Here is a 56,775-nt window from a genome sequence, read left to right on the forward strand (position 1 = left end):
GCGGACGGCTCTCGTCTGAAGTTTTGTTGAAAGCCGCCAAGATCGGCGCAGGCATCATCCTGTCCAAATCGGCTCCGACCGACCTCGCCCTGCAACTGGCAGAGGAACTGCAAATCACGGCCGTCGGCTTCATCCGCCAAAACAAAATGAATGTGTACACGCATCCGGAGCGGATCATTTTGCCCTAGCTCCGCTTCTTGCGTGAAAAACAGGACAAGCTTACGGCCGTCCTGTTTTTCTGCGTTGCTCTTCGCGGATGGCAGCCGCGTACTCTTCCGGAGTATTGGCATTGAACAGCGCCCACGGGTCGAGCCAGCCGTCCGGCACTTCCAGGACGGACAGCTTGCGAATCGTATTCATCAGCCGCAGCTCGCCCTGCTCCAACGCTTGTTCCCAGACGGGCTGCGTGCTTTTGCGGTACAAGGCGCACAGCGGATGAATCCGCCCCTGTGCCGAAGGAATGACCGCGTCCCAACCGTCTTTTCCGGCGGCATAGGCGAGCAGGCTTGCGAGCTGCGTCCGGTCCATAAACGGCAAGTCGCAGGAGAGCACGAGCAGCACGTCCTTCCTACACAGGCGAAACGCCGTCACCAGGCCGCTCACGGGTCCCGCTGACGGCACCAGATCGGCCGTCACGCTCACGCCGTCTCGTTTGACAAGCTCTGCCGGGATGCGCTCAGGCTCGTTGCACACGATCAGGCAAGGCATCCCCATCGCCAAAATTTCTGTTCCCAGCTCTGTCACCAAGGTGCCTTCGCGCCATGGAAGCTGGTCTTTCGCGACGCCCATCCGGCTGCTTTTTCCGCCAGCCAGAATGACCGCGTGTACGTTTGGCTGCATAAACATCTCCTGCCGTCTCCAAGATTTTTTCCTGCAAGGGTTGACAATAACCACTATTAGTTTATAATAATTATAAATAAGAAATCATTTTAAAAAAGGAGAGGTTACGATTATGGAAAACACTATGTTCAACGTTTTGAATAAACAAGTGGCAAACTGGACAGTTCTGTACACCAAGCTGCACAACTTTCACTGGAATGTAAAAGGCCCTCACTTCTTCACCCTGCACGCGAAGTTTGAAGAGCTGTACAACGAAGCTTCGGCGCACATCGACGCATTGGCAGAGCGCGTGTTGGCAATTGGCGGCAAACCTGTAGGCACATTGAGCGCATGTCTGAATACAGCGAGCATCACAGAAGCGGAAGGCAATGAAACCGCCGAGCAAATGGTGGAAACCGTCGCCCGCGACTTCGCGATCCTCGTCGACGAGCTGAAACTGGCAATCGAGGCTGCCGAACAAGCAGACGACGAGGCGACAGCGGACATGCTCCTGGAAATTCGCAGCGGTCTGGAAAAACACATCTGGATGCTCAACGCTTTCCTGCAATAACAGCTTGCCCGTTACCATCCCATACAAAAAGGCGATCGTGCTTGCACGTCGCCTTTTTTGCTGTGAATCAAGCGGCTACCCAGTCCAAGTCCGGGCAGGCAAGCCGTCTTTTCTGTCTACGCCAGTGAAAAAATCAGCTTCCTTCCATCTTTTCCCACTTTTACCTGAGGCAGATACTTCAATGACTTTTGTACGCCGATGTACGGGCTGGCGAACTCTACGTCATGCCGTTCCTTCAAAATCGAACAAAGATCGGCCAGGGACATCGGAGACATGCTTTCCCGCAAGATGTTCTCGATGTGATTGGCCACTTCCTGATAATTGTGACGAATGTGGGTCTTTCGTACCTTGATCCGCTTCACCATATCTGTCGGAAGCTCCTCAGTCGCCACCGCTACTTCGTCAGACAGCTCAGTTGCATCAAAGCCTGCCTCGGCATCCATTTCCCGAATCCGGTTCAGAATTTGCTTGATGTCTGCTCCCAACTGCTTGTCCTGGTCTACGTATTGCCGGCGCAGAGCCATTCGCTGCTCCAGCATGGCCTGCAGTGTCATCTGCAACGCTTTCCGTTCATTAAACATTGCGCTATGTATTCCCCTTTTCACAAAAAGTAGAATTTTATGGAATGTACCCTCAATGATAATATAACTCGTCCCCCTTGAAAACGAGGAATTTAGGCGCACAAACGCTGACGACTTTCGCGATAGCCAAAAAAACGAGCTAACTCCCTTATATGAAAATCTCCCCCAAGCATGCCTATACTTAAGGGAGTTGTCAGTGTCCTACACAAACGATTATTTCCTCAATACCTGAAATTCGAAACGATCTTCTGCAGTTCTTCGGACATCTTGGACAGAGCCAAAGCTGACGAAGCAATTTCTTCCATGGAAGCCAACTGCTCTTCCGTAGCAGCAGAAACATTTTGCGTTCCGGCTGCTATTTCTCTGGCTACTTCCCGTATGGTTGCCACCGATTGCACAATGTCTTCCATCGACCCTGCGACCCGCTGCGCACTGCCTGACACCGCTTGAATCTGAACAACAACATCGCCCACTGAGCGTTGGATGTGCGCGAAGGAAGTTTCTGCCTGGGTTGCTACTACCATACCTTCGCTTACTTCGTTTTTCACTTGAGCCATGGAAGCTACCGCTTTTTGCATCTGTTCGCGGATCATCGAAATTAAATCGCTGATTTTACTTGCCGATCCGGCTGACTGCTCCGCAAGCTTTCTTACTTCCTCTGCAACGACAGCAAATCCCCTGCCGTGTTCCCCTGCCCTTGCCGCTTCAATAGCTGCATTCAAAGCCAGCAAATTCGTTTGAGCAGCAATGTCGGTAATCACTTGAACAATTTCGCCAATTTCCTCTGAACGATCGCCCAAATCTTGGATTGCATTTGCCAGGTCATGCGTCTTGGCGTGAATGGAACCCATTTGTTCGTTTGCGGTTTGGAGCGCCTGATTTCCTTCCTCTGCCACTTGCGCTGCTTGTACGGCGGAAGCGGATACTTTCTGGGCGTTGGCCGCAATTTTTTCAATTTCTTGCGCCATTTCGTTAAGTGTCTGGGCACTCTGGTCTACGCTGGAGGCTTGTTGCTCGGAGCCCGAGGCTACTTCTTGCATGATGGAAGCGACTTGCTCGGTGGCTCTGCTTGTTTGTTCAGCGCTTGCCGTTAACTCTTCCGCAGATGCGGCAACCTGTTCTGCATTGACGCCCACTTGATGTATCAGGGTACGCAAGTTGTTTTTCATGACGGTAAAGGAACGCGCCAGTTCTCCGATCTCGTCCTTGTTCTTTACCACGATATCTTCCACAGTCAGGTCTCCCGCCGCCATTTTTTGTGCAGAAGAGGCCAACAAGACGACGGGTCTCGCAATCCAGCGCGAGACAAAATAGCCAATGCAAAGTGCCAAAACGACTGCGATCGCACTGATGATGAGTCCGGTTGTGATGACGCCGTCTACCCGAATGGAGTTTTCTTGCGAGGCTTGCGTCATTTGTGCTTGTTCCCGCTCATTGATTTCGTCAGCTACCGCCCGAATGTCCCTGGAAAGCGGAAACAACGTGGTCGTGGCGATTTCCAGAGCCCGGTCGCTGCTCACGGAGAGAATCTGGTTTTTCACTTCATCGTATTGCTTGTTCAAAGTCTCGATTTTGCCCAGCGCATCCTTGGTCTCTGGCGTTGAGGCGATTTCCATGGTGGAGGACACGAGAGCAGATAGCTCCTTGCTTGCCTCCTCCATTTTTTTCGCGGCTTCCGGATCTTGCGTCAGCAGGTAATCCCGCAAACTGCTGTTCATCTGCGTTGCCTGTACCTGAATCGCCTTGGCGTTCAGGAGCACTTTCGCCTGTACGTCTACCAGCTCCGTGTACGAGGTGTCCACTTCCTTCAGAAAGGCGAACGACAGTCCACTCACGATCACCATAAGCAGAGACACCGCTAAAAATCCGCCAATGATTTTCTTTCTGATTGTCCATTTCATGCTGTACCCTCCGATTCGCAAGGAAATACGTTCTTGTTACGAGCAGTCATACTGGTTTCGTTGGCGGCGACGAGCTTGTCGATGGCAAGCCCTTCCTGCCGATTATAAGCATACAGGCAGAGTTGGCTTTGTTGCAAGTCGGAGGAAAAAGAGAGAGCGTCAAGAAGTTCGCTTGGCCTCAGCGCTTTAGCGCTTTATGGCAACAAGCGCCAAGAAAAAACCCCAGACGAGCTGCAACAACTCGCCTGGAGTCCATCATGGTCAAACGTCATCGAAAAACGCATTTTTGTCAGCCAATTTTCGCTACCACTTTTCCTTTCCCTTTACGAGTAGCCAGTTCAGCCAATGCTGCCGGGACTTCCTCCATTGCAATGATTTTCTCAACAAGCGGATTCAGTTTGCCCTCTTGAAGAAGGAAGAGCATATGGTTTCCGATTTCTGAGAGTTTTTGCTGTTCACGTACATGACCGGACTGATGCACGCTTCCAAGTGCTACTTGGTGAAAAGACAGGGGACGTGCAAATGAAATCGCATCATTCACATCAGGAGCTCCGGCAATAAACGCAATTTGTCCGTTAAAAGCAAGAGCCTTCAAAGATTTTTCAGCATTTTCGCGTCCTACTGTATCAAGGACCAAATCTACCCCTCGTCCGTTCGTGATTTCCAAAGCTTTCTCTACAAAGTCTTCTTTTTGGTAGTCGATGGCATAATCGGCTCCCAAGCTCTTTACATACGCATGATTCATAGAAGAGGCGGTTGTTAACACCGTCAGTCCTGCGTTTTTCGCCAGTTGAATAGCAAAGCCGCCTACTCCGCCTGCTCCTGCATGAACGAGAATCGTCTCCCCTCGGGAAGCTCGCATTTTATGGAACAGGGCTTGATACGCTGTATATCCGGCACATGGAAGAGCAGCAGCTTCTTCAAAGGACACGCCTTCTGGAATGACCGATACTGTATGAGCGGTTGTCACACCATATTCAGCATATCCGCCTTTTTTCGTCAAATCACTGTGATAGACAACTCTGTCTCCCGCTTGGATATTTGTTACCTTTTCGCCTACTTCTTCAACCACGCCAGCGGAATCCAACCCCAAAACATGCGGGTATACCCAATTGGGATTTCCTCTGATCCCTGTTTGATAGTCTACAGGGTTACATGCAGTAGCTTTTATTTTGACCAGGATTTCACCTGGCTTCGGCGACGGTTTTTCTACATCCCCTACTTTCATTTCAAATACGTTTGCTTTTTCTTCGAGCAGTAATGCCTTCAATGTAAGCTCCCCCCTTTAATAAGCACCTTGTGAATACGTTAACTCATAACTGTGTGTATAAATTTCGAGTACATTCCCGAACGGGTCTTCGCAATACACCATTTTATACGGCTTTTCATTTGGATAATATTCACGAATAGGCATACGTTGCTTCCCTCCGTGAGCTACCACTTTTTCAACAAGCCCTTCAATATCAGGATCTTGTGCACAAAAATGAAAAATCCCCGTTTTCCAAAATTCAAAGTTATTTTCAGGAGTTCCATTTGCTGAAAATTCAAATATTTATACACCGACTTTATCAGATGTTGCCAAGTGAGCGATTTTCAATTTTCCCCAGCCCCTTCCAAATACATCTGTGCACATTTGTCCAATCGGGCTATCGTCTTCTCGAATTTCAGACGGTTTCATAATGGCATACCATCCTAATACCTCTGTATAAAACGCAACAGCTTTCTGTACATCCGGAACAGATAATCCAATATGGGAAAATGAACGAGGATATGTGTTCGTCATTTTTTCTCTTCTCCTTTTTACCTTTCGTTCTTTTTCAGTATAATGAAGGACATGTTGGAATGGAAAGTCGGCACTTTCATGTAACCAGGTACCCTAATCGTAACCATCGTTCATGTTTACTTGGCTATATGTGGGCAAAACCAAGAACTTTCACGTGGGGGATCAACGTTGACTACGCCAAAATACAATGTACCAGTGGAAGCAACGCTGGAAGTAATCGGAGGAAAATGGAAAGTTGTCATTTTATGCCTGTTAAAAGAAGGAGAAAAACGCTTCAGTGAACTGCAAAGAGGCATACCACTGATTACGAAAAAAATGCTTTCCCAGCAGTTAAGAGAATTAGAGGAAGACGGAATCATCAGCCGGAGAGTTTACGATGATGTTCCCCCTAAAGTAGAGTACTCGCTAACGGAAGAAGGAGAAAGTTTGCGCGAAATTTTACAGGCAATGTGCGCATGGGGAGACAGAAGAATGGGGAATCAGCCGGATTGCAGGTAAACTGGTGCCGAATGCCAAGGATACTTTGTCAAACTGTATCGTTTCCCTCAATCCTTCTGTTTCACGTTGATAAAGATTAATACGACGAAGAATTTCAAGTCTTGGGAGTCCATACGACTTCTCATTGATGAATAAAAAGGGTTATTGTAGCCCAACCTCAGAGCAAAAAGAAACCCCAGACGAGTAGGTGAATTCGCTTGGGGTTCAATGCCCTAGTTCAACTTCTAAATAGTTTTAGCTTCCCATTTTTTAATACTGATTTGCTCCATGTTGTAAACGTCCATTAAATCTTGGCACAAAAGTTTGAGTTCATCTTTTTCTTTGTCTTTTTTTACATACATTAACTCTGCTTCAAAATAACTGTCTGAACCTAAGTAATTTACTAATTTGAAAGGTTTTATTTCCTTACCATTGTCTGTATGATATGACCAATTGTTTAATATAGTCCTTGTTCCGAGTGGACTCCTTTCAAACTCCTTTAAATCACCTTCCACAGACACCTTAATTTTTACCACTGTACCTTTTTTCACTTCAAAGTTGGGTACAGAGTACACATCGTTGATATTATCCCAGCTAATGCCCATAGACAAGTTCGTCTCCCTTCTAAAAACCTGGCGATAGTCTTCTACCAGCTGGAGTTGACTTTAATAAGGCTCGTGCCACAGCTATGGCTGCCCCAACAGTACTTAAATTTCTTCTCACACCGCCATCACCTTGAGCGTACATTTGATAGCGCGCAACCCCTGCTTCTGGGAAAGTTATCTCCATTTTTACATTATCAAAAACTGGAATGTTGGTCATGGTTTTTAACTTTTCGCCCTCTTTTAGGTTACCAAGCTTCTTATATAATTCTAGTTGCGCTTTAGGGTCTTGTCCATTTAGAGGCTTAACCTCCCAAACTTTATTTCCTAAAACAATGTCAGCCTCATAGTATTTATTCTTGAGTCCAAACCATTCTGTTTCTCCTGTGGCTAATTTTTTCTCGAGTTCGGCATTCTGCCCGTACTTCTGATAAAGTTGTTTTGCTACATTAATCTGTGCAATCTCATGGAAAGGAGTATATAACTCTCTAAAATTTGGTTCACCAGGATCAGGTGTATCAGTAAAATCCGGTGCCAAAAATGACAATGCACTTGATCCAAATACCTCAATAGCCCCTTAGGAAACTTGGACACATGGAGTGTAATTTAGTACACTATATGTGAACAGGGGGAAGGCAACAATGAAACGAAAACAATACTCCAATGAGTTTAAAATGCAAGTGGTAAAAGAAGCTCTGGAAAGTGGAAATCGAGCTGCCGTTGCCAGAAGATACGAACTCCACTACAATGTCGTCCAACGTTGGATGAAAGATGCAGATGCAGGAAAGTTCGAGGATTTCAATATGGCTGTGGTCGATGATGCAGGTTCCAAGGCTTTGGTTAAAGAAAACGATCAACTCAAGCGTTTACTGGGTGAAAAGGATTTAGAGATTGCCATCTTGCGTGACCTCATAAAAAAGAAAAACCCTCACTTACTGAAAAGCTTGAAGTAGCCGAACATTATATTCAACAGGGATACGAAGCAGCCTTAGTGCTTCGTCTTATAGGGATTCCGAGATCGACCTACTACTATCATAAGCAACAAAAGACTCAACCACATCTAGAAAAAACAGTACGTGAGGGACGAGAAATACCGGGCTACTCATTCAAACAAGATGGAACCAAGGTTTCCGATGAACAAATCAAGGAGTGGCTGATGGAGAGCATCACTGGAGACGGGTATGCCTACGGTTATCGCAAACTAACCGTTCTCCTGCGCCGCGAGCATGATTTAATTATCAACAAGAAGAAAGTCTATCGACTCTGTACAGAGCTAGATATTCTTCGTCCACAACGCCAGAAACGAACGCATTACCCTAGAAAGCTTGCTAGAAACCGTAACATTACGAATTCGAATCAGCTTTTTGAGACAGATATCAAGTATGGTTACATTGTAGGAGAAGACCGCTTTTTCTTTATTCAGACCGTCTTAGATGTCTATGATCGAGTGGCAGTTGCCTATCATATCGGATTAACTTGTGAAGGAAAAGATGTGGCAAGAACTCTACAACAGGCTCTATGGAAACGCCAATTATTTGAAGATGACCCAAAACCTGTGATCCGATCAGACAATGGACCACAGTTTATTTCCCATGCCTTCCAAGAGGCTTGTGAATCATTCAAGGTTGAACATGAGAGAATTCCGCCCAGGACTCCGAATATGAATGCACATATTGAGTCCTTTCACCGACTATTGGAGGACGATTGCTTATCTCGACACGAATTTGAAACGTACAAGGAAGCGTATGAGGTGGTAACCGAGTATATGAAGTTTTACAACGAGAGAAGAATTCACTCTAGCATTCGTGATTTAGCACCTGCCGAGTTTTATAGACAAAACCAAGTAAGTCCTATCCCCATTAAAGCCGTTCGTGTGTAATAATCTAGAGTCACATGGATTCATACCGGAAAGTTCGTTAGGCTTTACATGGAGAGGCGGGCATGATAGGCTGGGTAGCCTTACGAAACCCTTAGGCATCGGACTTGAGTAAGAAATTATGCCCGTAGAGGCTCCATGTCAAGCCGTTACCGTCAATAGTATTCCTCACCCAAAAACGAAAAGCTATGAAAAAGTAAGAATAAGAGAGTATGTGTCCAAACCTAGGGGGTTAATCCGATACCATCATAGATGCATCAGCAGCGGAGAATAGTCCGCTATTGTAACCTTGCGAAATAAGATTTAGAGACCAAGTATAGCTATGACCAGTTGGATCGCTATACCTCAACGGATTGTTTGCGGTATATACATACCGATTCAACGTCAACGGATTCTCCACTTGCCCCTTATACGCATCCTCCGAAATAAACCGCCCTACCTTCGGATCGTAATACCGCGCCCGCAAGTAGTAAAAACCTGTCTGCTCGTCGTACATTTCGCCGCTGTACAGGAACGGATTGGACATCCCCTCTGTTTTGGAAAGGACATTGCCCCAGGTGTCGTAGTCGTAGCGGTTCAGCTCCTGGCCGTTTGCGTCTGAGATGGTGACGACATCCCCGTGGCTATTGTAGTGGTAATAGCCGTTTTTGCCGGACGAAGCGTCCTGGCGGAACAGCAGTTCGTTGCCCCAGACGTTGCGCGCCTTTAGTTGGTTCGTGCCGTCCAGTTCTTCGATGACTTTGCCGCTCAGGTAGACGTACTTGGTTTGCGCACCGTTTTCGGTTTTGGTTGCGCGTAGGCCGTCTCCGAAATACGTGTACGTCGACGTCTCGCCTGTTGTTTCGTTCAAAACGCCGCGCAGGCGGTTGCGCTCGTCGAAGGTGTAGGTGAAGCTGGCTGAGTCGGTTGGCAAGGTGCCGGCGAAAGCCGAGCGGTTGCCACGGCCGTCATACGAATATTGATTCGTCGTACCGGGAACGACTTCCTTGGTCAAACGGTCGATTTTGTCGTATGCGAACTGATGAGTGACGCCGTTGCGCTGGATGGAAACCACGTTGCCAAATTCATACCGGTTGGTCTCTTGCCAGATCGCGGCCTGGTTTTGCTCGTGCGCCACGGTTTCGACTTGTCCGAAAGAATCGGTCTTGCGCTTGTTGACGCGGCCGTTCGGATAGGTCGTCTGTGTTTGCTCTCCGGTGTTGTCCACCGTGTACGCATATGCGATTTTCCCTGTCAGGCTGCTGTTGACTTCCGTGAGACGCCCGGCACGATCATAGCGATAGTCCACCTTCGTCCCGTCCGGATACGTCAGCGAATCCATGAGATCGTCGCGATCCGTGTAGCCCAATCGGTACGTGCGGCCGAACACGGTCTGGCTTTGCAAGCGTTGGAACGCATCGTAGCTGTACGTTATCTCCCGGTAGTGGCTCGCTGTCGGGAAGGTGTCTGCGCCGTTGCTGTTCGTTTCCTTTTGCACCAGCGACGTGTTCGGAACGTAGTCTTTCGTCTCCAGGTTGGTCACCGTGCCTGCTGCGTTGCGGGTCGTGATGCTTGCCAACTCCCCGAAAGGCGTATAACTGTACGTATGGCGGTTGCCTGCCTTGTCGGTAAACGTGTTCAGCGTCCCGTTGGGGTTGTAGGCGGACGATTCGGTGGCGCCAGACGGGACATCCTGCTCGCTCAGCTTCCAGGACAGAGCGTTGTAATGGTTTTTCGTCGTCAGCACCTGGTTTTCCTTGACCGTCACCAGGTTGCCGAGCGCGTCATACTCGTACTGGTAGTGGTTTTGTTCCGGATCGCGCAAATCGGTGATCTTGCCGTCATTGGTGTAGCGATACGTCCAGGTGCGGCTTTTTCCGGTCTGGTCGGTCTCCGTTTTTTGGATGACCTGGTCAAACGTGTTGCGGACGAGCTTCGTCGTCAAGCTTTGCGTACCGTCCCCGGTTCGCCGGACTTCTTTTTCCACCTGGCCGTGGCGGTCGTGGTATTGAACGGTTTGCAAGCCGTTAGGCGCGAGCGTCAGGCGGGTGAGCGCCGGCACGTAGCTGGTTTCGTCGCGGACGGCGTTGGCTGTCAGGTAGACGGTGGTGCCAACCGGGTCTTTTTGCTGCCAGACGCTGCCGTCTGCATTATAGACGTAGGTCGTCGCCCGATTGTTGTCGGCGTACGGCGCGCTGGACAACAAATGGTTGCCGTCCAGGGAATACGTGTTGTACAAAAGCGGGCGAACGCTGCCGTCTGTGCCGACCTGTGCTTTGTACTCGACTTCCCCGTATGGCGTAAACTGCGTGACCTGCTTGCTGCCGTCCGGGAGCGTCATCGTGACTTTGCGCGCGTCATCGTCGTAGGCGTAGGTCGTTGTCCGCGTCTGCTGTTTGCTCGTCACGCTTTCCTTGGTCCGCCGGCCGAGCAGGTCGTACTCGTACAGGACGACGGTGTTGTCCGGATAGGCGCGGGCTATCAGGCGGCCGAGTCCGTCGTAGGCAAAAACGTGATGCAAAATGTCCTTCTCCCCAGGTGCGACCTCGACGTCCAGGATGATGTCGGCCGGGTACAAGCCGAGCGCATCGTAGCGCGAAATGTCTTGCGTGACCGTTTTGGCATCGGGTCCGGTGCTCGTTTCCGTCATCGAGGTGAGCTGCTTTTTGTCGTTGTAGGTGTACGTGCGGTCGACCTGCACTACTTTGGTTCCGGCGCCATCCGGGTACGAGTCGACGATTTTTTCCGTCGCTACCAGGAGATTGCTCCCGTATGTGTACGTCTCGTGATGAAAATGGTTCGGGTTGTCCGCCGCCGTTTTCTTCACGCTCGATGGAACGCGCAGCCCGGACAGATTGAGGTATTGCCACAGTGTGACGTTGCCTTTCGGATCGACTTCCTTGGTTACATCGCCGTATTCATTGTAGCGGTACTGGATGATGTGCGCGTAGCGGCCGAGCCTTGCCTGCACCTTGTCCAATCGTCCGGACGTCGGGGCGAGCAGGAACGCGTACACGTCCGCATCCGCGGTCAAGGAAGACGGGCGGCCGAGGAAGTGGTACACATAGGCGGGTTTGGTGGCACGGTCTTCGTACAAGTAGCTCGTGTAGCTCGCGGGCGCATACTGATACGTCTTGCCGTCTTCCGTCACGGAAAGCGCGCCCTGGATCGTGTCGTCATCGGCTCCGTTGCCGACGTACGTTTTCACCGATTGCAGCACGAAGTTGCGGTCTTCGTTGGCGCGGTACGTCTTGTCTTCACTCGGCAGTCCTGCCTGTACCATCCGCGAAACGACGATCGAACCGTCCCGATCCAGCGACTGCTTCGCCAGGCGCCCCGATTGCGACTTCGGCGACTTCCAGATTTCTTTCGTGATGTGCGGGTAGTATTTCGTGTACGAATACCACTCCGTCGCAGGCTGGTCGGGATGCGGCGTCTTCGCAAAGCGGAAGTTGACCGCCGTGACCGGCAAATAGCTGGTGTACGTCAACGCTTCCCTGTCGTGATAAATCCGGGTCACCCCCCGGTCGAGAAAGCCCGGCGCATCCGGCTGGTAGATGCTGTACGTATAGGTCATGGACAAGCCTTCCACCGGATAGGTGACTTGTTTGAGCAGGCGGTAATTGACGGTCGCTTTTCGCGATTGGTCCAGGCTCGTGTACGCCGTCGACTCCAGGCCGCCGTCGTCAAAGGCGATGACGCCGTCCGGAGCCGGGAAGGTGTAGGCGGGATGCAGGTTGAACTCGGTCGTGCCGTACGTCCGCGGATTGAGGTAGGTGTACTCGGCGATCACCTTGCTCTCCCCGCCCGTGACGCTATACTCGATAACCCGGTCCTTGTCGCTCACCGCGACTCCTTTTTCGTATTGCAAATGCTTGAGCAGCTTCGTCTTGCTGCTGTCCTGGTACACCTTGAGATCAATGTCCCAGTTGCGCTCCAGGACGACCAGGCGACCGACGCTGTCGGTGATTTCGATTGGCTCGTCCCAGTCTTCGGGAATGCGGTAGCGGATCGTATCTCCGTAGACGTTCGTCTTTTTGACCAGATGGGTCACGTACAATTCTTCGTTCCGGTAGTAACTCTCCTCGCCAAATTCATAGGTCATGCCATCCACGGAAAGGGTGACGATATGGTTGTCGCCAAACTCCCCGTAGCGTTTGCGATAGAAATGCATGCCGCCATTTGGCTGATACGGCGTGTTTACCCATTCCCCTTTGATGGACGAAGACTCCAGAATCGTCCCGTCTTCCAGCGTGAAAATGTACCGTTTGCCTTCGCCGGACGCCCCGCACGTATATCTGGATCCATCCGCGCGGAAGCCGCACTTCGCGTCTTCCTTCGAGACTTCCTGAAAGCGGGGAAAATTGTAGCTCCAGCCCGTCGGCAACGGATTGGGGTCCCCTTGCAGCGGATACGTCTTGTTTTTGCCGGACGAAGACAAGTAAATGTTTTCGGTCATCGCATCGAGCGACGAATAGCGCCGCTCAATGGTCAGGTCCATGCCGTGCTTGCCTTCCAGGTGGACGTCGACTTCCCGCACGTTGGCTGCCCGATACAGCTCGTCCACCGGATTGTCCGTGTTGGTGCGCTGGTATTTGTAAGTCAGGCCTTCGGTTTCAAACATGGCGTCAGGGATGCTTGCCGTCGCGGCCGCGGTTGGCGTCAGGCTATCTGTCGCTTTCGCCTTGCTTGACGTGGCAGCTTGATTTTCCGCCGCCGCCTGCTTGCCTTTTTCGTACAAGGCGACGACCTGCGGCACGGACGCTTCCAGTTGCTGTTTCTCGGCAGCGGACAGCCCGTCCATTTTCTGCTGGAACGTCTCTCCCTCCCATTGGTACTTGTCGACCTGCTCGTTATGAGACAAAAGTTGATCGACTTGCGGATACACATACGCCGCAAGTTGCAGCAATTTTCTGTTGCCTGTCTGGTACAACTGCCAGACGCTTTCTGCCGGAAGCGGCGTCCAGTCCCGCTTCATCACCTCTGCTTTGCTGTAGGTCGGCTTCTCATCCGGCCGTTGTTCCTTTTTCCCCGCTTCCGCCTGCACGGCAGCCTGATAAGCGGAAAGCCATTTCTTGGTCGTGGCGCTTTCGCCCGAAGCGTAGGAAGCTTGCGGCTTCGCGGGCAGGCTCGCCTCTGCAAAAGCCATGTTCGGCAAAAGCAGCGTGCCGCTCAACACCACGGCTGCCATTTTCTTCATCCAGCGATTGTATCGCATCCTATCCCTCCTCTTTGTGCTGCTTATGGATGAATCAGCTTGCGCATGAGATTTCCGTTGCCGTCATACGTAAACTCCGCCAAAATTTTGCCGTTTTGCTTGATCTGCACGAGCTGACCTTTGGCGTTGTAGACGTATTCCACGCCCAGGTAACGGGCCGCAAGCCGCGCATGCACCGCGCCATTGTCTGCCGCTGACAGGACGAGGTAATAATCCTCTCCCTTTTGCATGGACAGGCTCACCTTGGAAAAAGGCGGCTGATCGCCGTCGTCGTTGGCCGCCAAAAGCCGCGTGCCTGCGTAATCTTCATAGACGGCAAGCTGCGTATTGCTCGCTCCCTCCGCAGGATTGCCGCCGTAAAAACTCGTAAAAATTTCGAAGCTGCCCGAAGACGGCGGCGTAAACTTCACGATTTTTTTGCCCCCTGGCTCCAGATGGACATCTTGCGGCGCGTGTATGAAAAAGCTTTCTGTATCGGCAAATGCGATGGCAAAAGGACCCGCGATCACATCTGCATCCATCCCGGCCACCTTCGCTTTGGGAATCGTCACGAACAAATTGTCTGCGCTGTGCTTTTGCTCATGAGCGAGCGCTTTTCCCGCGAACTGAATCGTGAGCCGGGAATCGCTCTCCCTTGTTACCAGTGGCGTCAGTCCGGGCGGCACGTTGCTGACGGATACCGCGTTTGCCGCATCCGCTGCAAGCATTCCGTTCGTGATCGTGATGGTCTGCTGCTCCGTGACGCTTCCATCGTTGGCGGCGGATTCATGCAGGACAGGCGAGGCAACTGCTGCCTGTGTATCCAGCGCGGCAGTCAGTCTGGCGTGAACGCCTTTTGTCTTGTCGTAGGAGGCGACGTAGGCATAATAAGTCACCCCTGCCTCAAGCGAAACGTCGATGGCGGAAAAAAGCGAGCCTGGCGTCGCTTCGTCGTTGAAGGTCACGATCTGCTTCAGTTGCTCGTCGCGAGACAGGAACAGGTAGGTGTCAAACAACGGCCCAAACCCGCCGTACGGACTGGTGTAAATCCGGTACTGGCCTGTGATCGGAGCCGTGAAGCGATACGTGGGGATCTCCCCGGCAGGCAGGCTGATATCGACAGGCTGATTGAGTCCCAGTACGGCCGTCACTTCGCTGAGGGCGAGCGTGTATTCCGAAGTTTCGCTGTAGTGGCGATCCATGCTGAATACGAAAAAATAATACGTCTTGTTCGGCTGGACCTGGAACGTGATGATCTCGTCTTGTCCCAATGCCGAACTCATGCTCGTGCCAAGCACCTTGTTCGGGGCCTCGACGACGATCAGGTCATAGTTCACGTCGTTGGGGACGTACAAGGTGACCGTGGCTTGTCCGGCTTGCGCTCCCGAATCGTAGCGATATCCGTCGATGTCCTCTTTCCAGGTGAGCTTGGAGTTGTACAGATTGCCTCTCGTGATCGGGTAAGCGGTATCGACATCGTCATTCGGCTCGAACGGATCCAGGACGGCGCTTGTTGCGCGCAGACTCGTCTGCTTCGCGCTGCTTTTGCTCGTTCGGGCGGCGGACAGTTCTGGCAGAAGTTGCTCCCAGTAAGCGTCCGCCTTTTCGTTGTACGTACGCAGCAAATCGGCAAGCGGCGCTTTTTGGGCCAACAACTGCTGCTCTACTGCCGCTTGCTGAACAGCCCGCTCCGCCTCGCCCGATGCTGCCTCGATGTGGTGCAGCTCCTTGGCCTGCCGCAACAGCGCGGACGCTTCCTCGTCTATTTGCTTGGCGAGCGACAGATGATTTTTGCGCGACGCGACCTCCTGGAAAAAGGCAAACGTCTGCGAAAGCTTCAACAGCTCCTGATCCATTTCATAGATGGCAGCGAGCGGATCTTCTCCTGCTGTAGCCGTTCGCCCAGGAAAACAAGCAACAGCGAATACAGCCAACAGCAGCAGGAAAACAACCGGTTTTCCTCTCATGTATTCTCCCCTCTTCCTTTTTTGCTTCCTGTCTGGTCTTCATCCATGTCCTGCTCTCGCAGCAAATCCGGATCGCTTCTGAAACAGACCATCGGCGTCAGGCACTTGTCCCTCCAAAATGTCTCCCTCCTTTCGCGCAAAACAGAACAAATGTTCTTGTTTTGTTTATACAAGCATCTTAATGTACAACATTCTTGTATGTCAAATGAAAAAATATAAAAATCACATACAACCTTTCCTTCTTGCTTTCACTCTAGTACAATATAGTTGTACATATGCAACGGAAGGACTGGCGCGCTCATGCTATCTCAGCGCTTACGCACAGCTCGCAAGGCAAAAGGTCTGACCCAGGAAGAGCTGGCAGAACGTGTCCGCACGACCAAGGGAACGATCAGCAACTACGAAAACAATCACAGCACCCCTCCCAATGACATGCTGATGCAGCTGGCAGACATTTTGGAGGTCACGACCGATTGGCTGCTGGGACGGACCGACGATGGGGCAGCTTATGTCGCGACCGCATCTGCCCAGGCTGGTCAGCGCTCGCTGGACGAACTGTTGCAGGAGAAAATCGACGATCCGGATGACTACTATTTTTTGGATGGCTATCTGGAGGCATCCGAGGAGGAAAAAAAAGAAATCCGCCGCTACTGGTACGACTTGAAAAAGCAGTGGAAAACGCGCCAGGTGCGCGAGACACGTCCTCCTTCCTTGTTTGACATCACGGAAGAGCTGAAAAAAAAATAACCCCTGGGCGGGGGTTTTCTTTTCGAAATCAAACAGAACGTATGTTCCAGTCGTTTCAGGAGGTCCTTGATGCACTTCTCTTTTTTGCAAGAAATCGGCAAACCGCAAACATGGCTGGAGAGCCGCGTATACCTGTTGCTTCGCCATCACGGCATGGAGCGGCCGGAGCACATCAACCTGCAACAGCTTTGCGAGACGTACGGCATCGAAATCCATTTCATCCAGGGCCGAAGCCGCGCCCACGCCCATCCCACCCTGCCAAACCGCTACATCATCGCGGTCGACGAACGGCTGGACCCCGCGACGCAGCGGGTCAAAATCGCCCATGAGCTGGGACACCTGCTGCTGCACGAAGGGGTACAGCCCCAATGCAGCGAATGGATGATCGATTGGCAGGAATCACAGGCGAACCACTTCGCCGAGCACCTGCTGTTGCCGCTCTACATGATGGGCTCCGTGCTGGCGGATTGCTCGCGCTACCAGGCACCCGCGCTGTTGGCCACCCGCTTTCAGGTGCCGCTCGCCCTTGCCCGCACCCGGTTTGACCGGATTCTCAGCCGCCTGTACGCCAAAGGGTTTCCCGTCTACGATTAGCAGGCCATTCGTTTTTTGACCATCTTTTCGGAGGCGATTTTCGTGAAACGTATTTTCATAGCCGGAGACGCATACAGCCGCCATTTTTTCGAGCTGCCCCTCGACCAAGACGAGGAGCTGTCGCTGCGGCAGTCGATTGCGGTGGCGAATTACCACGTCGCGCGCTTTGCTCTCATCATGCGCGACGACGGTTTGCGCGGCCTCGGCATCTTGCCGGGCGATGCGCTGCTCATTTCCGACTTTTCCGCGGAACCGATCCACAACAGGCCCGTTCTGGTCAGGCAGGAAGGGCAGTTTCTCGTCCGGATCGCGGCGGACGTCAATCCGGTGGAATGCCTGTTTACGACTACTCGCGCAGAGGACGAGCCGCTGCTGTTGCCATCCGAAAACATCCGCATCACCGGCGTCGTATCTGGCATCGTCTCGCTAACGGGCAATGACGTCGGTCAGTAGCCAGTCCTTGATCGCCGCCACGGTCTGCTGCCACTGCTCCTGGGGAGTGATGGCGGCAGGCTGGTCGCCCTCCTGCGCCCCGTAGCTTCCGAACTGCGCATGATTGCCGCCCTCGATCGACATGTACACCGTGCGCTCAGGCAAAAATTGCTTGTTCTCTTCGTATTTTTTCCGGTCGATGACTCCATCCCGCGAGCCGAGCAGCGACAGCACGGGGACATCCGCTTCCTTCAAATCCCCGCGCTTGTCTGGATACGCCCCCAGGAAAATGACGCCGTCAATCCGCTCGAGCTGGCTGGCTGCGTATCTGGCTGCCATCGCGCCGCCGAGAGAGTGCCCGCCGATGACGAACGACTGCTGCGGATACGCTTTTAACACTTGATTGGCCCGCTCGACGTCGGTGATCGCCAAATTCAGCGGCATCCGCGCGATGAATACCCGATAGCCGGAACCAGCCAGGGCGCGTGCGAGCGGCGCATAACTCTCTGGCGTGACCAGAGCGCCCGGATACAAAATCAAGCCAGGCTCACGCGCTTCCCCACCTTCAAAAGCAATCCAGTCGCCCGTGTCGATCACCGTGATCCCTTCGCCTCCCTGCATCGCGTCTTTTGCCGCCTGATCGGGCTGATACGGCCGCAAATACCAGATCGCTGTACAAGCTCCGGCGAGCAACAGCAAGACCAGCACCCTCCACCATCGTTTCCGTTTCCGACTCATTCCGCCACCTCGCTTCCGTTCCCTTGTTGCTTGCTTCTTATTATGTCTCAATCTTCCTTTCCATGTGCGCCATTTGCCCATTCCCGTCAAAAAGCGTGCACATGTATTGACGGCAACCTGTTTTATTAGTAGTACTTTTACATACCACTAATAAAAATCGTGTCGTTTGCCCTTGGCTGAACAGCTTTCAAACCAATGGGCCAGTCCGCTCTTGAACGCGGAACGTGCGCTGTCGCTGCGCCGAAGGACACGATCCAAACAAGAAAGGTTGGGGAACCGTTATGAAGCAAGACGATGTGTTGTACTGCGAAGCTTTGCTGCGAAAAGTCGGCCAGAGACTGTTTGCCGAATTTGCGCAGGAGCCAGCCTGCACGAGCAAGCAAGCGATGAACGAACGTTTTCACGCCTTAAATCCGTAAGCAGAAGAGCTGCTCCGGCACGGCTTGGCGGAGCGCTTTCCCGCGTATCGCTGGTCCGATGCAGAATTTGATGCCTCCCTGCAAAAACAGCCGGAATACTCGACCCCGTACTGGATTTGCGATGCCATCGACGGAGCCGTCCACTTTTTGCAAGGCATGCCGATGTGGGCCGTCTCTCTCTGCCTCGTCCGCGACGGTCAGACGGCCGTTTCCTTTGTGTACGACCCTTGCCGGGATGAGATGTTTACTGCCATTGCAAGACAGGGCGCTTTTTTTGAATGGCAGCAAAATTAGCGTCTCGGCCAAAACAGCGCTGTCCGAATCCGTCCTGGGCACGCTGTTTGCGTCCTCGGAACCGATGAATCTCTCCGTCGGCAAGCTTACGGCCGATTCCTTACTTTTTCTCCTTTTGCCGCTCCCGAAAACGGCGCACCTTCATGAGATTGCCGCACATTTTGTCATCGCACCAGCGGCGTACCCGATTGCGGCTTTCATCGTAAAACACCCATCGGCAGTCCTCGTTGTCGCAAATCTTGATGCGCTGCACGTGCTCAGGAAGCAGCAGCGTGGCAAAGGAAGCCGCGATGCGGGCCATCACCAGCTCCCAGCCGCTGGAGGCGCTGACCAGCTCCTGCTCATACCCGCTCTCCTTGCCCGCAGAGATGACGCGAACGTGAAAAGGCGCCTTCGCGAGCGTCTGATTCAGCTCCTCCAGTTCCTCCTGCCGCAACGCTTCCCCGCGCACGACCCGCTCCAGCAGACTGCGCATATATTCGCGCAAACGCAACAGCGCCACTGCACTCGCCTCATCAATAGGCAATGGGGCGTGCAAAGCGTATTCCCGCAAAAGCTGCTCCAGCCATTCCTGCTTCGCCAGCCGATTTTCCCTGCGGCCAGACCCGCGCCAATCGCGCCAATCACTGTTTAAAAAATCAATGCACAGCCAGTTCACTCCACTCTTCCCCCATCTGCTTTTCGTTTCTTTTGCTTCTTGTATGCTCAGCCTGTGTATGGTATTCTCTATCCGTAACCAACATAAAATATTTAGGTGGTTACAAGCTGCTTCTTATTGCCATTATAACGTTTCACCAATCTGTTTGACAGACGAGGAGGAACCACATGAATCGGATGGAACTGCTTGTTCACGAATGGGAATGCAGGTCGGCACGGAATTTATCAATACCGCCGAGACGAACGACGACACGTTCCAGCCTTCGGGATCGCCCGACGACGAAGCAGCCTGGCAGGCCACCGTACAGCGGATGGAAACCGTCCATCGCCAAATTCATGAAAAGCTCGTCGCTCTGTCAGACGAAGCGTTCGACCAGCCGCTTCCGAGCATCCCTGCCGGGCAAAGCGTGATGAGCATTATTTTGCACGACGCTTTTCACACAGGGCAAATCGTGCAGATCCGCAAGTTGCAAGGCTCCTGGCCTGCACGCCGATCCTTTTTGTAGCAAAACCGCTCCATGCCAATATTTTGCAGCGCAACTTTTTTCGTTGATAAATAACCGTCAATCTTATATAGTTGATAAATAAATCAATTTCATACATGTTATCCTCATCATTCACGGTGAGGGTAGAGGTCGCGGCTTTTATGTCATCCTGTACGAGATTCAGAAGAAATCAATGACTCCAGGAAAGGGAAAAGCCGCCGAAGCTCATGGCGTATCTCTGTGCGCATGGGCTGGGGCTGTACCCGAAAGGGACAGAACTGTCACGTTTGCTTGCCGGGCAAACGTGGTGTGCTATCTTCAGTGAAGGCTTGGTGGGGATTGGATCATACCGCCCTGTGCCGTTTTTTGGCTATTGGCGGTTTTTTCGTTTCCGACCGACCTTCTCAAATTTTTAGAAAGGTCGTGCAAGCAGCATATGTCACAGAATCAACTGCAACGTGGTTTGAAAGCCCGCCATCTGACGATGATCGCCATCGGCGGCTCCATCGGGACGGGCCTGTTCCTGGCAAGTGGAGGCTCGATTCACGAGGCCGGACCGGGCGGAGCCTTGGTCGCCTACATCGCCATCAGCATCATGGTTTACTTTTTGATGACCAGCCTGGGGGAAATGGCTGCCTTCATGCCTGTATCCGGCTCGTTTTCTACGTACGCCACCAAATTCGTCGATCCGTCCCTCGGCTTTGCGCTGGGCTGGAATTACTGGTACAACTGGGCGATTACGATTGCCGTCGAGCTATCTGCCGCGGCGCTGATTATGAAATACTGGTTCCCGGATACTCCCGCCATTTTGTGGAGTACCCTGTTCCTCTGCCTGATGGTTGCTCTGAATTTGTTGTCTGTCAAAAGCTACGGCGAATCCGAATACTGGTTTGCCTTGATTAAAGTCATGACGGTCATCGTCTTTATCGTGATCGGTGTCCTGATGATTTTCGGCATCATGGGCGGCGAAGCAGTCGGCTTCCAAAACTTCACCAAAGGCGACGCGCCATTCAACGGCGGCTTCATGGCCCTTCTCGGTGTGTTCATGATTGCCGGGTTCTCGTTCCAGGGAACTGAGCTGGTCGGTGTGGCCGCCGGGGAGAGCGAAGACCCTGCCCGCAACATCCCGAAAGCGATTCGCCAGATTTTTTGGCGCATCTTGCTGTTCTATATTTTCGCGATCCTGATTATCGGGCTGCTCGTACCGTACGACAATCCGAATCTAATTAGCGGAGATATTACGGATATTGCCATCAGTCCGTTTACGATCGTGTTTGAAAAAGCAGGCTTTGCCTTTGCCGCCTCCGTAATGAACGCAGTAATCCTCACGTCCGTTCTGTCAGCCGGGAACTCGGGCATGTACGCATCCACCCGTATGCTGTGGACGCTGGCGAAGGAAGGCAAAGCGCCCAAATGGTTTGCCAAAGTGACGCGCAATGGCGTTCCCGTCAATGCCCTCATCATGACAGCGGCCATCGGTGCCCTGGCGTTTTTGTCCTCGCTGTTCGGCGATGGCGAAGTGTACGTGTGGCTGCTGAACGCCTCCGGTATGTCTGGCTTCATCGCCTGGCTCGGCATCGCCGTCAGCCACTATCGCTTCCGCAAAGCTTACTTGGCGCAAGGCCGCGATCTGCGCAATTTGCCGTACCGGGCGAAGCTGTTCCCGTTTGGCCCGATCTTCGCCTTCATCATTTGCTGCATCGTCATCATCGGCCAAAACTACTCCGCGTTCATCGGCGGAGAAATCGACTGGAACGGCGTTTTCGTCTCCTACATCGGACTGCCGCTGTTTTTGATCGTCTGGCTGGTTTACAAATACACGAAAAAAAGCAAGCTGGTACCACTGAACAAAGTCGATCTCAGCATGGACGAAAAATAAAAATAGCGTTGCAACAACTCTCTACAAGATTCCCTCGTCGCAGGGAATCTTTTTTTTGGCGCAAACTATATTTCCTATCACATTTTCATATTTCGTATTGACGAATAACGCATGGAAATATATACTGTTCATGAAATTTGATAATGATAATCGTTATCATTATATTTTCTTACTTTTTATAGGAGGTAGCATAATGAAATCCAGGTTGTCCAAGCACATTTACAGCACCACGCTGGTTGCCGCGCTGTTGGCAGGCAATGCTCATCTCGCTCTGGCGGAAGAACCTCTCGTCGCAGCAGCGGAACAGACCCAAATCGTTCCCTTGTCCCTCGACCATGCCGTAGAGCAGGCACTGAAAAACGACGTTGATCTGGAACTGCTGCGGCTGACGTATGACAACACCCGCTACGAAACCCTCATGACGCTGCGCGATAAGGCCGCCATCAAGAAAGATGACATCAATACTCTGGATGAAGCAAAGAAAAAATACGAAGAAACAGCCAAGGCGCAAAAAACATTGCTCGTAGACGAGGCATCCTATAACGCTTCGAAAATCAGCTTGCAAATGCAAGTACAAAAAGCGTACTTTGAAGCGCGGGCGCTCGAAGAAAAAATCAAGCTGCAAAAGAACAGCATCAGACGCCAAACCTGGGCCCAGGACAGCGCTGCGAAAGAAAAGCTGTCCGAGCTGGAAAACAGCTTCAAGCAAGCATTAACCAAGCTCAATGAATTGCTGAACGAAAAAAGGGACAGACAATGGCTGCTGGAAACCAGCAAACTCTCCTATACCCCGCTGCCAACGCTGGAAGAAACCAAAGCTCTCGCCTACCAAAAACGCCCTGACATGGTGAAAGCGGAAGCAGAGAGAGCGTTTGCCCAGGTAAAAGTGGACTACACCTCCGAGTACGCCGCTATCAGCACATACAAAGGAAGAATCGCACTCAACGAATTGCGCAAAGCTGAGCTGCTGCTGCAAAAGCTCAAGCAAAAAGTCGATCAGGAAGTGAGCGACGCCTACGAAAAAGCGGTCGCAGCAAAAAAAGCGCTGGATGAAAGCACCGCCGCAAAAGACGAAGCATGGAAAACTTATCACGCCACACTCACCGATTATGCGAACAAAAAAGTATCTCTGAACGACCTGATCGAAACAGAAGCTGAATTGTTTGATTCTGAAACAAAAGCAGCCGATTCTCTCTATCAATACAACATCGCTGTCAGCACCTTGAATCAATCGGTTGGCCTTTAATATTTCGCGTTACGAAATATTCGATCTCATTTTTCCTTCCTTTTTCCAAGCTTTACGCCAGCTTTGACAGGCGTCTTTTCAAGGCCAAGCTGCCTTTATATAAATCAAAGAAGCAGTCGTCAGCCTGCAGTCGTTCTGCTGTGGCCGACCGCGCAACGAAAGGCTTCATCCTCGCGATGAAGCCTTTCTTTCTATAGAAGGCAGCATTTCTTTTGTAAAGCGAATCCACTCGCGGGTGGCGTACGACAAATAGGCGTTTTTGCGCCAGATCATCCCCAGATGCCATTTGATCGTCGGATTGACCAGCGCGAGGCTGTGAAAGCGCCGCGGATCGAGCTCCCGGCAAATCGTCTGCGGCAACAGGGTGATCCCGACGTTGGCCGCCACCATTTCCGAGAGAAAATCCCACTGCGAGCTTTTGTAGATGACCGTCGGGTGGAAGCCTACGCGCACGCACTCGTCAATGATCCGGTTGTGCAAGGAAAAATCTTCGTGAAACAGCAAAAACCGCTCGTTTGCCAGTTCGGCCAGCGACACCTCCTGCCGCCCGGCCAGCGCATGCGTAGGGTGGACGACTACGCGAATCTGTTCGTTGACAAAAGAGTACGACTCAAACAGCTCCTCACTCGTCGGCAGCAAAACAACGCCGCTGTCCAGCATCCCTGACGCCACGTCCGCCTCGACTTTTTTGGAGCCGACCTCCAGCAGCTCCAGCACGATCCCCGGATACTGCTCGCAAAACTTCCCGATCACTTGCGGAAAAAAGCTCGCCCCTACCATCGGCGGCAGCCCGATGCGGATTCTCCCCCGCTTCAGCTCCATCAAATCGTCGAGATGCAGCTTCATGTTTTCAAACGACTTCACCATCACCTCTGCCTGGGAAAACAAGACCCAGCCCGCGTCGGTCAACGTAATCCGCTTGCCGACTCGCTCAAACAGCTCGACGCCGATTTCTTCTTCCAGGTTCCGCACCATCTTGCTGATCGTCGGCTGGGTAATGTACAGCGCCTCTGCCGCCTTGGTGAAGCTGCTGTGGCGGGCTACCTCTAAAAAATATTGCAAATGGCGAATGTCCATCCCTCTGCTCCCTCCGCTTCATCTATAGATATGATGAATGATACTCATTCTATATATGCATTTTACCTATGAAAAGAGGTGATGTACACTTTTCACAAAGGGAGAGGACCAACATGAAAAGACTGCTTATCATCGTGGGGCAAGTGGCGTTTTTCATCATCGTGTCCGCGTTGATGAACCTGCTCGTCTCCGTCCTTGGCTGGAAAATCCCCGGCAGCATTTTGGGGATGTTTGTCGTGTTTTTGCTGCTCCAGGCAAAAGTGCTGCGTCTGGAGTGGATCGAATCGGGCGCGGCCTGGCTTATGGCCGAGCTGCTACTGTTTTTCATTCCGCCGTCTGTCGGCATCGTCTCGTATCAAAGCTTGATGCTGCATGAAGGGCTGCAAATTGTCCTGATTATCGTCATCGGCACGGCGTTTGTCATGGCGTGCAGCGGCTTGATCGCCCAAAGCATTTCCAAGCGAAAGGAGCATTCGCGCTCATGATGATCGGACTGCTCGGCTTTCTATTCACCATCGCGCTTTACCTGATCGCCAAGCGGCTTTACCGCTACAGACCGATTCTCTTGTTTTCGCCGCTATTGTTTACGCCAATCGTTTTGGTCGTGCTGCTGCTTTGCACTCATCTTTCTTACCGTGATTACAATGAAGGCGGCAAATGGCTGGCGTACATGCTTCAGCCCGCGACCATCGCGTTTGCCGTGCCGCTGTACAAACACTACTCTTTATTGAAGAAACACGCTGCGCAAATCATGATTAGCGTAGTGTCCGGCTCAACGGTGGCCGTCGTTTCTTCTGCCGTACTCGCCCTTTTGCTGCACACAGACGAGCAGGTGCTGTACAGCCTTTTGCCGCGCTCAATCACGACGCCGATTGCGATGAACGTCTCGCAAATGATCGGGGGCGTCCCTTCGATCACCGCTGTGCTCGTCCTGATGACCGGACTGCTCGGCTCGATCATCGGGCCGTACATCATCTCCTATTTGCGCATCTCCGACGATATCGCCCGCGGCGTGCTGCTCGGCACGAGCGCACATGGAGCCGGAACGTCCAAGGCGTTTGAGATTAGTCCGATTACAGGGACGGTTTCGAGCATTTCCATGATTTTGGCGGCGCTGGTCACGCAATTGGCGACGACGCTTCTCGTCTAACAGCCCGTTGGCTGGCTGACACCAGATGCAACAGATGATCGTAAACGGACAGGTTCCCCCTTTCGCGGAAAACCTGTCCGTTTTTCACATGATGAGGTCTGTCCAGATTTTGATCGTCGTGCCCAAAATCAGGAGCGCTAAAATCGCCTGAAGGCTTTTCGTGTTCAACCGCTTGCTGACCGCAGTTCCGAGCGGCGCAGCCAACACGCTGGCGATTACCATGATGAGGGAAGGCCAGAACAAGACGTCTCCCGCCATCAGTTTGCCGATCGTCGCGCCGATGGAAGACAGAAAGGTGATCGCAAGCGAAGACGCTATAGTAACTCGCGTAGGAATTTTAAGGACGACAAGCATAATCAGCACGAGAATGAATGCGCCCGCCGCTCCGACAATGCCGGAAGCGGCTCCGACAATCAGCGCGGAGGTTACGGCCGTAGGCTTATGGAACGCGATGTCGGCCATTTCCTTGTCGTCGATCGCTTTTTTGGGCATAAACATCATCAGTACGGCAATCGTCGCCAAAATAGCATAGACGACGTTGATGGCGTCAGCCGAGAGATATTTGCCCCCATATCCGCCGACCAGGCTGCCGACAACGATCGCGCTGCCCATGTACAAAACAAGCTGATAATGAATCAGCTTGTCTTTTCGCAAAGCCCAGACCGCGGATAAGGTGGCAAAAAACACTTGCACAGCACTGATTCCGGAAACTTCGTGGGCCGTGTAGGCAGCCAGTCCGAGTGCCGCTGGAATGTAGAGGAGCATCGGGTACTTGATGATCGAGCCGCCGATTCCGACAAGCCCGGAGATGAACGACCCCGCAAAGCCGATCAAAAACAGGGTGAGAGCAAGGCTGAACGTCATACGCTCTCCAATCCGTCTTTTTGCCACTGGACAAAGCCGCCGCTCAAGTTCAGCACCTGCTTGAAGCCGTTTGCCTGCAGGATGCTGGCACCGATGGCAGAGCGCGCCCCGGAGCGGCATTGCACGAGGATCGGCTTGTCTTCTGGTATCTCATCCAGCCTTCCAGGCAATGTTCCCAGCATGATGTGCTGCGCGTTTGGAATGTGTCCTTCCTGCCATTCAGTCAAATTGCGTACGTCCACGACGTGTACTTCTCCGCTTTCTACCTGTCTCGCTGCTTCCAGCGGGGTGATTTCCGCGTACGATTCGAGTTCAAAGACGCCTTCCGGCAAAATCCGGTTCACGTCCATCACTCCTGCTGCATTGTCGATTCCTACGGAGCGAAGCGCCTGCAGCAACTCGTCCAGCTCGCCTGGATTGGTCAAAAAGTACACGGGACGGTTGTAGTCGACGAGCCAGCCTGCCCAGTTGGGAAAGGCTTTGTTAAACGGAATGTTGACCGTTCCCGCTACATGTCCTTGCGCAAACGCCCGGGCAGAACGCGTATCGACGACCTGCTGTCCTTCCGCCAGCCACCGTTTCAGCTTTTCCGCCTCCGTTTCTTCCGTTACCGCAGGCAGGTCGCGCAACAGGGCAGGTCCGACTTTGTTGACGTGCTTCATCACAGCGAAGTATTTCGGCGGCTCCGGCTGACCGTCGAGCAGAGCATGGACAAATTCCTCCTCATCGGTGTACTGCATCGCCCAGTTGAACATCTTGATGATTGAGCCCATCGGCATACTGGTATTTCCAGTCCGCATCGCCTTCGTCGGACAGGTACAGCTTCGCTTGATGGGCGAGGCCCAGCTCGCGGACGCCGGAGACAAAGTCTGCATGAATATGGGTTTCTGTGGCGGCGACGATCGACACGCCTTCCGCTTGCGCGACCTGGAAGTACGGCTGCAGATTGCGGCCCGGATCAATCACGATCGCTTCGCCCGTTTTTTGGCAGCCCACCAGATAAGATGCGTGGGCCAGCTTTTCATCGTAAAAGTAACGCAACAGCATGGAAACGTCCTCCCTTTTCTTCAAGATTTCCGATTTTTTTCGGCGAGCACTTCCAACAGCGATTGGGCAAAGCGCAGCGCCTTTTGCACGGCAGGATCTTTCATCAGGCGCAGCAGGGTGAAAACGGAAACCGTTTCGTGCCTGCGCTCCGCTCGCTCTTTTGCTTCGCGGAGGACGGCTACGCCGTTTTCCATCTGGGCAGCGACAGGCGTGATGTACGCTTTCACTCCGTCGAGCAAATACTGCTGAGACTGTTTGTCTTGGCCGACGCTTTCCAGGAAATCAGCGACCTGTTCGATCGCGTTTACATATTTGACCAGCTTCGGCAGCTTCTCCAACAAGGCAAACAAGGCCACAATTGCTTCCTCGTCAACGCGATACAAATTGGCCCACGCCGTCGTGCAGCTCCTGAGCCAGTCGTTTGTGCTCGCTCTCCTGCGCCTCCAACGTTTTTTGCAACACGAGCTTGGAGATTCTGGCCTCTTCTTCTTTTCGCTTGGCCGTCAAGTCTTTCAGCACCAAAAGAATTTCTTGCTTGCGCTGTTCGCCATTCTCGTAGATGATCGCCGTGCTCATCTCCATGTCAACGTATCGGCCTTCATAGGTGGGCATCGACGAGAGGAAATAGGGAATCTCCCGTTTCGCCATCAAATAGCAGCGTTCTTCGCCCGGCTCCAGCTTTCTCGTTTGGCAATAAGAACAGTACGGAACCTTTTCGCCCAATTTCCAGCCGGTAATCCTCTCTGCGGACGGATTCATCAGCAAAATTTTCCGCTCTTCGTTCATGAGGATAATCCCGTCCTGCAGGTGGTCGAAAATCTGCCTCAAATAGCCGCCTTCCATCCCTAATCCATCGTTTCCGTGCCGTTCAAAAAACAAGCGATTTTGATCCATCGTAGGTCCTCCACGCAGCTTGGATTCCAGGTCATTTTCTTGTCTGCCCTTGTACGTATTTTACGTTACAGAGCCAGAGAGGGGGCGAACAAGTGTCACTTTGGCCCCCGTGCTTTCCTCCTGAGCCAAGCCTAATCATACTGGTTGCAGCGCGTTCATCGTATAGGTGGGTTCCCCTATCTTGTGGTCTGCGGAAAAAAACGACAATCCTGACCGTCCCGTTAGACGTTCGGATTGCCGTTTTTCGTTCTCGTTTTGCTTATGTCTTCATGCACCGGGCGAGCTACGACAGTTTGCCCATCATCCGCTCCATCCGCTCCAGCGCCTTTTTCAACTGTTCCATGGACGTCGCGTACGAGCAGCGAATGTGTCCTTGCCCGCTCTCGCCGAACACGTCCCCCGGCACGACTGCCACTTTTTCCTCCAGCAGCAGCTTTTCCGCGAACTCAGCCGAGCTAAGTCCTGTCGCCGCCACAGAAGGGAAGGCGTAGAACGCTCCGTCCGGCTCATGGCACGCAAGCCCGATCTGGCGGAAACCGTCGACCACGTAGTTGCGGCGCTGGCGGTAGCTCTCGACCATCCGCTCCATATCGGCGCGGCCATGGCGCAAAGCTTCGAGCGCCGCCATCTGTGCCATCGTCGGCGCACACAGCATCGTGTACTGGTGAATTTTCAGCATGCCCGCCAAGAGGTCAGGCGTCGCGCACACGTACCCGAGACGCCAGCCAGTCATGGCAAACGCCTTGGAGAAGCCGGAAATCAAAATCGTCCGCTCCTTCATCCCGGGCAGGGCGGCGATGCTGTCGTGCATGCGTCCGTAAGTCAGCTCGGCGTAAATCTCGTCGGAGATCACCAAGAGGTCGTGCTTTTCGATGATCGGCAAAAGCGTTTTCCACTCATCCGCCGTCATCGTGCCCCCTGTCGGGTTGTTCGGATAGCAGAAGATGATCGCCTTCGTGCGTTCGGAGATGTTGGCCTCAAGCTCCTGCGGCGTCAGCTTGAACTGGTTCTCCATCGTCGTTTTCAAAAACTTCGGCACGCCGCCTGCCAGACGAATCACCGGCTCGTAGGAGACGTAGCACGGCTCTACTACCAGCACCTCGTCGCCCGGATCGAGAATGGCGCGCAGCGCAATGTCAATCGCTTCGCTGGCCCCGACGGTCACGAGAATCTCCGTCTCGGGATGATAGCTGACGGAAAAGCGCTCCTCCAAATATTTTTGAATCTCCACGCGCAGCGGCAGCATCCCTGCGTTGGACGTGTACGCGGTGTGTCCGCGCTCCAGGGAGGAAATCGAAGCTTCGCGCATGCGCCAGGGCGTCACGAAATCCGGCTCCCCAACTCCCAGGGAGATGACCCCTTCCATCGACGCCGCCAGGTCGAAAAAGCGGCGAATGCCCGATGGCTTCAAGGATGCGACTGTAGAAGACAAGCGATTTTTTTTGACTGTCAGTTGCGTATTCACGGCGTAACCACCATCCTGCGATCTTCGTCACGATCTTCCAGCTCAATGCCGTCGTGCTTGTAGCGTTTCAAAATAAAGTGCGTGGCTGTCGATACTACGGAGTCGAGCGTCGCCAGCTTTTGCGATACGAAGGTGGCGACCTCCTTCATCGTCTTTCCTTCCAGAATGATCGACAAATCGTAGCTGGCACCGGACATCAGGTAGACGGCCTTCACTTCCGGGAAGCGACAAATGCGCTGGGCCACCTCATCAAAGCCGACGTCGCGCTTGGGCGTCACCTTGACGTCGATCATGGCGTTGACGTACGGATGGTCCTCCACGCGCTCCCAGTTGACCAGCGCCGGGTATTTCACAATCACCTTCTCGGCTTCCAGCTCCGCAATCGCCTGCTCGATTGCCTCTGTCGGCTCCGCCAGCATTTTGCCGATCTGCTCGGCGCTCATGCGGCTGTCCTCTTCCAATAGGTGCAACAGTTCCCTTTGCTTCAAGCGATCCATTCCCTACCACTCCCGTTTTTTTCTTTTTGGCAAAAATCAAAAAGCCCCAGCAACCCAACTCATGATTTCATGAATCGGATTGCTGAGGCGAAGGTATCGCGGTACCACTCAGCTTTTTTGCCTTTCTCGCAAAAGGCAAACTCGTGCAGTCTTGTCAAAAAGACATGCGCCCCGTAACGTGGGGAAAGTCCGCTGCTTTCTACTGATTGTTCAAAAGCAGAGCTCCAAGGTGGCTTTCAAAAAGAGTTCGCGGCCGCCCTCCCAGCAATCAGGCAGCTCTCTGGACGTCAAATCCCTTTTTTACTTTCCTTTTCACAGCCATGTATCGTATGCGTATGAACTGTTTGGTTGAATGTCTCAGATTATAAAAAGGTTTTCGGCCGTTGTCAACCGACAACTTCCTGGGTGGAAGGACGCATGTTGTATGGCATAATGAAAAGATCGACAGCTTTTCGGACAAAGCAGGCACGACTGTTTTGTTGAGGCAAGCGGCCAATTTTACCTTCGGACGAAAAACGGCGGCCCGCAAACAGGGACGTTTTTCACATGAAAAAAAGTGGAAAATCGCATGAAAAAGAGCATCGGTGTCATTGATCTTGGCTCCAATACAGCCAGATTGGTCATTTACGAGCAAGACGATTCAGGAATGGTAACGGAAGTAGACAACATCAAATACAGCTTGCGTCTCAGCAACCACCTGCACGCTGGACGACTGGACGAGGAAGGAATCGCGAAGAGATTGACAGCCACGCTCATGGCGGACGGCACGTATGTGCGCGTGCAGCCGAGAAGCCCCTCCCCGTTCAACAGCCAACTGTTTTTTGGGAGGAAGCCTTTCAGTCCAGCCAACCTGCCCACTCGCTGCAGCAGCGCCTCAAGCCGATTACCGCCCTGCTGGAAGCAGCCTCTCCGCTTTAACCGACGTCTGAGTCTCTCAGGCGTTTTTTATTGGTAAATTTTTATATTGTCACATTGACATTGTTAAAACGATATCATAATATAAAAGCAACCTAACGAACTGCGCATACAGAAAGGAGGGCGTTGTGAGCATGCATCGCCTGCAAGCCAAACGCATCCGGTTTCGCACCAAAAAACACCGCTCGCCAGACGGGCTGCCGACGGATATTTGCCTCTTTACCATCCTTTCCGTGCCGCGCCCGACCAAAACAAGATCGTTGCCGCACAAGCAGCTCGCCGTCCTGCTGATCGAGCGAAAAAGCGACACGTACGGGCAGCAGTGGGCTTTGCCCGGCGGCTTTTCCAAAGAAAGCGAGACGCTCGACGAATGCGCCTACCGCGAGTTGAAGGAAGAGACGAACATCGACCGCAACGTCCACATCGAGCAGCTCAAAACTTACTACAAGCCGGGACGCGATCCGCGCGGCTGGATTCCGAGCGTCGCCTACGTCTCGCTCGTGCACGAGGACCTGCTCAAGCACGCGCGGGCAGCCGACGACGCCTCCGATGCCCGGCTGTTTCCCATCGAGGAAGCATTCGCTCTCGACCTGGCCTTCGATCACCGGGAGATACTGACGGACGCCTTGCAGCGCGTGCGGGAAAAAATGCTCCAGACCAACATCGCCAAAGCGTTTCTCCCTGACGAGTTCACGCTGAGCGAGCTGCTGCAGGTCATCGAAACGGTCGTCCCCAGCTTCAAGGTGAGCGATCGCGGCAATTTTGAGCGGCGCCTGCTCGCGACCACGAGACGGCAAGGCATCCTCGAAGCGGTAGTAGACGCTGACGGCAAGCCTGTCTACTCCACGGAGTATTCCAACTCTCCCGCCAAGCTGTACCGCTTTACCGATTACACCCCGACTGCCATGATTTATTAAAAGCACGACCACACTCATTTCAGGAGGTTGTTGTCCATGAAAGCGTTGATTGTGATCGACTACACGAATGACTTTGTCGCGACGGACGGAGCGCTGACCTGCAAAGAGCCTGGGCAAGTTATCGAAGGGCGCATCGGCGAATTGATTCGCGATTTTCTCGCAGAAGGCGACTTTGTCGTGATGGCGGTGGACGCCCACAAGGAGCAGGACCCGTACCACCCGGAAACCGGACTGTACCCGCCGCACAACATCATCGGCACCACTGGCCGCAACCTGTACGGCAGCATTCAGGACATTTACGAGGAATTTGAGGACACGATTTACTGGATGGACAAAACGCGCTACAGCGCCTTTCAGGGCACAGACCTCGCGCTGCAGCTTCGCTCGCGCGGCATTGCGGAAATTCACCTGGTCGGCGTCTGCACGGACATTTGCGTCCTGCACACGGCGATCGAAGGCTTTTATCACGGTTTTCGCGTCGTCATTCACGAGGATGCCGTCGCCAGCTTCAATCCGGTCGGACACGAGTGGGCTTTGGGACATTTTCAAAACCAGTTGGGCATGTCCGTCGTGAAAAAATAAGCGTTGGCAGGCTTGTCATGCCAGATATACGGGAGGTACGATCATGCGCATCGGCATTTACGGCAGCAGCTTTGATCCCATCACTTACAGCCACCTGTTCACGGCGGCCACCGTCGCTCATCGCAGACGCCTGGACAAAGTCATCTTCGTCCCCTGCTCGTCCAAGCGCCACGACAAAAAAATGCAGACGGAGGACGTTCATCGCCTGCACATGCTGAAGCTAGCGCTGGCGACGTGTCAGCACAAGACGAACCAATTCGGGGAGCCGCTGTTTGAAATCTCCACCGTAGAGATGGACGCGCTACCTGGCGAAACTTACACGTACGACACGATGGTCCACCTGCAAAAAAAGTACCCGCAGGATGAGCTGTTTTTCATCATGGGCTCGGATTTGCTCGTCGGGCTGTCGAACTGGGGCAATGCCGAAAAGCTGGTCTCCCGGTTCAACTTCATCGTCATGACGCGGGAAGGCTACCCGACGGCCGATCTGATCGCGGAAGACCCGCTGCTGCGCAACCATGACGAACATTTCCTGATTATGAGCAAAGGCATCAACATGGGCATCAGTTCGACGTACATCCGCGATGAAATCCGCAAAGGCGGCGATCCCAGCTTCCTGCTGCCGGATGCGTGCCTGGCGTACATTTACGAGCAGGGCATTTACCGCGAGCAGCGGGTTTGACTTTTCTCCCAACGCAAAAAAGCCGGGTGTGTGTGGTATTATCCCCTTACGGTAGACAGTGAGAAAAGCCCTCATGGTATCATGAGAGGAACACTGTTGACCGGAGGGGATTTTTTATGCCACCACATAAAGGGCAAAAGCAGCAGCGGTATGACGAAGGAACAAAGAGGGAAGTTGGATAAGCAAACCCGGTTCAGGACCATCGAAGAAATGAGCCATCGGTACGCCATCATCATGCTGTGCGAAATAGCAGAAGTCTCACGGGCAGGGTTCTACAAGTGGAAAGCGACGGAAACGGCTCGTAGGTTACGAGCAGTGCAGGATGCCGATCTAAAGGAGCATATCCTTTCGATTCACCGTCTTCGCCCTTACTTTGGATATAAACGCATGCACACCGCCCTGCGTAAAGAGGGACGTAACGTGAACAGCAAGAAAGTTCGCCGACTGATGCGAGAATTAGGTATCCGATCGGTGATCCGCAAGAAACGTCCATTTGCCGGCCGTAAGCCTTCCGTTGTATTTGACAATGTTCTTCACCGCCAGTTCACTGCACAGGAGGCCGGAAAGAAATTGGTCACCGATATTACCTACATTCGCGTCGTCGATGGATTCCTGTATCTGTCTGTGGTGCTCGATCTGCACAACGTGGCAACTGCTTCGACAATGCCTGTGTAGAATCGTTTTTCTCCCATTTGAAGACGGAAAAGTTGTATTTAGAAAAAACGAGGGATCTGGCTCACGCCCGCAAACTGATCGCTGAATACATTTGAGTTTTACAATACAGAGCGGTTCCAGAAAAAACTTGGCGACCTCTCCCCAATAGAGTACCGGGAATCGATCGCCGCTTAATACAATGTCTTTTTTTACTGTCTACTTGACGGGGCTATGACCAGTGCTCCCCGGCTTTTTGTGTGCGCTTTTGGTGCTACAGGTCATGCTATTGCGCCAAATCTTTGCGCAAATAGCGGTCGAAGTCATCCGTAGCCAACGGGCGGCTGAACAAGTAGCCTTGGCCGAGATCGCAGCCATTTTCCTGCAAGGCCGCTACCTGATCGTCCAGCTCGATGCCTTCTGCGATCACGTTCATGTTCAAGCTTTGCGCAATCGTCACGATCGCTTTTACGATTGCCTGGCTCTCTTGATTGTGGTGAATATCGCGAATAAAGGACGCGTCAATTTTGATCGTGTCCACCGGCAAGCTTTTGATGTAGCTAAACGAGCTGTAGCCTGTCCCGAAGTCGTCGATGGAAATGCGGATGCCGATGTCGCGAATTTGCTGCAAAATAGCCGTAGCTTCTTCCAGCTTCACGAAAATGCTTTCGGTAATCTCCAGCTCCAGCCATTCCGGTGGCAGCCCGGTTTCCTCCAACACATTTTTTATCATGTCTACGAGGTCTTTCTGGTAGATTTGCCTCGCAGACAGATTGACGGACACTTTCAGCGGGAAGCCCTGGTCGTGCCACAGCTTGTTTTGGCGGCACGCCTGGCGCAGAATCCACTCTCCCAGGCTGATAATCATTCCGGTCTCTTCGGCGATCGGGATGAACCGAATCGGCGAAATCACGCCCAGCTCCGGATGAACCCAGCGGACGAGCGCTTCCATCCCGGTCAGCTTCCCTGTCACAATGTCTATTTTCGGCTGGTAGTAGATTTGGAAATGCTCCTGCTCGATCGCTTTGCGCAGCTCATTTTCCATCAGGATGCGCTCCAGCGACTTCGCCTCCATCGTCGGATCAAAAAACTCGTACCCGTTTTTGCCGTGCGATTTGACCGTGTACAGCGCGGTGTCCGCCCGCTTGAGCAGGTCGTCGGCATTGTCTCCATCCTGCGGAAACAACGCGATGCCGATGCTGCACGACACGTTGAAGGAATGCCCGTGAAGTTCAAACGGCCTCTGCAGCGCATTCATGATCTGGTCGGCCAGTGCCGCCGCTTCCTCCCGGTCAGTCAGTTGGCTGAGCAAGACGGTAAACTCATCTCCGCCGAGCCGCGCCACGACATCGCCCGGTCTGAGACATTCCCGCAAACGGTTGGACGCTTCCACCAGCAGCAAATCCCCTACGTCATGCCCGAAGGAATCGTTGACGTCCTTGAAGCGGTCCAGATCGAGGAACAGGACGGCGAGATTGGACTGGAACCGCTTGGCTTGGATGATTTCCCTGCTCAGATGCTGGACGTACATGCGGCGGTTCGGCAAGTCTGTCAAAGCGTCGTGGTAGGCCAGGTGATGGATCAGTTCCTCCGACTGCTTGCGATCCGTAATGTCGCGCGTGATGAGCAGCAGCTTGCTCACGTTCCCCTGCTCGTCGAGAACCGGATTGATTTTGCTCTCGGTCCAGATCGTGTCGCCCTTGCGCGTCAGGATGCGGCATTCCACCGTGTACTCTTTTCGCGTCGAGTACGTATGCTGAATCGCATAGGCCATAACGTCCCGGTCGCTCTCCACGATCCATTCGAACATGTTGTGAAAACGCTCATCTGGAATGTCATGCTCAAACACAGCCTTATGCGACGGAGACAAGTACAAAAAGTCGCCTTCGGCATTAATCATGCTGATGATATCGGACGTATTTTCAGCGATGATCCGGTACAACTCCTCGCTTTTTCTGACTTCTTCCTCCATATGCTTGCGCGCCGTAATGTCGTTGCGAATGGAAACGTACTGATAGATTTTCCCGGCAGTATTGACGAATGGCACAATCGTGGTGTCCACCCAGTACAAGCTGCCGTCTTTGGCCCGATTACAGATTTCGCCCCGCCACACTTTGCCCGAGCCGATGCATTTCCACATCTGCTGGAAAAACGACTTGGGATGGTGCCCGGAGTTGAGCAGCCGATGGTCTTGCCCGAGCAGCTCGCTGCGGCTGTATTTGGATATGCGGCAAAATTGCTCGTTCGCCCGCAGAATAATCCCGCGGTGATCGGTAATCGCGAGGATCGTCGACTGGTCGAGCGCATACTTTACGTCAGCCAGCTCCCGCAGGACGACTTTCAGCTCCCCGTCCTTTTCCTGCAGCAACTCTTCCCACTCTTCTGGAGTCAAAACTTCCATCAATTTGTTTCTCATCATCTATCACCCGTTTGCGCTCATGCGGCAGGCACGGCGCCGATAATTTTCGTAAAAGCACTTGTCTGTCGTAAAGCGCGTTGCAGCAAAGCCTTTGCCAAAGTGCTGGAAAGAAAAAGTAGTTCTTTGGTAGGGAGACGCGTTGCGTAAATGCTCGCCCTGATATGCTTCGCAGCAGCGTCGCTACTCACGGACTTTTCGCAAAACGACAAGCTTTGCGAAAAGAGCGTTCAAAAAAAATGACCCTCATGCCAAGGATCGCGATATGATGACGACAAGTTTGCTTCATTTTACCATGTATCGGCTAAAGATCAATAAGCACGCATGTGTTAGAAGCGACATTTTTGCAAACTTCGCGCTCGCTGGCGGGAGGCTTGACACTCCGGGGAAAACAGGGACCAAAGGCGCAAAAAAAAGAACCCGTTTCAGGTTCTTTTACCAGGTGAGAAACAGTTTGTCGTGCACATCTTCGTTGACCATTTCTTCGCCCGCTCTCTGCAGACGGTTTATCATGGAAATGCCGCAGTTTACCAATATGCTCCTCGCAAACAAGCCGGCTGGCGGCTGCACGCCGATGTCTTCGGCTTTCGATTTTTTCTTGCCGTTGATCGAGAGCATTACTTTTGCGCCTCTTTGCTTGCAGGCGTATATCGCATCCCACAAGTCTTCGATCCTGAACGTCTGCGAACCGTACAGGATGCTTTGGCTGTGCGTGTATGGCGGGTCACAGTAAACCAGGTCGCCTTCGCCAGCCAGTCCCATCACTTCTCGGAAATCTTTATGCATAAACGTTACTTCCTTCACCAGTTGATGCCAAATTTCTACCCGTTTGGCAAACGCCTCGGGCGGAATCGGCTTGTGCGGCCCAATCGGTGTGCTCATATAGCCATCGCTTTTTCGGAAGCGCACGACACCGGAATAGCACGTTCTGGTCAAAACCGCAAAATCAAGCGCATTGAACGTTTGATTGAATCTTTCCCTGATTTCCAAATATTTTTGTTCTCTGTTGTCGTTGTAATCTTTTATACAAGCCTCGTAATGGCGGACCAATGTGTCCGGATCGTTTTTCACATACTCAAAAATGCCGATCAGAAAAGGAAGAATATCGCCGCCGATGGCCTGCTTGTAACGGGGAAACAAGCTGTTCCGGTTTTCTGCCGCCAGCTTTCCCAATACGGCGCCGCTCCCCAAAAACGGCTCTACATACGTGTGAATTTCTTCGGGCATGTAGGAAACGATCTCTTCCGCAAAACGGTGTTTATTCCCGATCCATTTCAACAATTGCGGGACGTCCGCCAGCTTTTGCCGTTCCAGCTTGTCTTGTACGTATCGACTCATCATGAAGAACCTCACACAACTTCTAGATTTTCCGACTGACAACCATGCCCCATTTTAGCATGAATGGAGAGAAAAAAGTAACCATGATGTCACTTATAGTCTGTAGACCAATAGTCTACATGATAGTACTTTTGTTTCAAATGGAAAAAGAAAGAAACCGATACAAAGTGGTTGATACCAGATGAAGCCGATGAAGCATACAGAGATCAAGCAACAATTTGGGGCAGCGATCAGAAAGCTGCGCATGGAACAAAAAATGACGCAAGAAGAGCTGGCGGGACGTACCGGACTGCATCGCACCTACATCAGCGAAGTCGAACGCGGAGAAAGAAATGTGTCATTGGAAAACATCGTAAAACTGGCAAACGCTTTACGCACCCATGTCTCTTCCGTATTTCTATTGATTGAAAAGGGGGAATAGCCACCGTGAGACCGAATCCGCAGTTTCTAAATCGCAGCTCTGCTTTTTGGGCGTACACAAAGCTCATATCGGAAAAGCTCAACTACTCCAAGGACGGCGAAATTAAAAAGTACTCGCAGACAGAAATGGTCTACAAGCTGCAGGAGCTGGGGATTATCATTGACCCGCAAATGCTCGGCGAAGTAAAAGCGTACCTCGACTATCGCGCAGATTTGCTGAACGGAATCATCAAGCGCTTGTTCATGGATGTCCATACGGCCCGAGCTGTGTTTTACAAGCTGCAGGCAGAACTTTATGAAAAGAACGGCTATACTTGTGCGCTGCCGTTTAACAAGCAAAAAGGCGAAAAGAAAGACTACGCCTATTTTACAGGCATCGTCAACATTTTGACTGAACACACTCTTCGCACATATGCTAAGCAGAACGGATTGCAGTACGGACGCGACGTCAAGTTTGACGATAACCCGCTAAGCTTGTCCTATATTACAGACGAAGCAGGCAGGCTGCAAGGGATCATGTCCAGACGTTTTGACGGAGCCTACCCCGGTACGGAAAATCCGCTCGCGATCTGGGAAGTCAAAGAATACTACTACACCACCACGTTCGGCAGCAGAATCGCAGACGGGGTGTATGAAACACAGTTGGACGGCTTTGAGATCAATACCATCTCGAAAGAAACGCAAAAGAACATCCAGCACATTTATTTCATTGATGATTTCAATACGTGGTGGAACATGGGAAAATCTTATCTTTGCCGGATCGTCGACATGCTGCACGTCGGTCACGTGGACGAAGTCATCTTCGGCAAGGAAGTGTTGGAGCGCTGGCCGAAAGTGTTGCACGAGCTGCTGGCCGCACACGAAGTAGCCGTACAGGGACGGTAAACAGAAAACGCCCGCGCCATAATCGCATCCCCCTTCTGGTAGACAGCCAAAGTCGGCACCTGCTTCTGTCTTCCGAGAGGGGTTTTTTAGCGGAAAATCCGCAGAGCAACTGACGCTGCGTGCAAAAAAAACAGCCGCGAACGAACGAAACGTGCAGCAAAAGAAAGCAGCACGTATCCATCACGCGCGTTTTTACAGCGAACCTAAAACAACCTGAGCCAGTATGATTACCGAACTCAGGTTGCTTGTGTGCTTTTTCTCTTCGGTCTTCCTGACAGCGCCCAGTCCAAAGGGGCGTTTCCCGCTGGCAAACCGTCTACGGCAAGCGCACCAGGATGCTGCGGTTCAGATCCTCGACCGAGCGGCTGCCGGACAGAGCCATCGCGACGTCAAATTCGTGGAGCAGCGTATCGAGGACGCTGGACACGCCCTGTTCTCCCGCTACTGCCAGTCCGTACAAAAACGGGCGTCCGATCAGCACCGCATTGGCTCCCAAGGCGATTGCCTTGACGACATCCGCGCCGGTGCGCACGCCGCTGTCGAGCAGGACAGGAATGCTTCCCGCTACTACCTCCGCAATCGCAGGCAGCGCGTCAAGGGTAGAAATCGCTCCATCCATCTGCCGTCCGCCGTGATTGGAAACGATAATGCCATCCACGCCGTGCTCCAGGGCGAGTCTCGCATCATCCGGGTGCAAGAGACCTTTGACGAGGATCGGCAAGCGGGTATGCTCGCGCAAAAAGCCGATATCGCTCCAGTTCAGCGCCGGATGATAAATGTTTTTCAACACTTCCTCGACCGCATTCTCCGGCGTCACCTCGGCCAGCCGCGAGCAAAAGACAGGGTCCGTGATGTAGTTGGCAAGCCCTCTGCCTTCACGCAGCGGCGAATAGCCGTTGCGGAAATCGCGGCGCTTCCAGCCGAGCATGACGGTATCTACCGTGAGCACAATTGCGGAGTACCCAGCCGCTTCCGCGCGCTTGACCATGCTCGCGCTTACTTCGCGATCGTTGGACCAGTAAAGCTGGAACCAGCGCTCCGCCGCTCCCATCGCTTCGGCGATTTGCTCCAGGCTCGTAGAGGAAACCGTGCTGGCGACAAACGGCACACCCGCAGCAGCCGCCGCTCTGGCCGTCGCCAGCTCTGCGTCACGATGCGCGATGGACTGCATGCCGACAGGAGCCAAAAAGATCGGCGCGCTCAGCTTTCGGCCGAACATCGTAATCGCGGAGGTGCGATTCGTGACATCGCGCATCATCCGCGGCACGATTGCCCAGCGGGAAAAAGCCCTCCTGTTTTCGGCAAGCGTTTCTTCGGCTCCCGAGCCTCCGGCAATATAGTCAAACGGACCGTCCGGAAGGATTTCTCTCGCCTGTTTCTCCCAATCTTCAATCGAAACGGGCAGTGCCTGCGTACTTTTGCTCACGCGCGTAAAGAGCAAAGTTTCTTCCTGTGCTTTCGTCATCTTTCCTCTCCCTTTCTATCTGTGCTCCAAGCCGTCAGGCGCATTTTGGCTTGCCCGCTGTGCCCAAGGCCCGTCCTGCTTTGCCAGGACCGTTCTCCTGTGCGAATCACTGTTTTTGGCGGCTCCGCCTGTAGTCACGCAATTATTCGAAAATTAATACAAAAAATCATATACGTTCAGCTTGCCCTCTGTCAATTCCAGAGCAAAAACGAACAACCCCACAAGCCTGTCCAACAGGCGATCAGGCGACACTTCTCCGCGCTGCCAGCCTGGGCTTGTCCGCGCTGCTTCAGTAAGCTATCTGCCAAAACGTTACTTCCGCTTTCGCCTTTTCGCCCGCCTGGACCGTTTGCTGCAGCAAAGCCCGCTCACGGCTCCCCCGCTGCCATATGTGTTCGTCTCGCTGTGCCCGTTGATGACATTCACGACATTGCCGCTGTTTTCGCCGCCGGAGCCGGAAAACGTTTTGCTCACGCTTTTCGGAGAGTTGTTGGCCGTATCACCGAAATTGATGGTACCCGAGTTGTTCGTAATTTGCACGTTTCCTACAAATGTCGCCAACCCGCTCCCTCCTTCCCGCGTTCGCCGTGGACTACTTATACAGTATGTACGGCAAAACGCGCCTGATTAGACGATGGTTGATAGGTCGGTGCCACAAAAAAGCCTCCCGTATGGCAGACGCCGCGCAGGAGACTTCTCTTCTGCTTTTCCGTGCGCTTTATTGCGCGGTGTAGCCGCCGTCCACCAGCAGGCTTGTCCCTGTCACAAACGACGCATCGTCGCTGGCGAGGAACAGAACCGCCTTGGCTACTTCCTCCGGCTTGCCGAGGCGTCCCATCGGATGCAGCGAGCGGAGCCGTCGAGGATGAGCGCCGATTTTGCCTTTACCAGCTTGTTTTCGTAGCGGAAATCATGCTCGGAAAAGTTGACGACGACTTGCAGGTCATCCCCGTACGCTGCCTTTTGCACCAGCCTGTCTGCGGTCAGCACGGCAAAATCGGTCATCGGGCGCTGCACCGCTTTTTGATGGAACGGCGCCCAGACTTGCAGATGCTGCCTGATGTTTTCGTGGTGTGCCTCCCAGACCCGACTGTTCAGATGGTAGAGCGGCGGCACGTTGTAGAGCAGCTCATAGAGCATGCGTGTGCCGACCTCGCTTTTGATCTTCAGGCTGTCCCACTCCCAATGGTGGCTGGTGATGACCGAATCGTTGTACACCAGCTTGAACAACGGCAGCGAGTACGCGGGGTCGATGTAGACGTGCCGATACTCGTCCTTGATCGGCACCTGCTTGGCGTAGCGCTCGGGAATGTCTCCTGCCGGGGCCCAGTAACCGCCCACGTAGTACGGGCTTGCTTTGTTCTCGCGCATGTCCGGGTCAGCCCAGCGGATGACAGGCGTTTCGATACCGTGCGCGTAGGCGATGCTTCTGCTGGCGAAATCGTTGCCCGTCTCCGAGCCGATAACCATGTGCCACTCGTCGCGAATGTAGTCCATCCGCGCCAACTTTGCCTGCATATCCTCTGCCTGTGTCGTTGGATGTTCCGGGGAGTAGTCGTCGTGGAACTCCCCCGCCGCGTCCACGTCAATGAACCAGGAATTGAAGGCCACGCCGTTGCCCATGATCTCGTTCATCCGCTGTTTGACGCTCGGCAGCGACAAGGTCGGGTTCAACAGCCTGCCCCGCTGCAGGAAGCCGCCTTTTTTCTCCCCGTTTTTCTTTTCTATCGTCGCGTTTTCATACAAGCTTTTGTCCGCGAAAATAGCCGTGTTCCAGTCCGGGTTTTCTTCCTTGTGGATCGAGTGGTAAGAATCGTACGTCGCAATCAGATAGCCCGCATCGTTTGCCTGCTGGATGAACGCAGGCTTCATGTAAGCGGCTGTCCAGTCCGGCAAGCCGATCCAGGCACGAGCGATGCCCGCTGCCTTCATTTTTTCCAGCAACCGTGTGGAATCGCTGTCTGCCCATTGCTCGACAGCGGGGACGGCATCCTGCAAGACGCTTTTCAGCAGCCGCTTGTTCAACTCGTACAACTCGACTTCGTTAAGCTGCTTCACGCCTTTTTGGATCAGCGCTTTCGCTTTTGGATCGTCGACGCGGGCGAACAACTGCGGATCGTAAAAGTCGCGGGAGCGCAGCGCGTAGTTGAGGCCGTCCACTATCGCCTTGCGCTGGTACGGCGCGATGTAATCCTGCTGCTGGATTTCCCGCAGTTGCGCGATGGCCTCCTGCCCGTCCTCCTTGTTGCCAGCCAAAAGCTGCACGAGCCAGTCCGTAAAGCCGTCGCCAAGCTGCTTTTTTAAGCGCGTCCCACTGCACATCGTCCTCGCTCAAAAACGTTTTGTTCCACAAATAAAAGTGCGGTGCGCCGTACAGCTTTTCCACGTTCGGGTTTGCCGCCGCCTTTTGCGCCAGAGTAGCGAACTCGCCCTGCTGCTGGATGACGTGTTTGTACAGTCCGGCGATCTGGACCGGATCGTTTTGCGTGACATACAGCCGGAAGCTGTACGACTTGTCATGGTTGATCGTCGGAAACTCATGCGTGAATCGCAGCGAAATCTCCGGGTCCACGGCAAAATCGAGCGTGTTGTTGAACATGTTGTCCACCATGTAAAAGATCGCGTACTTCTCATGGTTCAGCGCAAAAAAACGCATGGAAAACGATTCGCTAAAGGTCAGGCTCTCCTCCCGCAAAAACGACTGCCAGACTTTGTCGCCTGCCGGAATCCATTTGCCTTCGCCGAGCGGCAGCATGTAAGCAGGAGCCTTCACAAGCGGCCAGGAAAAGCTCTCTGTCCCCGTCGAGGTCAGGGTGATTTGCAAGTGATCGGCCGCTTGCCTGATCCGCACCTGCAGCTTGTCGTCCGGATAGCTCCAGCTCACTTCCTGTTCGCTTTTTTGCAACTGCTCGACGCGTCGCGCCGGCAGCGGCTCTGACGCACGCTCCCGGCTGCCGCCGCTCTCCACAAACAGCTCGAACGTCTCCGGCTTCACCTCGAAGGAGAAGGGCAGCGCTTGCTTTGGCGCCGCGAGCTGCTGCCCGGTTTCGATTAGCGGTTGATTGGTTTGCGGCTGGTTTTGCGCCGCACTGTCGCAGCCGCTCATGACAAGCAGCAGCAAAGCGAGAACGATTCTTTTCATAATTTCCCTCCACAATCGAATGACTATATACCTCGTATTACGATGTTTATGAGCGCAAGAAGCGTAGAGAAAAGCAGCAACCTCTTCTCCCGCGATCTTCTTGCGCTGGCAGGCAGCAAAGGCTCGACCGCCATCCCCTTTTTCTGCTCATGAAAGCGTGGAAAACGACTTGTCCGCTTCTCTGCTCCGCTGCCTGTACACAAATGCCGCGCCCGCCCGGAACAGTCCGTATCCACACAGGCCGCCCAGCACGTTGAGCAGCAGGTCGTCGACATCGAAGCTGCCCAAAGCAAGCCAAAACTGCAAAAACTCAATCGCCAGACTGGCGAACAACGCCGTGAAAAACACGCGGTGCCTATTTCGGAACGACGCAAACAACAACGGCAGCAGCAGCCCGAGCGGCATGAACAGCGCGATGTTGCCAAGCAGGTTGTACGCGATCGTATAGGCGCTGTAATGCTCGTAGTGGAACACGTAGTCGAATAGCGTGCGCATCGGCTTCGTATTTTGAAAAATATACGTGTACTCCGGGGCGCCGTGCCGCAGCATCCGCTCCTTCCATTCGAGCGTGAACCGTCTGCGGTGCCACCTGTCCGGCGAGAGCAGCAGCAAATAGCTGCAAGCCGCTACATAGAGGCCGAACAAAGCCAGCACCCATTTGCGCACGTACTTGTCGATGAGCGGCATGGACGCAGCAAGCTGGCTTTTCAGCTCAGCCACAGGGCCAAAGCGCTGGATAGCGAGCGCAGCCGCTTCCTGCTCCGCATAGCCCTCCTCCATCAACTCTTGCTTCATGCTCGTCACATGATCGAGCAACTCGTCCTTCACGTCCTGCTTTTCCCGCCTGGAGCAGGGCAAACCATTGACGACTTGATCGACGTATTCTTCCAGTTTCACGGTCCTACTCACTTCCCTCGTTGCAGAGCGCAACCAGCCGCGTCAGACTCTGCCAGTCTTTCATCTTGTCTGCCAAAAGCTTTTGCCCCTCCCTGGTGATGCGGTAATACTTGCGGCGACCGCCTTCCTTCGACTCGCCCCAGTACGATTCCACGGCCTTCTGGTTCTCCAGCCGCTTCAAAGCCGGGTACAGCGTCCCTTCCCCGATTTCATAGACTTCCTCGCTTTTCTCGCGGATCTTTTTCGCCAGCTCATAGCCGTATTGATCCTTTTGCGCAATCAGCGAGAGCAGCAGAAGATCAATGCTCCCTTTCAGCAACTCCTTGTTCACAGTAACAACTCCTTCCAAGCCTGAGTAGAGAGTAGCACATTATACATCGTGTTACAAGGTAGTTGAAAAAGAAAAACGACAACATTTATTGATCCTAAATTACTATTGGCAAAAATAAAATAGGTAATATAGACTATTTTCGACAAGCACTTCCATAGATCGACAGGATGGTTCAGAAAATTCCTCCTTGCTCCACAACTAGAATACAGGTCCGAAGAACCGGGCAGAAGGAAGATGTCCCGAGCAGCACACGCGAGTCGCCTTTCATTTTGTGACTTCATTCTCTCAAACAGGAGGAATACACATGCTTGCTACCCTTCCACACTATGCTCTACATACGGTTCTCTTGGCTCATTTTGTCATCGGTGCGTTATTTTTATATTCCGAATACAAGTTTTTGAGTAAAATAAAAGCCTCGGAGAAATAGACAAAAAGGAGTATGGCGCGAAGTGAAATCTTTTTTTCGCCAATGGTTTTCTCGTAAAAACAAGACCGAAGAAGAGCCCAAGTACAAGCAACTGGATTCCGACCTCATCAAAGCCACCCGCTACGACTTGGAGTCGCAACACCTTTACATCCAGTTTCACGACGGCCGCGAATTTGTCTACTGCAAAGTCTCCCCTTATGCCTACAACGCCTTCCTGAATGCCGATTCGTTCAGTGAGCATTTTCACTCGTTTATTAGCCAACGCTATTTGCACTACCAGGTCATGTAATTCAAGCCGTGGGCCGGGCACGCAACAGCCCTCCGGGAGCCTCCAGAGGGCTGCTTTGTTATTTCAACGCCCGCTGCAAAAAGGCGCGCGTCCGCTCGTGCTGCGCATTCGTAAACAGCTCTTCCGGCGTTCCCGACTCGACAAATTCTCCATTATCCATAAACATAATCCGGCTCGCTACTTCTCTTGCAAAGCCCATCTCATGCGTGACCACCATCATCGTCATATGCTCGGAGGCAAGCTGTTTGATGACCTGGAGCACTTCGCCCGTCAGTTCGGGATCGAGCGCAGACGTCGGTTCGTCGAACAGCAAAATGTCCGGGTTCATCATGAGCGCTCTGGCAATCGCCACGCGCTGCTTTTGGCCGCCTGACAGCTTGGCGGGATAGACGTTTGCCTTGTCTGATAGCCCGACCTTCTCCAGCAACTCCCCGCTTCGCGCGCGAATGACGTTTTCCGGCTCCCCCTTGACCACCTGCGGCGCAATCTCCAGATTTTCGCGCACGGTCAGATGCGGAAACAAGTTGAAGTGCTGGAACACCATCCCCATCTTCCCCGTGATCCGCTTGATCTGCTGGCTGGAGCTGTAGACGCCGTCTTTCACCAGAAAGTCATCCGCGACACGGATGCTCCCGCCATTTACCTGCTCCAGATAGACCAGGCTGCGCAGCATCGTGCTTTTTCCCGAACCGGACGGGCCAATCACTGCGACCACATCGTTCTTTTGAATCTCAAACGAGACATCTTTCAAAACTTCCAGCTCGCCAAACGATTTTTTCAGATTGCTTACTTGAATGATCGCCATTTCACGCCAGTCCTTTATTCGAATTTAAATCTTTTTTCCAGCCATTTAAAGAACAGAGTCAACAAGAGGGTCATCAGCAAATAGATGACGCCCGCGATAAAAAAGGGAACGATCGTAAAGTCCCGGTTCACAGCCGTTTGCGCGTAATGCAACAGCTCAGGCACTGCGACCGCATAGAGCAGCGCCGTATCCTTCACAAGCGTGATCGATTCGTTCGACACGGCGGGCAGCGCTACGCGAAACATTTGCGGCAAAATGATTTTGGTCGTCGTCTGCCATTTGCTAAAGCCGAGCACTTGTGCCGCCTCGTACTGGCCTTTGTCGATGGACAACAGCCCGCCCCGGAAAATTTCCGCAAAGTAGGCCGCGTAGTTCAACACAAAGCCTACGCAGGCAGCGACAAAGCGATCCATCACCAAATATTCGCCAATACCGGGCAATAGCGGCAGCCCGAAGCAAATAAACAGCAGTTGCAAAAGCAGCGGTGTCCCGCGCATCACGTACACGTACGTGTGTGCCAGCCACGCCAGCGGCTTTACGCTGCTTTTTGCCATTAACGTAATGAGAAAGCCCAACGGGATCGAGAGCACGATGGCGATCAAAAACAGCAGGATCGTCATCTGCGCTCCTTCCAGCATCGGTTTTGTAATCGAAAGGATGTAGTCTGCGCTCATATTTCATGCTCCTATGTGGATTAGGCAGGCTTTGGCTTTCCTGGCAGGAGCCTGACCTTGTTTTTTCGTCGTGACATAAGCGTGGCTTCGCCCATCTTCCTGGCGAAGCCATCGTTTCTTTCATTATTTCAATACGCGATCCTCGCCAAACCATTTTTCCGAGATTTTCGCGGCGGTTCCATCCTGATTGAGCGCGTCGAGCGCCTTTTGCAGCTCGTTCAGCAGCGCTTCGTTGCCTTTTTTCACCCCTACGCCGTACTCTTCAGGAGACAACGATTCGTCCAACAATTTGAACGTTCCCTGATCTTTGGTCATGTAGTAATCCGCCACGACCTGGTCGATGACCACGGCATCGACGCGGCCGATTTTCAGGTCGCTCAAAGCCAGTACGTTGTCCGGGAACTCCGTGATCGTCTTCACCTGGTTTTTCAGCTCGCTTGCATTCAGAGCGTCAGCGGCAGAGGACAGCTTTTGCAGCCCGACAACTTTGCCAGACAAATCCGCGAGCTTCGTCATATCGGAATTGGCCAGCGTCACGACGACCTGCGCGTTTTTCAAGTACGGCTTCGTGAACAGCACTTTTTGTTTGCGCTCATCCGTAATCGTGTATCCGTTCCAGATCAGATCAATCCGGCCGCTGTTCAATTCAGATTCTTTGGAACCCCAGTCGATAGGCTGAAACTCGACCTGCTTGCCCATCTTTTCGCCAGCGGCGCGAGCGTAGTCGATATCGAAGCCGACCAGCTCGTTTTTCTCATCGCGGAAGCCCATTGGCGCAAATTTGTCGTCGATTCCGATAATCAGTTTATTGGCGTCAGCGCCTGTTTTCTCGCTGGAGCAGCCCACTACCAGTGAAAAGACAGCTCCGAAAAGCAGTGACAGCAAAGCAAATTTTTTCATCGTGATTCTCCCCCTAGTTCGGCTAGTCTCTATTTGTTTTTACTCTGATAAAGTGGTAATACGTTAACAAGGTATCATGATAGCACATCATCCAAAAAGAGTCGAGACTTTAGCAAAGAAAAGCGCACAGGAAAAGCATTCCTAAACAAAAAACGCCGGATTCCCCAGCGTTTTGCCTGTTCGCGCGCGAGACGGGCTTGCAGGCGCTTTCGTCCTGCAGCCGATCAGCAGATGCACGTCTTTCTTTTTTGGCCGATCTTGCCGCGCTCTTCGATTTTTTTGATAGACTCCGTCGCCAACGGGACCTTGCACGCCGTCTGGCCTACATCCACCTGGACTTTTCCGATCGCTTCCGCTGTCTGCACCGCTTCCGCATGCAGTTCCGTGACAGACGCGCCAACCGCGATGACAAACTGGTTCATGACATAGCGTACCCGGTTTCTTTCCTGATGGATCGTCTGCTTCACCCGCGCAAGCAAGGCGCTGATTTCCGCCAGGTCGAGCTGCTCGTCAGGCGTGATCGACAAGTAGTTGGCGTACGTGCTCCAGCCGCAAGCTGCAATCATCTCCTCCTCCGCTTCGATCCACTCCCGTGCCAGCTCCAGGGCGAACGAGCTTTCGGCGGCAACACCCGCAACCGTGTACTCGGCCAGCATGTACCAGTACGCCTGCCTGACCCAGCTTTGCAGTTGTTCCTTCGTCACCGTCTGCGGGTCGATCGCCAGGCCCGCCAAATACATCGCGTCGTGATTGCCCGTCTCGTACAACGCTTGCACCAGCTTTTGATCGCGCTTGACTGCCTTCACCAGCTTTTTCATGTCGCCGATTCGCACGCCAAAAAACGGCTCCCTGGCGCCATGGCGCATGAACGTCTTCTTCGTCTGCTCCGTGCCCAACGCTTCCAACTGTTGCATGACTTCTTCCACGGTCATTCGCGTCCGCCTCCCTTTTTTCCTAGTTTACCCATTTCCCGGCTGCTTTCTCCCTGCTACAAGAGCGGGAAAAGGTAGCGCAAGATCATGATCGAAACCATCCCGACGACAACCGTGCCCAGCAGGCTGCGGGTCACGATCGCAACCAGAAACGTCGGAATCGCCGCCAATAGCTCGACATTGGCTAGTAGCGACAACTTTCCCTCCTGCAAAAACAGCTCCTGCCCGACCAGTGCAGCCATGACCGCGATCGGCACGTAATGCAGCCAGCGGACGCCCCACGCGGGAAGCTCCATGCGCGACAGCACCATCAAGGGCAGCACCCGCGGCAAAAACGTGACCAGCGCACTGCCTACAATAATGAGGAAGATATCCCATCTCACTTCCATCTTTCGATCACCATCCCGATTGTCGATGCGCACAGCGTAGCTACGATGACGCCAAGGTTGCCCGGATACAAGACAGACACGCCTACAGCAATGACGACTGCGCTGATGGCGACGACGATATCGAGCCGGATTTGCTTGCGGCTCATCATCGCCAGCACCAGCAAGCCGATAAACATCGCCGGCAGAGCGAAATCAAGGCCCAACTGCTCGGGATTGGCGATCCACTGTCCGAAATAGGCTCCCGCCAAATTGGCCGCAATCCAGTTCAGGTAAGCCGTCACATTCAAACCGTGCATCCATTTTTCGTCGATCTGCTTGCGCTTCGCCGCCTCGTTGATCGCAACCCCGAACGTCTCGTCTGTCAGAAGCGAACCGACGAGCATGTTCCGAAACGCCGTCAGATGGCGGAAGTAGGGCGACAGAGCCGCGCTTAGCAAAATATGCCGCAAATTCACAAACAAAATCGTAATGATAATTCCCATCGCCGAGCTTCCTGCGGCAATCATGCCCGCAGCAATAAACTGCGCCGAGCCTGCGTACAGCAAAATGCTCATCAAGGCAATTTCCATGATGCTCAGCCCAGCGGTCTTTTCCAGCACACCTGCCGCAAACCCGATGCTCAAATACCCGAGCAAGGTTGGAATGCAATCCTTGACCCCCTGCATGAAGCTTCCCTGCTCACCCGCGTTCGACAATGCTTCTACTTGCAGTTGTTCTCGCCCCACTGCTTCTCCCTCACTCTCTCTTTATTTCACTCCGGCTTGCGCGCTTGCCTCCTGCTTCGCTCCGCTTACTTGAATCTCTTCCCGGTGACCACCTGGTACAAGTCCGGCTTGCTGCGCCAGAGCGCTTCGACCTTATCCGGGCCGAGCACCTTTGTCACTTCCGCAAACATAATATCGTGGCGAATGTACTCGACAGCGACCAGAACGAGCGCCGGATCCTTCGTCTTGACCGCCCAGGCAGCCGTATTTGGCGTGAAGTTGGCGATCAGCACTTCCTCCAGATCACGCGCGACGATTGTAAGATGCCCGCCCATCCGTTCCTCGGCCACATCAGGCGCCATATAGTCATGGTGATACGTCGTCCCTACGCGCGTCTCTTGCTGTCCAAACAAAACGGTAAAGACGGAAATCCCTTCTTCGGTTCGTCTGTCCACCGCCTCCTGGATAAAAGGCACCTGAGGCTCCCAGATCGACAGCCACACTTCCTCGCCAGCCTGCTCGATCATTTGCCTCATTTCCATGAGCACCAGCTCGTCACCGCTAATTCGCCGAATGACGTCGATCTCTTGCTCGGACTCTAAGGCCGACAAGTTTTTTTCCAAATAGTCGAAGGACGCTTCGAACTGCCCGCGCAGCCTGCGGACCAGCTCTCTTGCTGGCAGCGGCGCATACGTGACAGGCTCGGAAGGCACGGTGTAAACAGCCCCTTTGTCAACGAGCTTGCCCACGACTTCGTAAATCATGGAGCGCGGCACGCCAGAGCGTTTGCTGATTTCGTATCCGGTGATCGGAGAGTGCTTGAGCAGACTGATGTAAGCCTTGCACTCGTACTGGGAAAATCCGAGCTTTTGCAATTCCTTGTATATGTCTTCCATCCCGACCTCTTAGTAGTTAGTTTTATACTCACTATAGGTTCAGGTTCGTTCCTTTGTCAATGTGCTTTTCCCGGCACAAGCGAAAATAAAAAAAACCCTCCGTGAACGAGGGCCTTTTTGGCAAGCAAGCAGCCTAAGCGAGATCGCGCACTTTAATGTAAGAAACGTTTCTTACATTAATCACGATGTCATCGTATTGCAGCCACCCATCCTTTTGGTTGGCGACCATTTGGATGATTTCTTCCGGCTCGGTTGTCTCGATCTTAACCAGCTCGCCACCGGAAAAGTGAAACTCAATCGTTTTGGCCTGACTCATTTTCGCATCCCTCCTGTTCTTTCTAGTTATCGGACGGATGGTAAATTTTTGTTACGCATCAGGCGCAAGTAGCTGAGTCGGCCATTGGCAAAAGTCCCGGCACAACCTGACTATGTTCCTATCTTTTCTCTGTTTTTCCTCGCATCTTTCTCTGTCCAAACTACCAATTTGGAGCCGACTATTTATGAACAATCGGTTACTTTACCCTACCAAAACTTGACAAGATTGTTTCTCTTGGATTATATTTTGCATAATTCGACACTTCTATACATTTTTCGCAAATGAATGACAAAGGCAAAGTCATCGAAAGGTGGCGACGCAAAACCACGGGTCTAAAGTCTTTGACCATGACAGCCGGGTTGCCATACATCATGAGCATAGCAGGAAGATGATGGTGACTTTGGGCTGTTTCCGCATGGGGAATGGCCTTTTTTATGCTCACATGGAAGAAAGGAGGCGCCATTTTATCGATCAACACTAGACTTGTACATGAAAAAACAAAGAGAGAGAAAAATGGAGTGGAGTATTATGTACAAACTGGTTGATTCAGCACAATCTTTGGCACTTTTCCATCAAATCAAGGAAAGTGTCTGGACCTCAATGGGCTTCGAGATGGAATACGCCAAAGATGGTTCCGACGTCTATCTTTTGTTGTCGGATGAGGACGAACCAGGCGGGACTTTTGAATTTACACCACATGAAAAATCTTCTGCTTATCTGCAAAATTTGTTTCAGGATGTTTTGACGAGCGATATGAAAGTTGTCGAAGTGGACAGTTTCGCTGTCTTGCCCAAGTTCCGCGGAAAGCTGGGACGATGGGGAGTTGCCCTCATGATCGATTATGCAGAAAAACACGGATATACGCATGCAGTCGGTTTGGCAGATCCGGCTTTTTTTCAGTTGATTAACCGTAAATACAACGTCAGAGCGACGCAAGTGAAAGAGATGGTCTTCTACAAAGGGGCGAATGCCATTCCGACCGTCTTCCACCTGCAAGAAGCCTATTTGAACAAGGACAAGCCCGAATTTGCCTGGTATCAAGAGCTTTGCAAACAAATAAAAGTTGAGGTTAGCTGACATGGAACTCTTACAAAGAAGAAATAACTGGGTGGTCATTGTTTTTGCGAGCATCATTACCATCGTCCAGATCGTGAACCTCATCATGGGGGTTCCGTTCTCCTTCGTTTTAACCGTGCTGGGGATTTTGTACGGGGTGCTCGCACCTTTTGCCTACCTTTCCAACCGGCCAGCCTGGCGGGACAAGATGGCTCCCTTCATGAAGTTTTTCAACTTCGCTGTCATCGGCATTTTCATGTTCGTCATCGTGGGACTCGATCCTTGGCTGGTCAACATCATGACGATCATGTTCTTCGTCGCGGTCATGGGCATTTATCAGGACAAACTGATTAACATCTTGACCATCATCGCAGCCATGGGGATCGTCACCTACTATTTCCTGACGAACGGCGAAGCGATTTTCTACACGTCCGATCCTGTTCATTTGATGTACTACTTGCTGGCCTTCTGCTTCGTATCGGCGACAAGCATGATGCACGCAGTTTTCAACAACAAGCTGCAGCGGGAAAGCGAGGAGCAAAAGCAGCAAGCGATCGCCTCCAAAGAGTCGCTGCAGCGCATTTTGGACCAGATCAACGAATCGCTCAACTCCGTCCAGGAATATCAGGAGAATTTGAACAAGGTTACAGATGGCGTCAACGTCCGCGCGGTGGAGACAGTGGCTGCCCTTCAGGAGATCATGCGCTCCTTCTCGATCCAGACCGACAACACCAACGAGTTGCGCCGCGAGATGGGCACGACCAACCTCCAGGTAGAGGACATGACCCGCTCCGTGACCGAAATGCACGAATACGTAGAATCGACCAAAGAAGCGACCAATGAAAGCGGCAAGCGCATCAGCAACATCGGCAACGACTTCGAGCGCTTTATCAAGGACATTCAAGGCACGAACAAGCTGATCCAAGAGCTGAACAAAGAAACGGAATCCATTGAAAAAATCATCCAAACGATTTCGGAAATTTCGGCACAGACCAACCTGCTGGCGCTCAATGCGACCATCGAGGCTTCCCGTGCAGGCGAGCATGGTCGCGGCTTTGCCGTCGTAGCGGACGAGGTGCGCAAGCTGGCCGAATCTTCCAAGCTGTCCTCCGAATCAATCTCTACCTTGTTGATGACGATTCGCGAAAAAATGAAGCTCGTCTCCGACATGATCTCCGAGTCCCAACTGTCGTTTGAGAAAAACAGCGAAGGGATCATGGAGGTTCAGGAAATGTTTACGAACGTGGACAACTACATGCACAACTTCGCCGAGAAAACGAAAAATCTGCAAGAGTTCATCGTCCACGTCCACAGCATGATTCAGGAAGTCAACGCCAAAGTCGAGGTCAACGCAGACATCACCGACAAAAACAAGGAAAGCCTCGAAGAAGTCCTCGTGCTCGTCTCCGAGCAAAAAGAGGAAATCGTCAAAGTATCCGGTGGCTTCGAAAAGATCGAGCAACAAATTCGCGGTTTGAATACGTAAGCAGCAAAGCTGGCTGGATTTTTATGCAACTGCCCTCTCTTTTGTAGAGGGCGGTTTTTTTGCGTGCATGTCTGGATAATTGTGGAATCGGCGAGATTTTTTTATAAAATTCATTTTTCTACATAGCATGTCCCGCCTGTATCGCTTATAATACACATGGAATTTTTACAGTTCTCTTCCATCGTGAATCGATCCAACGCAAAGAGAGGCCTAAGCCATATGCCTGTTTTTCATCGTTTTCCAACGAGCCAGGGGAAAAAGATTGGTTTGACTACCCTTTTGACGGGTCTTGTTTCCTTGTCCATTCTGTTGACGCTGACGATTCTTCTCGTAGCCTCGTATCAATCGAAAAAGAAGTCGCTGATTGATACGACTCTCACTCTTAACTATTCGAGCGCAAGCAAAATGAGCCAAATGATCGACTCCCTGTTCCTATCCATGCGCAGCAGCCTGCGCTATTCCGCCACCGTTTTAATCGACCATCCCTCACGGACGCAACAAGAAGCCATCGAACATCTGGAGATTCTTCGCAAAAGCGGCAACTACTTCAACTCGCTTACTGTCGTAGATGAAACCGGAACGGTTCGCAGTGTGTCCCCGCCATCGCTCGGCACTGTCGGACAGAAGCTTACGACCAGGGAAGCGCAATACGCACTGGCATTGAAAAAGCCTTACATCTCATCGCCCTACATTTCCAAAAAGTACAAGCGCCTCCTGCTGTTTATGAGCGAACCGATCTTTGACAAGGACGGACAGTATCGCGGATTCGTCGGGGGAACGATCTATTTGCAGGATCACAACATTTTGAACATGATTATCGGCAACCCGGAGATAGATACGAGCGGCTCGTCTTATTCGATTGTCGGCTCGAATGGACAGTTGCTGTTCCATCCGGACAAACAGCAGATCGGCCAGAACATCCAGTCCAATCCCGTCGTACGAAAGCTGCTCGCGGGCAACAACGGCTACGACCAGATGTTGAGCATCAACGGCGATCACCTGCTGGCCGGGTATGCGCAAGTTCCGGCAAACGGCTGGGGAGTCATCGTCACTTCGCCGATGGAACTCGTTTACAACGAGCTGCACAGCCAGGTGCGAATGATGCTGCTCTACTTGCTGCCTCCGTCTCTGTTCCTGCTTCTGATTGTGATTCAGCTCGCCCACAAGCTGGCCAGACCTTTTGTCCACCTAGCCGATCTGATGAGCAAAATGGGCTCGGAAAGAGTCGAGCTGCCCCCGGACAAGCACCATTGGAACCGGGAGGCCGATTTATTGACCAAAGCATTCCGGACAGCGGCCAAAAAAATCAAAGAGAAAACCGACCGCTTGACCCACGAAGCAACCACCGACGTGCTCACAGGGCTTGCGAACCGCCGTTCCGTCGAAGAGATTTTGCAAACGTGGACGAAAGAGAAAAAGAACTTTTCCATCCTCCTGCTGGACATCGATCACTTCAAGCACGTCAACGACACCTTCGGCCATCCGGTCGGCGATGAAGTCTTGAAGCAGTTTGCGGAAATCATGAAAAGCTGTGTGCGAAAAAGCGACATTTGCGGCCGTTTCGGCGGCGAAGAATTCATCGCCCTGCTCCGCAGCGCTTCCAGCACAGAAGCCTTGTCCGTCGCGGAAAAAATCCGAACGCAGATGGAAAGCAGCACAAATCCGACGGGCCAGCCCATCACCGTATCGGTCGGCATCGTCAGCAGCCCGCTCCACGGAGATTCCGCTACACAGCTCATCGAACTGGCCGATCAGGCTTTGTACCAGGCGAAAGAGTCTGGGAGGAACAAGGTTGTAATTGCGAATGAGAAAGGTTGTTGAATAAAGTTTTGTGCGAGAAAAGGGCGACTGCATCTGTTGGGGGTGCAGTCGTTCTTTCTTTCGGGGGGTGTTGGGGAGGTGCTTAATTGTTGGTTGGGTGGGCATGAGTTCGTGTGTTCGTGGCTTTATGCTTTCCCGCCTGTATGTGTTCCTGCCCTCCTGCCTTCACACTCAGCCTCCTGCCTTTCGCAAAATCACGCCAAAATCAGGGCTTGCTTCCTTATTCGTTCGCACTCGATTTTGGCACAACAAACACTTGGGTAGGCCACTCCCCGACCGGCACTTGCCGTATTTGGCTTAATTTTTCGGCATCGAAAACAGATAGCGTCCCTTGCACAAAGTTCGTAACCAACAAATTCGAATCGTCCAAAGCGATCGAGGAAGGCGTTGGCGAATGCAGTTTTGCCTTCTAGTATGCCGCCTTTGATGTACTGCCCGCAATATCAATCGTTTGTGTTGGTTTCCATGAGGATTCTGCTTTGCAAGTGCTGCCGCGTGATTAGTGTGCGAATTTTGCTGGGGCGATTTTTTGTTGGATGCTGGCAGTAGCTGCTCGAGGCTTCAAGGACAGCAGTAGCTGGTGGATTTTCGCTAGGGCCAGTTTTTCGTAGAATGCTGACGGCAGTTGCTCGCGGCTTCAAGGGCTGCGCTAGCCTGATTCGTATTTCGCTAGGTCAAATTTTTTCTTTGGTGCTGGCAGCAGTTGCTCACCGCTCCACTGACCGCGCTAGCAAGCATGAGAAACGCTTATTACCTTGTTTGAGCCAGATATGATTTTTCTATCGCGGTATATCAAACAACCGCAAGAAGATAGTATCCAACAAATGAAAATGGAGTTAATTGCAGTCATCCGCGAGGGACAATCCCCCTTTCGCCTCCAAAGGCGGTACCAGCGTAGGACGTCCATAATGGGTGGACTTTTTGAGACGATCGGTGGAACGCCAATCGCTCATAACAGGGAAAAACGCCCGAATCTGGGGATTCGGACGTGTAGATTATCGGGACTCACTTATGTTTGTATTCGTATCCTTTGGGTTTAGGCGATGGATGTAAAGGTATTATGTTTCCGTTTTTTTCAGTATAAAAGTATCTTACATCGGGTTCATCAGCAAAAATAACTTCTACACTAAAGACCGGAAGCTTCCCAAAAACGCCATCTAGACTAACTATTGTTTTCTCATCGAGATTTTTCTCCGTAATG

At 52.6% G+C, this 56,775-nt stretch carries 55 protein-coding genes, 6 pseudogenes, 2 riboswitches and 1 other annotated feature (2 of these 64 running past the window's edge); of the genes and pseudogenes, 26 read left to right on the forward strand and 35 right to left on the reverse strand.

The genetic code is table 11. The features are described from left to right. A protein-coding gene (gene fdhD, locus M655_RS21940; protein ID WP_007781627.1) for a formate dehydrogenase accessory sulfurtransferase FdhD crosses the window boundary here: on the forward strand, positions 1-188 show its final stretch. Its footprint begins 610 nt before the window's first position; 188 of the gene's 798 nt are visible here — the last part of the coding sequence; its start codon lies beyond the left edge, outside the window; it ends in the stop codon at positions 186-188. A 31-nt stretch (positions 189-219) separates the two neighbouring features. On the opposite strand, the gene mobA is transcribed toward fdhD, so the two are convergent. Next, positions 220-840 carry a molybdenum cofactor guanylyltransferase gene (mobA, locus tag M655_RS21945; protein ID WP_007781625.1) on the reverse strand — a complete coding sequence of 207 codons (621 nt, stop codon included), beginning with the start codon at positions 838-840 and terminating at the stop codon, positions 220-222. 112 nt (positions 841-952) lie between these two features. On the opposite strand from mobA, the gene M655_RS21950 reads away from it, so the two are divergent. After that, positions 953-1,390, forward strand: coding sequence for a Dps family protein (locus M655_RS21950; RefSeq protein WP_007781621.1), 438 nt, complete (start codon positions 953-955; stop codon positions 1,388-1,390). A gap of 116 nt (positions 1,391-1,506) precedes the next feature. Here M655_RS21950 and M655_RS21955 read toward each other — a convergent pair whose 3' ends face one another. The 4 genes and pseudogenes from M655_RS21955 to M655_RS21970 form a co-directional block, all read right to left on the reverse strand. Further along, positions 1,507-1,971 (reverse strand): hypothetical protein, encoded by a 465-nt coding sequence (locus tag M655_RS21955; RefSeq protein ID WP_007781617.1) that lies wholly within the window; start codon positions 1,969-1,971, stop codon positions 1,507-1,509. A gap of 221 nt (positions 1,972-2,192) precedes the next feature. Continuing rightward, a complete protein-coding gene (locus tag M655_RS21960) occupies positions 2,193-3,872 on the reverse strand; it encodes a methyl-accepting chemotaxis protein (protein WP_007781614.1) in 1,680 nt (559 codons plus the stop codon). A 289-nt stretch (positions 3,873-4,161) separates the two neighbouring features. Further along, the gene (locus M655_RS21965; RefSeq protein WP_007781612.1) at positions 4,162-5,142 is read right to left on the reverse strand and encodes a zinc-binding dehydrogenase; all 981 of its coding nucleotides are present in this window, start codon (positions 5,140-5,142) and stop codon (positions 4,162-4,164) included. Between the two features lie 15 nt (positions 5,143-5,157). Next, positions 5,158-5,655, reverse strand: a pseudogene (locus tag M655_RS21970) (lactoylglutathione lyase family protein). A gap of 168 nt (positions 5,656-5,823) precedes the next feature. Here M655_RS21970 and M655_RS21975 point away from each other — a divergent pair. Then, on the forward strand, positions 5,824-6,153 hold the full coding sequence (locus M655_RS21975; RefSeq protein WP_007781603.1) for a winged helix-turn-helix transcriptional regulator: 330 nt from the start codon (positions 5,824-5,826) through the stop codon (positions 6,151-6,153). Between the two features lie 224 nt (positions 6,154-6,377). Here M655_RS21975 and M655_RS21980 read toward each other — a convergent pair whose 3' ends face one another. Both M655_RS21980 and M655_RS21985 read right to left on the reverse strand, forming a co-directional pair. Next, a complete protein-coding gene (locus M655_RS21980) occupies positions 6,378-6,743 on the reverse strand; it encodes a hypothetical protein (protein WP_129552242.1) in 366 nt (121 codons plus the stop codon). 13 nt (positions 6,744-6,756) lie between these two features. After that, positions 6,757-7,281 carry a hypothetical protein gene (locus M655_RS21985; RefSeq protein ID WP_026557966.1) on the reverse strand — a complete coding sequence of 175 codons (525 nt, stop codon included), beginning with the start codon at positions 7,279-7,281 and terminating at the stop codon, positions 6,757-6,759. A gap of 94 nt (positions 7,282-7,375) precedes the next feature. On the opposite strand from M655_RS21985, the gene M655_RS21990 reads away from it, so the two are divergent. Continuing rightward, entirely contained in the window at positions 7,376-7,687 is a 312-nt protein-coding gene (locus M655_RS21990) for a transposase (protein WP_007786541.1), read from the forward strand. Between the two features lie 38 nt (positions 7,688-7,725). Beyond that, the gene (locus M655_RS21995) at positions 7,726-8,613 is read left to right on the forward strand and encodes an IS3 family transposase (protein WP_005837485.1); all 888 of its coding nucleotides are present in this window, start codon (positions 7,726-7,728) and stop codon (positions 8,611-8,613) included. Positions 8,614-8,842: 229 nt separating this feature from the next. Here M655_RS21995 and M655_RS22000 read toward each other — a convergent pair whose 3' ends face one another. Both M655_RS22000 and M655_RS22005 read right to left on the reverse strand, forming a co-directional pair. Further along, entirely contained in the window at positions 8,843-13,807 is a 4,965-nt protein-coding gene (locus M655_RS22000) for an RHS repeat-associated core domain-containing protein (RefSeq protein WP_286085888.1), read from the reverse strand. A gap of 23 nt (positions 13,808-13,830) precedes the next feature. Next, positions 13,831-15,753: a hypothetical protein gene (locus M655_RS22005; RefSeq protein WP_005827006.1), complete on the reverse strand. Its 1,923-nt coding sequence runs from the start codon at positions 15,751-15,753 to the stop codon at positions 13,831-13,833. A gap of 300 nt (positions 15,754-16,053) precedes the next feature. Between M655_RS22005 and M655_RS22010 the strand changes: the two genes are divergently transcribed. The 3 genes from M655_RS22010 to M655_RS22020 all read left to right on the forward strand — a co-directional run bounded on the left by M655_RS22010 (position 16,054) and on the right by M655_RS22020 (position 17,547). Next, positions 16,054-16,500 carry a helix-turn-helix domain-containing protein gene (locus tag M655_RS22010; protein WP_007781582.1) on the forward strand — a complete coding sequence of 149 codons (447 nt, stop codon included), beginning with the start codon at positions 16,054-16,056 and terminating at the stop codon, positions 16,498-16,500. 69 nt (positions 16,501-16,569) lie between these two features. Continuing rightward, positions 16,570-17,094, forward strand: a complete 525-nt coding sequence (locus tag M655_RS22015) for an ImmA/IrrE family metallo-endopeptidase (RefSeq protein ID WP_007781580.1) — start codon at positions 16,570-16,572, stop codon at positions 17,092-17,094. Between the two features lie 42 nt (positions 17,095-17,136). Continuing rightward, on the forward strand, positions 17,137-17,547 hold the full coding sequence (locus tag M655_RS22020; protein WP_026557967.1) for a hypothetical protein: 411 nt from the start codon (positions 17,137-17,139) through the stop codon (positions 17,545-17,547). Here M655_RS22020 and M655_RS22025 read toward each other — a convergent pair. Continuing rightward, on the reverse strand, positions 17,521-18,264 hold the full coding sequence (locus tag M655_RS22025) for an alpha/beta fold hydrolase (RefSeq protein ID WP_025847971.1): 744 nt from the start codon (positions 18,262-18,264) through the stop codon (positions 17,521-17,523). The genes M655_RS22020 and M655_RS22025 overlap by 27 nt on opposite strands. 281 nt (positions 18,265-18,545) lie before the next feature. Here M655_RS22025 and M655_RS22030 point away from each other — a divergent pair, with 281 nt between their 5' ends. Together M655_RS22030 and M655_RS22035 are read left to right on the forward strand one after the other, a co-directional pair. Continuing rightward, the gene (locus tag M655_RS22030) at positions 18,546-18,683 is read left to right on the forward strand and encodes a hypothetical protein (RefSeq protein ID WP_157797534.1); all 138 of its coding nucleotides are present in this window, start codon (positions 18,546-18,548) and stop codon (positions 18,681-18,683) included. Positions 18,684-18,707: 24 nt separating this feature from the next. Further along, positions 18,708-18,977, forward strand: coding sequence for an inositol monophosphatase family protein (locus M655_RS22035; protein ID WP_005827016.1), 270 nt, complete (start codon positions 18,708-18,710; stop codon positions 18,975-18,977). 100 nt (positions 18,978-19,077) lie between these two features. On the opposite strand, the gene M655_RS22040 is transcribed toward M655_RS22035, so the two are convergent. Next, positions 19,078-19,635 (reverse strand): CGNR zinc finger domain-containing protein, encoded by a 558-nt coding sequence (locus tag M655_RS22040; protein WP_005827020.1) that lies wholly within the window; start codon positions 19,633-19,635, stop codon positions 19,078-19,080. Positions 19,636-19,831: 196 nt separating this feature from the next. On the opposite strand from M655_RS22040, the gene M655_RS22045 reads away from it, so the two are divergent. From M655_RS22045 to M655_RS22055, 3 genes are all read left to right on the forward strand, one after another. Continuing rightward, on the forward strand, positions 19,832-20,140 hold the full coding sequence (locus M655_RS22045) for a DinB family protein (protein ID WP_026557968.1): 309 nt from the start codon (positions 19,832-19,834) through the stop codon (positions 20,138-20,140). Positions 20,141-20,255: 115 nt separating this feature from the next. Next, positions 20,256-20,442, forward strand: a riboswitch (Lysine riboswitch). A gap of 113 nt (positions 20,443-20,555) precedes the next feature. Then, on the forward strand, positions 20,556-21,998 hold the full coding sequence (locus M655_RS22050) for an amino acid permease (protein ID WP_026557969.1): 1,443 nt from the start codon (positions 20,556-20,558) through the stop codon (positions 21,996-21,998). A 193-nt stretch (positions 21,999-22,191) separates the two neighbouring features. Next, positions 22,192-23,244: a TolC family protein gene (locus M655_RS22055; protein ID WP_025847963.1), complete on the forward strand. Its 1,053-nt coding sequence runs from the start codon at positions 22,192-22,194 to the stop codon at positions 23,242-23,244. Between the two features lie 165 nt (positions 23,245-23,409). On the opposite strand, the gene cidR is transcribed toward M655_RS22055, so the two are convergent. Next, positions 23,410-24,321, reverse strand: a complete 912-nt coding sequence (gene cidR / locus M655_RS22060; RefSeq protein WP_005827029.1) for a cidABC operon transcriptional activator CidR — start codon at positions 24,319-24,321, stop codon at positions 23,410-23,412. A gap of 113 nt (positions 24,322-24,434) precedes the next feature. Between cidR and M655_RS22065 the strand changes: the two genes are divergently transcribed. Both M655_RS22065 and M655_RS22070 read left to right on the forward strand, forming a co-directional pair. After that, positions 24,435-24,806 carry a CidA/LrgA family protein gene (locus M655_RS22065; RefSeq protein ID WP_005827031.1) on the forward strand — a complete coding sequence of 124 codons (372 nt, stop codon included), beginning with the start codon at positions 24,435-24,437 and terminating at the stop codon, positions 24,804-24,806. Then, the gene (locus M655_RS22070) at positions 24,803-25,471 is read left to right on the forward strand and encodes an LrgB family protein (RefSeq protein ID WP_026557970.1); all 669 of its coding nucleotides are present in this window, start codon (positions 24,803-24,805) and stop codon (positions 25,469-25,471) included. The genes M655_RS22065 and M655_RS22070 overlap by 4 nt, the downstream gene beginning before the upstream one ends. Positions 25,472-25,555: 84 nt before the next feature. On the opposite strand, the gene M655_RS22075 is transcribed toward M655_RS22070, so the two are convergent. From M655_RS22075 to M655_RS22100, 6 genes and pseudogenes are all read right to left on the reverse strand, one after another. After that, on the reverse strand, positions 25,556-26,335 hold the full coding sequence (locus M655_RS22075; RefSeq protein ID WP_026557971.1) for a sulfite exporter TauE/SafE family protein: 780 nt from the start codon (positions 26,333-26,335) through the stop codon (positions 25,556-25,558). After that, a pseudogene (locus M655_RS22080) lies at positions 26,332-27,382 on the reverse strand (rhodanese-like domain-containing protein). Before M655_RS22080 ends, M655_RS22075 begins: the two are co-directional and overlap by 4 nt. A gap of 20 nt (positions 27,383-27,402) precedes the next feature. Continuing rightward, positions 27,403-27,738 carry a DUF1641 domain-containing protein gene (locus M655_RS22085; protein ID WP_007781542.1) on the reverse strand — a complete coding sequence of 112 codons (336 nt, stop codon included), beginning with the start codon at positions 27,736-27,738 and terminating at the stop codon, positions 27,403-27,405. A 14-nt stretch (positions 27,739-27,752) separates the two neighbouring features. Next, positions 27,753-28,276, reverse strand: a pseudogene (locus M655_RS22090) (PAS domain S-box protein); the annotation flags it as partial. Positions 28,277-28,559: 283 nt separating this feature from the next. Beyond that, the gene (locus M655_RS22095; protein ID WP_005836185.1) at positions 28,560-29,741 is read right to left on the reverse strand and encodes an aminotransferase; all 1,182 of its coding nucleotides are present in this window, start codon (positions 29,739-29,741) and stop codon (positions 28,560-28,562) included. Beyond that, the gene (locus tag M655_RS22100) at positions 29,738-30,238 is read right to left on the reverse strand and encodes an Lrp/AsnC family transcriptional regulator (RefSeq protein ID WP_005836183.1); all 501 of its coding nucleotides are present in this window, start codon (positions 30,236-30,238) and stop codon (positions 29,738-29,740) included. Before M655_RS22100 ends, M655_RS22095 begins: the two co-directional genes overlap by 4 nt. Positions 30,239-30,318: 80 nt before the next feature. Continuing rightward, positions 30,319-30,563 (reverse strand) — a binding site (T-box leader). A gap of 243 nt (positions 30,564-30,806) precedes the next feature. Between M655_RS22100 and M655_RS22105 the strand changes: the two genes are divergently transcribed. The 5 genes and pseudogenes from M655_RS22105 to M655_RS22125 form a co-directional block, all read left to right on the forward strand. After that, on the forward strand, positions 30,807-31,193 hold the full coding sequence (locus tag M655_RS22105; protein ID WP_026557972.1) for an exopolyphosphatase: 387 nt from the start codon (positions 30,807-30,809) through the stop codon (positions 31,191-31,193). Positions 31,194-31,287: 94 nt separating this feature from the next. Beyond that, positions 31,288-32,070: an NUDIX hydrolase gene (locus M655_RS22110; RefSeq protein ID WP_007781533.1), complete on the forward strand. Its 783-nt coding sequence runs from the start codon at positions 31,288-31,290 to the stop codon at positions 32,068-32,070. Between the two features lie 36 nt (positions 32,071-32,106). Then, on the forward strand, positions 32,107-32,652 hold the full coding sequence (locus tag M655_RS22115; RefSeq protein ID WP_025847946.1) for a cysteine hydrolase family protein: 546 nt from the start codon (positions 32,107-32,109) through the stop codon (positions 32,650-32,652). 43 nt (positions 32,653-32,695) lie between these two features. After that, a complete protein-coding gene (gene nadD / locus M655_RS22120; protein ID WP_005836174.1) occupies positions 32,696-33,334 on the forward strand; it encodes a nicotinate-nucleotide adenylyltransferase in 639 nt (212 codons plus the stop codon). A 135-nt stretch (positions 33,335-33,469) separates the two neighbouring features. Then, a pseudogene (locus M655_RS22125) lies at positions 33,470-34,183 on the forward strand (IS3 family transposase); the annotation flags it as partial. Positions 34,184-34,271: 88 nt separating this feature from the next. Here the strand turns inward: M655_RS22125 and M655_RS22130 are convergent. Both M655_RS22130 and M655_RS22135 read right to left on the reverse strand, forming a co-directional pair. Further along, a complete protein-coding gene (locus M655_RS22130) occupies positions 34,272-36,386 on the reverse strand; it encodes a sensor domain-containing protein (RefSeq protein ID WP_005835231.1) in 2,115 nt (704 codons plus the stop codon). A 450-nt stretch (positions 36,387-36,836) separates the two neighbouring features. Then, the gene (locus M655_RS22135; RefSeq protein WP_005835233.1) at positions 36,837-37,739 is read right to left on the reverse strand and encodes a DNA adenine methylase; all 903 of its coding nucleotides are present in this window, start codon (positions 37,737-37,739) and stop codon (positions 36,837-36,839) included. Between the two features lie 181 nt (positions 37,740-37,920). Between M655_RS22135 and M655_RS22140 the strand changes: the two genes are divergently transcribed. After that, positions 37,921-38,160, forward strand: a complete 240-nt coding sequence (locus M655_RS22140) for a helix-turn-helix domain-containing protein (RefSeq protein WP_005835235.1) — start codon at positions 37,921-37,923, stop codon at positions 38,158-38,160. 5 nt (positions 38,161-38,165) lie between these two features. Continuing rightward, positions 38,166-39,044 (forward strand): DUF7687 domain-containing protein, encoded by an 879-nt coding sequence (locus tag M655_RS22145; RefSeq protein WP_026557975.1) that lies wholly within the window; start codon positions 38,166-38,168, stop codon positions 39,042-39,044. Between the two features lie 316 nt (positions 39,045-39,360). Here the strand turns inward: M655_RS22145 and M655_RS22150 are convergent, their stop codons facing one another. From M655_RS22150 to M655_RS22180, 6 genes and pseudogenes are all read right to left on the reverse strand, one after another. Then, positions 39,361-40,509, reverse strand: coding sequence for an alpha-hydroxy-acid oxidizing protein (locus M655_RS22150; RefSeq protein ID WP_005835241.1), 1,149 nt, complete (start codon positions 40,507-40,509; stop codon positions 39,361-39,363). Between the two features lie 312 nt (positions 40,510-40,821). Then, entirely contained in the window at positions 40,822-41,070 is a 249-nt protein-coding gene (locus M655_RS22155; RefSeq protein ID WP_005835243.1) for a spore germination protein, read from the reverse strand. 157 nt (positions 41,071-41,227) lie between these two features. Continuing rightward, positions 41,228-41,365: pseudogene (locus M655_RS22160) on the reverse strand (SDR family oxidoreductase); the annotation flags it as partial. Next, positions 41,317-43,651: pseudogene (locus M655_RS28380) on the reverse strand (glycoside hydrolase). The pseudogenes M655_RS22160 and M655_RS28380, both read right to left, overlap by 49 nt. Before the next feature lie 147 nt (positions 43,652-43,798). Beyond that, a complete protein-coding gene (locus tag M655_RS22175; protein WP_005835247.1) occupies positions 43,799-44,548 on the reverse strand; it encodes a VanZ family protein in 750 nt (249 codons plus the stop codon). 4 nt (positions 44,549-44,552) lie between these two features. After that, the gene (locus M655_RS22180) at positions 44,553-44,879 is read right to left on the reverse strand and encodes a PadR family transcriptional regulator (protein ID WP_007780697.1); all 327 of its coding nucleotides are present in this window, start codon (positions 44,877-44,879) and stop codon (positions 44,553-44,555) included. 449 nt (positions 44,880-45,328) lie between these two features. Between M655_RS22180 and M655_RS22185 the strand changes: the two genes are divergently transcribed. Further along, positions 45,329-45,595: a KTSC domain-containing protein gene (locus M655_RS22185; protein ID WP_007780706.1), complete on the forward strand. Its 267-nt coding sequence runs from the start codon at positions 45,329-45,331 to the stop codon at positions 45,593-45,595. A 58-nt stretch (positions 45,596-45,653) separates the two neighbouring features. Here the strand turns inward: M655_RS22185 and M655_RS22190 are convergent, their stop codons facing one another. The 8 genes from M655_RS22190 to M655_RS22225 all read right to left on the reverse strand — a co-directional run bounded on the left by M655_RS22190 (position 45,654) and on the right by M655_RS22225 (position 51,211). Beyond that, on the reverse strand, positions 45,654-46,400 hold the full coding sequence (locus tag M655_RS22190; protein WP_005835253.1) for an amino acid ABC transporter ATP-binding protein: 747 nt from the start codon (positions 46,398-46,400) through the stop codon (positions 45,654-45,656). Between the two features lie 14 nt (positions 46,401-46,414). After that, complete coding sequence (locus M655_RS22195; RefSeq protein ID WP_005835255.1) at positions 46,415-47,074, reverse strand: amino acid ABC transporter permease; 660 nt, start codon at positions 47,072-47,074, stop codon at positions 46,415-46,417. 123 nt (positions 47,075-47,197) lie between these two features. Further along, positions 47,198-47,974 carry an amino acid ABC transporter substrate-binding protein gene (locus M655_RS22200; protein WP_005835257.1) on the reverse strand — a complete coding sequence of 259 codons (777 nt, stop codon included), beginning with the start codon at positions 47,972-47,974 and terminating at the stop codon, positions 47,198-47,200. A 224-nt stretch (positions 47,975-48,198) separates the two neighbouring features. Further along, entirely contained in the window at positions 48,199-48,906 is a 708-nt protein-coding gene (locus M655_RS22205; RefSeq protein ID WP_005835259.1) for a DNA alkylation repair protein, read from the reverse strand. A gap of 56 nt (positions 48,907-48,962) precedes the next feature. Next, entirely contained in the window at positions 48,963-49,295 is a 333-nt protein-coding gene (locus M655_RS22210; protein WP_007780718.1) for an AzlD domain-containing protein, read from the reverse strand. Further along, the gene (locus M655_RS22215) at positions 49,286-49,960 is read right to left on the reverse strand and encodes an AzlC family ABC transporter permease (protein ID WP_005835263.1); all 675 of its coding nucleotides are present in this window, start codon (positions 49,958-49,960) and stop codon (positions 49,286-49,288) included. Before M655_RS22215 ends, M655_RS22210 begins: the two co-directional genes overlap by 10 nt. 125 nt (positions 49,961-50,085) lie before the next feature. Next, positions 50,086-50,895, reverse strand: a complete 810-nt coding sequence (locus M655_RS22220) for a TrmB family transcriptional regulator (RefSeq protein ID WP_005835265.1) — start codon at positions 50,893-50,895, stop codon at positions 50,086-50,088. Between the two features lie 133 nt (positions 50,896-51,028). Then, positions 51,029-51,211 carry a hypothetical protein gene (locus tag M655_RS22225; RefSeq protein ID WP_005835267.1) on the reverse strand — a complete coding sequence of 61 codons (183 nt, stop codon included), beginning with the start codon at positions 51,209-51,211 and terminating at the stop codon, positions 51,029-51,031. A 283-nt stretch (positions 51,212-51,494) separates the two neighbouring features. Further along, positions 51,495-51,578: riboswitch (cyclic di-GMP riboswitch) on the forward strand. Positions 51,579-51,739: 161 nt separating this feature from the next. Between M655_RS22225 and M655_RS22230 the strand changes: the two genes are divergently transcribed. The 3 genes from M655_RS22230 to M655_RS22240 all read left to right on the forward strand — a co-directional run bounded on the left by M655_RS22230 (position 51,740) and on the right by M655_RS22240 (position 55,574). Further along, positions 51,740-52,288, forward strand: a complete 549-nt coding sequence (locus M655_RS22230; RefSeq protein ID WP_005835270.1) for a GNAT family N-acetyltransferase — start codon at positions 51,740-51,742, stop codon at positions 52,286-52,288. Position 52,289: 1 nt separating this feature from the next. Continuing rightward, the gene (locus M655_RS22235; protein WP_007780729.1) at positions 52,290-53,753 is read left to right on the forward strand and encodes a methyl-accepting chemotaxis protein; all 1,464 of its coding nucleotides are present in this window, start codon (positions 52,290-52,292) and stop codon (positions 53,751-53,753) included. Between the two features lie 219 nt (positions 53,754-53,972). Beyond that, a complete protein-coding gene (locus M655_RS22240) occupies positions 53,973-55,574 on the forward strand; it encodes a sensor domain-containing diguanylate cyclase (protein WP_005835274.1) in 1,602 nt (533 codons plus the stop codon). 1,005 nt (positions 55,575-56,579) lie between these two features. Here the strand turns inward: M655_RS22240 and M655_RS22245 are convergent. After that, on the reverse strand, positions 56,580-56,775 hold the 3' portion of the coding sequence (locus M655_RS22245) for a DUF3139 domain-containing protein (protein WP_007780736.1). 113 nt of this gene lie beyond the right edge of the window; only the last 196 of its 309 coding nucleotides appear in the window; its start codon lies off the right edge, out of view; it ends in the stop codon at positions 56,580-56,582.

The organism is Brevibacillus sp. NSP2.1, from assembly GCF_000470975.2.
GTDB classification, from domain to species: domain Bacteria; phylum Bacillota; class Bacilli; order Brevibacillales; family Brevibacillaceae; genus Brevibacillus; species Brevibacillus agri.

Excerpts from the sequence above, each read along its gene's own strand:
- mobA (WP_007781625.1), bottom strand. The coding sequence starts at position 840 with ATGCAGCCAAACGTACACGCGGTCATTCTGGCTGGCGGAAAAAGCAGC.
- M655_RS21950 (WP_007781621.1), top strand. The coding sequence starts at position 953 with ATGGAAAACACTATGTTCAACGTTTTGAATAAACAAGTGGCAAACTGG.
- M655_RS21955 (WP_007781617.1), bottom strand. The coding sequence starts at position 1,971 with ATGTTTAATGAACGGAAAGCGTTGCAGATGACACTGCAGGCCATGCTG.
- M655_RS21960 (WP_007781614.1), bottom strand. The coding sequence starts at position 3,872 with ATGAAATGGACAATCAGAAAGAAAATCATTGGCGGATTTTTAGCGGTG.
- M655_RS21990 (WP_007786541.1), top strand. The coding sequence starts at position 7,376 with ATGAAACGAAAACAATACTCCAATGAGTTTAAAATGCAAGTGGTAAAA.
- M655_RS22000 (WP_286085888.1), bottom strand. The coding sequence starts at position 13,807 with ATGCGATACAATCGCTGGATGAAGAAAATGGCAGCCGTGGTGTTGAGC.
- M655_RS22005 (WP_005827006.1), bottom strand. The coding sequence starts at position 15,753 with ATGAGAGGAAAACCGGTTGTTTTCCTGCTGCTGTTGGCTGTATTCGCT.
- M655_RS22010 (WP_007781582.1), top strand. The coding sequence starts at position 16,054 with ATGCTATCTCAGCGCTTACGCACAGCTCGCAAGGCAAAAGGTCTGACC.
- M655_RS22015 (WP_007781580.1), top strand. The coding sequence starts at position 16,570 with ATGCACTTCTCTTTTTTGCAAGAAATCGGCAAACCGCAAACATGGCTG.
- M655_RS22025 (WP_025847971.1), bottom strand. The coding sequence starts at position 18,264 with ATGAGTCGGAAACGGAAACGATGGTGGAGGGTGCTGGTCTTGCTGTTG.
- M655_RS22030 (WP_157797534.1), top strand. The coding sequence starts at position 18,546 with ATGAAGCAAGACGATGTGTTGTACTGCGAAGCTTTGCTGCGAAAAGTC.
- M655_RS22045 (WP_026557968.1), top strand. The coding sequence starts at position 19,832 with ATGGGAATGCAGGTCGGCACGGAATTTATCAATACCGCCGAGACGAAC.
- M655_RS22050 (WP_026557969.1), top strand. The coding sequence starts at position 20,556 with ATGTCACAGAATCAACTGCAACGTGGTTTGAAAGCCCGCCATCTGACG.
- M655_RS22055 (WP_025847963.1), top strand. The coding sequence starts at position 22,192 with ATGAAATCCAGGTTGTCCAAGCACATTTACAGCACCACGCTGGTTGCC.
- cidR (WP_005827029.1), bottom strand. The coding sequence starts at position 24,321 with ATGGACATTCGCCATTTGCAATATTTTTTAGAGGTAGCCCGCCACAGC.
- M655_RS22065 (WP_005827031.1), top strand. The coding sequence starts at position 24,435 with ATGAAAAGACTGCTTATCATCGTGGGGCAAGTGGCGTTTTTCATCATC.
- M655_RS22070 (WP_026557970.1), top strand. The coding sequence starts at position 24,803 with ATGATGATCGGACTGCTCGGCTTTCTATTCACCATCGCGCTTTACCTG.
- M655_RS22075 (WP_026557971.1), bottom strand. The coding sequence starts at position 26,335 with ATGACGTTCAGCCTTGCTCTCACCCTGTTTTTGATCGGCTTTGCGGGG.
- M655_RS22100 (WP_005836183.1), bottom strand. The coding sequence starts at position 30,238 with ATGGATCGCTTGAAGCAAAGGGAACTGTTGCACCTATTGGAAGAGGAC.
- M655_RS22105 (WP_026557972.1), top strand. The coding sequence starts at position 30,807 with ATGAAAAAGAGCATCGGTGTCATTGATCTTGGCTCCAATACAGCCAGA.
- M655_RS22110 (WP_007781533.1), top strand. The coding sequence starts at position 31,288 with ATGCATCGCCTGCAAGCCAAACGCATCCGGTTTCGCACCAAAAAACAC.
- M655_RS22115 (WP_025847946.1), top strand. The coding sequence starts at position 32,107 with ATGAAAGCGTTGATTGTGATCGACTACACGAATGACTTTGTCGCGACG.
- nadD (WP_005836174.1), top strand. The coding sequence starts at position 32,696 with ATGCGCATCGGCATTTACGGCAGCAGCTTTGATCCCATCACTTACAGC.
- M655_RS22130 (WP_005835231.1), bottom strand. The coding sequence starts at position 36,386 with ATGGAAGTTTTGACTCCAGAAGAGTGGGAAGAGTTGCTGCAGGAAAAG.
- M655_RS22135 (WP_005835233.1), bottom strand. The coding sequence starts at position 37,739 with ATGAGTCGATACGTACAAGACAAGCTGGAACGGCAAAAGCTGGCGGAC.
- M655_RS22140 (WP_005835235.1), top strand. The coding sequence starts at position 37,921 with ATGAAGCCGATGAAGCATACAGAGATCAAGCAACAATTTGGGGCAGCG.
- M655_RS22150 (WP_005835241.1), bottom strand. The coding sequence starts at position 40,509 with ATGACGAAAGCACAGGAAGAAACTTTGCTCTTTACGCGCGTGAGCAAA.
- M655_RS22190 (WP_005835253.1), bottom strand. The coding sequence starts at position 46,400 with ATGGCGATCATTCAAGTAAGCAATCTGAAAAAATCGTTTGGCGAGCTG.
- M655_RS22195 (WP_005835255.1), bottom strand. The coding sequence starts at position 47,074 with ATGAGCGCAGACTACATCCTTTCGATTACAAAACCGATGCTGGAAGGA.
- M655_RS22200 (WP_005835257.1), bottom strand. The coding sequence starts at position 47,974 with ATGAAAAAATTTGCTTTGCTGTCACTGCTTTTCGGAGCTGTCTTTTCA.
- M655_RS22205 (WP_005835259.1), bottom strand. The coding sequence starts at position 48,906 with ATGACCGTGGAAGAAGTCATGCAACAGTTGGAAGCGTTGGGCACGGAG.
- M655_RS22210 (WP_007780718.1), bottom strand. The coding sequence starts at position 49,295 with ATGGAAGTGAGATGGGATATCTTCCTCATTATTGTAGGCAGTGCGCTG.
- M655_RS22215 (WP_005835263.1), bottom strand. The coding sequence starts at position 49,960 with ATGCAGGGGGTCAAGGATTGCATTCCAACCTTGCTCGGGTATTTGAGC.
- M655_RS22220 (WP_005835265.1), bottom strand. The coding sequence starts at position 50,895 with ATGGAAGACATATACAAGGAATTGCAAAAGCTCGGATTTTCCCAGTAC.
- M655_RS22225 (WP_005835267.1), bottom strand. The coding sequence starts at position 51,211 with ATGAGTCAGGCCAAAACGATTGAGTTTCACTTTTCCGGTGGCGAGCTG.
- M655_RS22230 (WP_005835270.1), top strand. The coding sequence starts at position 51,740 with ATGTACAAACTGGTTGATTCAGCACAATCTTTGGCACTTTTCCATCAA.
- M655_RS22235 (WP_007780729.1), top strand. The coding sequence starts at position 52,290 with ATGGAACTCTTACAAAGAAGAAATAACTGGGTGGTCATTGTTTTTGCG.
- M655_RS22240 (WP_005835274.1), top strand. The coding sequence starts at position 53,973 with ATGCCTGTTTTTCATCGTTTTCCAACGAGCCAGGGGAAAAAGATTGGT.